The 43,315-nt window shown below is 71.8% G+C and carries 41 protein-coding genes; 15 read left to right on the top strand and 26 right to left on the bottom strand.

What is annotated here, in order from left to right:
- Nucleotides 1-139: 139 nt before the first annotated feature.
- On the bottom strand, nt 140-889 hold the full coding sequence (locus tag ACWD38_RS22790) for an SDR family NAD(P)-dependent oxidoreductase (RefSeq protein WP_184479809.1): 750 nt from the start codon (nt 887-889) through the stop codon (nt 140-142).
- Nucleotides 890-1,017: 128 nt separating this feature from the next.
- On the opposite strand from ACWD38_RS22790, the gene ACWD38_RS22785 reads away from it, so the two are divergent.
- A complete protein-coding gene (locus tag ACWD38_RS22785; RefSeq protein ID WP_184479808.1) occupies nt 1,018-1,920 on the top strand; it encodes a LysR family transcriptional regulator in 903 nt (300 codons plus the stop codon).
- A gap of 22 nt (nt 1,921-1,942) precedes the next feature.
- Here the strand turns inward: ACWD38_RS22785 and ACWD38_RS22780 are convergent, their stop codons facing one another.
- Nucleotides 1,943-2,140, bottom strand: a complete 198-nt coding sequence (locus ACWD38_RS22780; RefSeq protein ID WP_184479807.1) for a hypothetical protein — start codon at nt 2,138-2,140, stop codon at nt 1,943-1,945.
- A 168-nt stretch (nt 2,141-2,308) separates the two neighbouring features.
- Here ACWD38_RS22780 and map point away from each other — a divergent pair, with 168 nt between their 5' ends.
- Nucleotides 2,309-3,088 (top strand): type I methionyl aminopeptidase, encoded by a 780-nt coding sequence (gene map, locus ACWD38_RS22775; protein ID WP_184479806.1) that lies wholly within the window; start codon nt 2,309-2,311, stop codon nt 3,086-3,088.
- A 164-nt stretch (nt 3,089-3,252) separates the two neighbouring features.
- On the opposite strand, the gene ACWD38_RS22770 is transcribed toward map, so the two are convergent.
- The 6 genes from ACWD38_RS22770 to ACWD38_RS22745 form a co-directional block, all read right to left on the bottom strand.
- Nucleotides 3,253-3,801, bottom strand: a complete 549-nt coding sequence (locus ACWD38_RS22770; RefSeq protein WP_450124859.1) for a snapalysin family zinc-dependent metalloprotease — start codon at nt 3,799-3,801, stop codon at nt 3,253-3,255.
- A gap of 291 nt (nt 3,802-4,092) precedes the next feature.
- On the bottom strand, nt 4,093-4,992 hold the full coding sequence (locus ACWD38_RS22765) for a sucrase ferredoxin (protein WP_450124858.1): 900 nt from the start codon (nt 4,990-4,992) through the stop codon (nt 4,093-4,095).
- Nucleotides 4,989-6,242 carry a cupin domain-containing protein gene (locus tag ACWD38_RS22760; RefSeq protein ID WP_450124857.1) on the bottom strand — a complete coding sequence of 418 codons (1,254 nt, stop codon included), beginning with the start codon at nt 6,240-6,242 and terminating at the stop codon, nt 4,989-4,991. The genes ACWD38_RS22765 and ACWD38_RS22760 overlap by 4 nt, the downstream gene beginning before the upstream one ends.
- Nucleotides 6,232-6,525, bottom strand: coding sequence for a hypothetical protein (locus ACWD38_RS22755; RefSeq protein ID WP_184479805.1), 294 nt, complete (start codon nt 6,523-6,525; stop codon nt 6,232-6,234). Before ACWD38_RS22755 ends, ACWD38_RS22760 begins: the two co-directional genes overlap by 11 nt.
- A 93-nt stretch (nt 6,526-6,618) precedes the next feature.
- Entirely contained in the window at nt 6,619-7,512 is an 894-nt protein-coding gene (locus tag ACWD38_RS22750) for an LLM class F420-dependent oxidoreductase (RefSeq protein ID WP_184479804.1), read from the bottom strand.
- A gap of 97 nt (nt 7,513-7,609) precedes the next feature.
- A complete protein-coding gene (locus tag ACWD38_RS22745; RefSeq protein ID WP_221316535.1) occupies nt 7,610-8,620 on the bottom strand; it encodes an LLM class flavin-dependent oxidoreductase in 1,011 nt (336 codons plus the stop codon).
- A 232-nt stretch (nt 8,621-8,852) separates the two neighbouring features.
- Here ACWD38_RS22745 and ACWD38_RS22740 point away from each other — a divergent pair, with 232 nt between their 5' ends.
- Nucleotides 8,853-9,407: a glycerol-3-phosphate responsive antiterminator gene (locus ACWD38_RS22740; protein ID WP_184479803.1), complete on the top strand. Its 555-nt coding sequence runs from the start codon at nt 8,853-8,855 to the stop codon at nt 9,405-9,407.
- 34 nt (nt 9,408-9,441) lie between these two features.
- On the opposite strand, the gene ACWD38_RS22735 is transcribed toward ACWD38_RS22740, so the two are convergent.
- From ACWD38_RS22735 to ACWD38_RS22720, 4 genes are all read right to left on the bottom strand, one after another.
- Nucleotides 9,442-9,843, bottom strand: a complete 402-nt coding sequence (locus ACWD38_RS22735) for a nuclear transport factor 2 family protein (RefSeq protein ID WP_450124856.1) — start codon at nt 9,841-9,843, stop codon at nt 9,442-9,444.
- A 110-nt stretch (nt 9,844-9,953) separates the two neighbouring features.
- A complete protein-coding gene (locus tag ACWD38_RS22730) occupies nt 9,954-11,375 on the bottom strand; it encodes an FGGY-family carbohydrate kinase (protein WP_450124855.1) in 1,422 nt (473 codons plus the stop codon).
- A gap of 9 nt (nt 11,376-11,384) precedes the next feature.
- Nucleotides 11,385-12,827: an FAD-binding oxidoreductase gene (locus ACWD38_RS22725; RefSeq protein ID WP_450124854.1), complete on the bottom strand. Its 1,443-nt coding sequence runs from the start codon at nt 12,825-12,827 to the stop codon at nt 11,385-11,387.
- Nucleotides 12,828-12,855: 28 nt separating this feature from the next.
- Nucleotides 12,856-13,632 carry an SDR family oxidoreductase gene (locus tag ACWD38_RS22720; RefSeq protein WP_184479799.1) on the bottom strand — a complete coding sequence of 259 codons (777 nt, stop codon included), beginning with the start codon at nt 13,630-13,632 and terminating at the stop codon, nt 12,856-12,858.
- A gap of 465 nt (nt 13,633-14,097) precedes the next feature.
- Between ACWD38_RS22720 and ACWD38_RS22715 the strand changes: the two genes are divergently transcribed.
- The 3 genes from ACWD38_RS22715 (at nt 14,098) to ACWD38_RS22705 (ending at nt 16,510) form a co-directional block, all read left to right on the top strand.
- Complete coding sequence (locus tag ACWD38_RS22715; protein WP_184479798.1) at nt 14,098-15,219, top strand: zinc-binding dehydrogenase; 1,122 nt, start codon at nt 14,098-14,100, stop codon at nt 15,217-15,219.
- Complete coding sequence (locus ACWD38_RS22710) at nt 15,216-15,914, top strand: IclR family transcriptional regulator (RefSeq protein WP_450124853.1); 699 nt, start codon at nt 15,216-15,218, stop codon at nt 15,912-15,914. The genes ACWD38_RS22715 and ACWD38_RS22710 overlap by 4 nt, the downstream gene beginning before the upstream one ends.
- 71 nt (nt 15,915-15,985) lie before the next feature.
- Nucleotides 15,986-16,510 carry a formaldehyde-activating enzyme gene (locus ACWD38_RS22705; RefSeq protein ID WP_184479796.1) on the top strand — a complete coding sequence of 175 codons (525 nt, stop codon included), beginning with the start codon at nt 15,986-15,988 and terminating at the stop codon, nt 16,508-16,510.
- 16 nt (nt 16,511-16,526) lie between these two features.
- Here ACWD38_RS22705 and ACWD38_RS22700 read toward each other — a convergent pair whose 3' ends face one another.
- Complete coding sequence (locus ACWD38_RS22700; protein WP_184479795.1) at nt 16,527-17,348, bottom strand: SAM-dependent methyltransferase; 822 nt, start codon at nt 17,346-17,348, stop codon at nt 16,527-16,529.
- A gap of 323 nt (nt 17,349-17,671) precedes the next feature.
- Between ACWD38_RS22700 and ACWD38_RS22695 the strand changes: the two genes are divergently transcribed.
- Nucleotides 17,672-18,373, top strand: a complete 702-nt coding sequence (locus tag ACWD38_RS22695) for a GAF and ANTAR domain-containing protein (RefSeq protein WP_450124852.1) — start codon at nt 17,672-17,674, stop codon at nt 18,371-18,373.
- A gap of 419 nt (nt 18,374-18,792) precedes the next feature.
- Here the strand turns inward: ACWD38_RS22695 and ACWD38_RS22690 are convergent, their stop codons facing one another.
- From ACWD38_RS22690 to ACWD38_RS22675, 4 genes are all read right to left on the bottom strand, one after another.
- Complete coding sequence (locus ACWD38_RS22690) at nt 18,793-20,088, bottom strand: MFS transporter (protein WP_450124851.1); 1,296 nt, start codon at nt 20,086-20,088, stop codon at nt 18,793-18,795.
- Between the two features lie 5 nt (nt 20,089-20,093).
- Nucleotides 20,094-21,242 carry a galactonate dehydratase gene (gene dgoD / locus ACWD38_RS22685; RefSeq protein ID WP_184479793.1) on the bottom strand — a complete coding sequence of 383 codons (1,149 nt, stop codon included), beginning with the start codon at nt 21,240-21,242 and terminating at the stop codon, nt 20,094-20,096.
- 105 nt (nt 21,243-21,347) lie between these two features.
- Nucleotides 21,348-21,956: a 2-dehydro-3-deoxy-6-phosphogalactonate aldolase gene (locus ACWD38_RS22680; RefSeq protein WP_184479792.1), complete on the bottom strand. Its 609-nt coding sequence runs from the start codon at nt 21,954-21,956 to the stop codon at nt 21,348-21,350.
- 41 nt (nt 21,957-21,997) lie between these two features.
- Complete coding sequence (locus tag ACWD38_RS22675) at nt 21,998-22,972, bottom strand: 2-dehydro-3-deoxygalactonokinase (RefSeq protein ID WP_184479791.1); 975 nt, start codon at nt 22,970-22,972, stop codon at nt 21,998-22,000.
- A 64-nt stretch (nt 22,973-23,036) separates the two neighbouring features.
- Here ACWD38_RS22675 and ACWD38_RS22670 point away from each other — a divergent pair, with 64 nt between their 5' ends.
- The gene (locus ACWD38_RS22670; protein ID WP_450124850.1) at nt 23,037-23,807 is read left to right on the top strand and encodes an IclR family transcriptional regulator; all 771 of its coding nucleotides are present in this window, start codon (nt 23,037-23,039) and stop codon (nt 23,805-23,807) included.
- Nucleotides 23,808-24,063: 256 nt separating this feature from the next.
- On the opposite strand, the gene ACWD38_RS22665 is transcribed toward ACWD38_RS22670, so the two are convergent.
- Nucleotides 24,064-25,518, bottom strand: coding sequence for a carotenoid oxygenase family protein (locus ACWD38_RS22665; RefSeq protein ID WP_450124849.1), 1,455 nt, complete (start codon nt 25,516-25,518; stop codon nt 24,064-24,066).
- Between the two features lie 70 nt (nt 25,519-25,588).
- Between ACWD38_RS22665 and ACWD38_RS22660 the strand changes: the two genes are divergently transcribed.
- Together ACWD38_RS22660 and ACWD38_RS22655 are read left to right on the top strand one after the other, a co-directional pair.
- Nucleotides 25,589-26,215 carry a TetR/AcrR family transcriptional regulator gene (locus ACWD38_RS22660; protein WP_450124848.1) on the top strand — a complete coding sequence of 209 codons (627 nt, stop codon included), beginning with the start codon at nt 25,589-25,591 and terminating at the stop codon, nt 26,213-26,215.
- A gap of 214 nt (nt 26,216-26,429) precedes the next feature.
- A complete protein-coding gene (locus ACWD38_RS22655) occupies nt 26,430-28,550 on the top strand; it encodes a glycoside hydrolase family 97 protein (RefSeq protein WP_450124847.1) in 2,121 nt (706 codons plus the stop codon).
- Nucleotides 28,551-28,600: 50 nt separating this feature from the next.
- Here ACWD38_RS22655 and ACWD38_RS22650 read toward each other — a convergent pair whose 3' ends face one another.
- Nucleotides 28,601-29,209, bottom strand: coding sequence for a M15 family metallopeptidase (locus ACWD38_RS22650; protein WP_184479787.1), 609 nt, complete (start codon nt 29,207-29,209; stop codon nt 28,601-28,603).
- Between the two features lie 87 nt (nt 29,210-29,296).
- Between ACWD38_RS22650 and ACWD38_RS22645 the strand changes: the two genes are divergently transcribed.
- Together ACWD38_RS22645 and ACWD38_RS22640 are read left to right on the top strand one after the other, a co-directional pair.
- Complete coding sequence (locus ACWD38_RS22645) at nt 29,297-29,977, top strand: response regulator transcription factor (RefSeq protein WP_184479786.1); 681 nt, start codon at nt 29,297-29,299, stop codon at nt 29,975-29,977.
- The gene (locus ACWD38_RS22640; protein ID WP_450124846.1) at nt 29,970-31,088 is read left to right on the top strand and encodes a sensor histidine kinase; all 1,119 of its coding nucleotides are present in this window, start codon (nt 29,970-29,972) and stop codon (nt 31,086-31,088) included. Before ACWD38_RS22645 ends, ACWD38_RS22640 begins: the two co-directional genes overlap by 8 nt.
- On the opposite strand, the gene ACWD38_RS22635 is transcribed toward ACWD38_RS22640, so the two are convergent.
- Entirely contained in the window at nt 31,048-31,569 is a 522-nt protein-coding gene (locus ACWD38_RS22635; protein WP_343071442.1) for a hypothetical protein, read from the bottom strand. The two genes, ACWD38_RS22640 and ACWD38_RS22635, sit on opposite strands and share 41 nt — an antisense overlap.
- Before the next feature lie 124 nt (nt 31,570-31,693).
- On the opposite strand from ACWD38_RS22635, the gene ACWD38_RS22630 reads away from it, so the two are divergent.
- Nucleotides 31,694-33,148 carry an ArnT family glycosyltransferase gene (locus ACWD38_RS22630; RefSeq protein ID WP_450124845.1) on the top strand — a complete coding sequence of 485 codons (1,455 nt, stop codon included), beginning with the start codon at nt 31,694-31,696 and terminating at the stop codon, nt 33,146-33,148.
- 128 nt (nt 33,149-33,276) lie between these two features.
- Here the strand turns inward: ACWD38_RS22630 and ACWD38_RS22625 are convergent, their stop codons facing one another.
- The 6 genes from ACWD38_RS22625 to ACWD38_RS22600 all read right to left on the bottom strand — a co-directional run bounded on the left by ACWD38_RS22625 (nt 33,277) and on the right by ACWD38_RS22600 (nt 41,564).
- The gene (locus ACWD38_RS22625) at nt 33,277-34,170 is read right to left on the bottom strand and encodes a dihydrodipicolinate synthase family protein (RefSeq protein WP_450124844.1); all 894 of its coding nucleotides are present in this window, start codon (nt 34,168-34,170) and stop codon (nt 33,277-33,279) included.
- 235 nt (nt 34,171-34,405) lie between these two features.
- Complete coding sequence (locus tag ACWD38_RS22620) at nt 34,406-35,611, bottom strand: trans-sulfuration enzyme family protein (RefSeq protein WP_450124843.1); 1,206 nt, start codon at nt 35,609-35,611, stop codon at nt 34,406-34,408.
- A 99-nt stretch (nt 35,612-35,710) separates the two neighbouring features.
- Nucleotides 35,711-37,300, bottom strand: a complete 1,590-nt coding sequence (locus ACWD38_RS22615) for a phospholipase D family protein (RefSeq protein WP_450124842.1) — start codon at nt 37,298-37,300, stop codon at nt 35,711-35,713.
- A gap of 46 nt (nt 37,301-37,346) precedes the next feature.
- The gene (locus ACWD38_RS22610; RefSeq protein WP_184479779.1) at nt 37,347-38,213 is read right to left on the bottom strand and encodes an SDR family oxidoreductase; all 867 of its coding nucleotides are present in this window, start codon (nt 38,211-38,213) and stop codon (nt 37,347-37,349) included.
- A 46-nt stretch (nt 38,214-38,259) separates the two neighbouring features.
- Nucleotides 38,260-40,281, bottom strand: coding sequence for a CocE/NonD family hydrolase (locus ACWD38_RS22605; RefSeq protein WP_184479778.1), 2,022 nt, complete (start codon nt 40,279-40,281; stop codon nt 38,260-38,262).
- The gene (locus ACWD38_RS22600; protein WP_450124841.1) at nt 40,278-41,564 is read right to left on the bottom strand and encodes an ATP-grasp domain-containing protein; all 1,287 of its coding nucleotides are present in this window, start codon (nt 41,562-41,564) and stop codon (nt 40,278-40,280) included. Before ACWD38_RS22600 ends, ACWD38_RS22605 begins: the two co-directional genes overlap by 4 nt.
- A 182-nt stretch (nt 41,565-41,746) precedes the next feature.
- Between ACWD38_RS22600 and ACWD38_RS22595 the strand changes: the two genes are divergently transcribed.
- Together ACWD38_RS22595 and ACWD38_RS22590 are read left to right on the top strand one after the other, a co-directional pair.
- Nucleotides 41,747-41,917, top strand: coding sequence for a hypothetical protein (locus ACWD38_RS22595; protein WP_184479776.1), 171 nt, complete (start codon nt 41,747-41,749; stop codon nt 41,915-41,917).
- Between the two features lie 96 nt (nt 41,918-42,013).
- Nucleotides 42,014-42,928, top strand: a complete 915-nt coding sequence (locus tag ACWD38_RS22590) for an alpha/beta hydrolase fold domain-containing protein (RefSeq protein WP_184479775.1) — start codon at nt 42,014-42,016, stop codon at nt 42,926-42,928.
- The last annotated feature ends 387 nt before the right edge of the window (nt 42,929-43,315 follow it).

Raw genomic sequence — 43,315 nt, 5'->3', positions numbered from 1 at the left:
AGTGGCTTCCTCGCGAGGACAGCTTTTTCCCTCGTGGCGGAGCCACTTGGGAAAAAGATCCCGCAGCGAGGAAGCCACTGAGGTTCCGCCACCCGCCCAGCTACGCAGGCCAAGCCGAAACCCCCCGCCCGCAGGGCGTCTACACCTGGGCCATGCCGCCGTCCACGCAGAGCTCCGCGCCGGTCATGAAACCGCTGTCGTCCGAAGCGAGGAACAGCGCGGCTCCGGCGAGCTCGCGGGGGTCCCCGAGGCGGCCCATGGGGACCTGCGCGGCCATCTGGGCGCGCAGCGCCGCCGGGTCCTGCCCGAAGTACTCGGCCTGCCCGTCGATGATGGCCGTGTCGAACGGTCCGGGGCTCAGCACGTTGACCCGCAGGCCACGGTCGCCGAACTCGGCGGCCCACACCCGCGCGTAGGAGCGCACGGCCGCCTTCGCCGCGCTGTAGGCGGTCGACCCGGGCAGTCCCTTGAACCCTTGGATCGAGCCGACCAGGATGATCGAGCCGCCGGCCGGCATGAGCGGCAGCATCGTCTGGACGGTGAACATGGTGCCGCGGGCGTTGATGTCGAACGTGCGGTCGACGTGATCTTCGGTGATCTCGCCGAAGTCCGCTCGCTCGATCATGCCCGCATTGGCCACGAGCACGTCGAGGTGGTCGTTCTCGCTCCTGATGGTCTCGGCGAGGCGGGCGAGATCGCTCGACGACGTGGAGTCCGCGACGACCGCGGTGACCCGCCCTCCGATCGAGGACGCCGCCTCTTCGAGAACGTCCTTCCGGCGGCCCGTGATGTAGACGTGCGCACCTTCGGCCGCGAACCTCTCGGCCACCGCCAGGCCGAGGCCTGCTCCTCCGCCCGTGACCAGCGCGACCTTGTCGGCGAGACGCATTCTTACTCCCTGTTGCCTGCATGAACTGACGCTTGCGGTCCAGAAGGTACGCACGGCGAGACATAGGCGCAAAGAGTCGTTCGCTATCCTCCGCATAGAAGAATCTCTATGCGGCGAGGTGGCTCCGGATGAACCTGCGGCAGTACGAGTACGCGCTGACGGTGGCAGAGGAGGGCAGCATCACGGCGGCGGCCGAGCGGCTCGGGCTCGCGCAGCCGTCGCTGTCCCAGCAGATCGGCACGTTGGAGAAGCAGGTCGGGGTGCGCCTGTTCGCGCGCACCCCGCAGGGAATGCTGCCGACGGTGGCGGGCCGGGCCTTCCTGGCGGAGGCGGAGGTCGCCACGACCGCGTCCCGGCGCGCGTTCACCGCCGCCCGCGCCGCCGACGGCGATCTGACGGGCGAGCTGATCATCGCCGTCTACCTGGGGCTCGGGACCCGCCGGCTGCCGCGCGCGCTCGGCGAGCTGCGCCGCCGTCATCCCCGCCTGCAGGTCACCCTCCACGAGGAGCCCGATCCCACGGACATGGAGCGGCTCGCGCGCCAGGGCACGCTCGACATGGTCCTGGTGCACGAGATCCCGCCGGGATGCCTGTTCGACGTCCACGAACTCGGCAGGGAGTCGTACGTCGCGGTGCTGCCCGAAGGGCACCCGCTGCTCGGCCGGGACGAGCCGCTCCTCCTCGAGGATCTCGCCGACGAGGGCTGGGTGCGCTACCGCCGGACCAGCAAGCTCGACGAGTACCTGGCGCGCCTGCTCGCCGATCGCGGCCTCGCCCCGCGGACGGTCGGCCGGGCCTCGCAGATCTCGACCGCGGTGCGGCTCGCCGCGGAAGGACTCGGTGTCACCCTCGCGCCGTCGTCGGCGATCCCCGCCGGGTTCGAACCGCTGACCCGTCCGCTGGGGCCCGCCCTGTCGGAGCCGGTGCTCGCGGGCGTGCGCCGCTCACCGGGCCGGGCCGAGATCGCCTTGCTGGACCAGTTGAGGCAGCAGGACTGGCCGAGCGCCGACGTCAGCGCGTCGAAGCGTTGAGGCGACGATTCGCGGACGCGCTCTAGCGCCGAGCGCCGCGCGAACGCGCGTAGCGCAGGCCGAAGTGCAGTGCGCCCGCCGCGCCGGCCGCCACGCCGGCCCAGCTCACCGCCACCGCCCACGGAGCCATCTCGCGCGTGCTCCACAGCAGCGCGACCACGACGAGCGCCACGGAGATCCAGAACCGTTCCACGTCGCTCGCGCCCCGGCCGATGGTCACCAGTCGATCACCTCGCACGTGCGCCTCCCGCTCCGACGACCGCCCGAGCTTAACGGTGACACCGGCGCCACCACGTCACTTCGGGCGAACAGGTGGAGGGTATTTCTATACCGGAACCCTGCTACGGTGTCGGTATAACTATACCGACCCGGAGGGCTTGAGGTACTCGTGATCGAACTGAAGACGGCTGCGGAGATCGAACGCATGCACGTGGCCGGGCGCTTCGTCGCCGAGGTGCTCTCCGAGGTGGGCCGCATCGCCGACGTGGGCGTCAACCTGATGGACCTGGAGCACCACGCGCGCGGCATGATCGAACGGCGCGGCGCGGAGTCGTGCTACTGGGACTACTCGCCGTCCTTCGGCAGGGGACCGTTCCGCAACGTCATCTGCCTCGCCGTCAACGACGCCGTCCTGCACGGGCTGCCGCACGACTACACCTTGCGCGACGGGGACGTGCTCACCGCTGACCTCGCGCTCGGCATCGACGGCTGGGTGGCCGACTCGGCGCGCACGATCATCGTCGGCACGCCCGCCGAGGAGGACCTGCGGATCATCCGCGCCACCGAGGAGGCGCTGGAGGCGGCGATCGCGGTGGCCCGTCCGGGCAAGCGCCTGGGCGACATCTCGGCGGCGATCTGGGCGGTGGCCCGCGACTACGGGTACCCGGTCAACACCGAGTTCGGCGGGCACGGCATCGGCCGCACGATGCACGGCGAACCGCACGTGTCGAACAAGGGCAAGGCGGGGCGCGGCCTGAAGCTCCGGCGGGGCCTGACCCTCGCGCTGGAACCGTGGTTCGCCGCCACCACCGACCAGATCGTCTACGACCCCGACGGCTGGACCATCCGCTCGGCCGACGGCTCCCGCACCGCCCACTCCGAGCACACGATCGCCATCACCGAAGGCGACCCGCTCGTCCTCACCCGCAGGGAAGGCGAACACCATTAGGGGTCCGGCGACGAAGTGGCTGAGCGAGCGACCGGCACCGCGGTTCTCAGCGGCCTTCTCGCGACGCCGATTTCGCCGCGCCGGACGTGCACGGCGAAATCGATCTCGCGGTGAGAAGGCCGCTGAGCTTCCGCTGTCCGAGCGCTACTCGGTCCCCGAGCGGATCACCGAGCGGGCGCCTCGGTGAACAGGCGGGGCTCGATCTCCGCTCCCTGCGCGAAGTTCTCCTCGATCTGGGCCTTCTCCTCGGGGTTGGCGAGGTTGTTCTTGCAGTCGGTCCCGGCGCTCGCCCCGGACATCAGGTCCTCGCAGACGCCGGTCCGGTCGTCGGGGAGTCCGAAGATGTGCCCGATCTCGTGGGTGGCGATGCGCGGGATGTGGTGGCCTTCGTTGACGGCCTGACGTCCCATCCACACCGTGCCGACGCCGAGGGATTCGGTCTGGGCGCGGGGCCATTCGTCGTCGGCGAGCACGGTGAGGTCGGCTTCGCCGCCGGTGGCCTTCTCCAGCTTGACGTTGGTGAGCTGGCCGTTCCACACCTCGGCGGCTTCGTCGATGGCGGCCTGGAACTCCTCGGCCTGGCTGGCGTCGTAGGTGACGACGTGGGGTTCGGCGTAGTCGCCGGGGACGGCGCCGGCCAGCGGCGCGCCCGCCACCAGCAGAGCCGCGGTCGCCGCACCCGCGAGTGCGGTCGTCATCGAAAACCTGGGCATGTGGGCTCCTCCGCTTCGGCCGTGTTCCGATGGCCTAGATGGACACGCCCGGAGGCTAGGCCCGCGATCTCCCCGGCCCCGCCCCTTGGCGGATAACCGCCACACCGAGCGCTGCCCGCGCACGACCCCCGCAATTTCGGGAGAAATCGACCCCGGTCACCGGGATGACGCTCGGGAAAACGCCCCGCGAAAAGGGAAGATAACCGCTGAGCTCTGGTGGGTGGTGTTTCAACTTATCGCGAAATTGCGAGGGTTTGAAGCGGGTGTGGCGCGGTTGGGCGGGGAGGGGGTTCAGGTGTCCTTTGTGGACTGATGCAGCTCCGCGAGGTCGAACACGCGCATACGGCCGGGTGCGGTCGCCGCGCAGGTCAGCGGCCGTCCGGTGTCGACCCACCGCTCGCGCAGCAGCACCGTGCAGGCGGGCTCCGCGAGTTCCACGCGCCAGCCCTCGGCCCCGTCGGGTTCGAGTCCGAGCACGCGCAACGCGTCGATCCCGGTTTTCCCGGTCACCGCCCGCGCGTGGTGCTGCGCGGCCTGCGCCGCGGGCGGCAGCGAGGTCCTGCCGCGCAGCCAGCGCGGATCGAGGTTCCCCGCGCGGTAGTGCCGCACCGCCTCGACCGCGTCGGCCACCGGGACGCCGCCGAGGAGGTAGCCGTGCGGCAGCAGGACCACCGCGGGCGCGAACCGGCAGCCTCCGACGTGACTGCACTCCCAGGTGCTGCCCGGAGCCGACGCCGCGAGCGCCGCCGCCACCGGACGGCCGCGCACCGCGCAGCACGTGTCGTGCCTGCCGTGGGCGCACACCAGGTTCAGCGGTCCCTCGGCGATCTCGCCGGGGGAGCGCGCGGCGGCCGGAAGTTCGGCGTCCGCGGTGAACTCGCCGGTGCGGATCGACTCGTGGCCGGGTCGGGAATCCACGCGGAACCACCGCCGCGTCGTCCCGTTGCGGGCCGCGCGTTCCGGTCGGCGCACGAGGACCAAGCGCGCGCTCCAGGCGGTCGCCCACTGCGACAGCGCGGCGACGACGCCGGGATCGAGGCCCGAATCGGTCAGCCCGCCGCGCCCCCACGGTCCGGGATGTTCGATCAGGAACCAGCGGTCCGCGGGCGGCGCGGAACCCTCCAGCGGATCACCCGCGGCCTGGGCGACGAAGGAGCAGCGCGGCCAGATCGGTGCGGGCGGTCCCGTCACGGCGTGGCGGCCGGTACTAGCACGCCCTCCCGCAGCAGCCGGCGCACCAGCACCACCTGGTCGGCCTCGTCGGCTCCCGGCAGCTCGCCCACGCGGACCGTGCCGCCGGTGAGCAGCGCGCGCAGCGGCACCGCCGTCGCGGCGGGCAACGAGAGCCGTCGGTCCGGCAGCTCCAGCACCACCTCGTCGTGCTGCTCCAGCAGCCGGTGGTGCAGCCCGGTGCGCCGCCGCACGGCGTCGCCCGCGGCCAAGCCCGCGGCGAACGCGGCACCGGCCACCGGTCGCACCGGCTCGGGCCGCCCACCGGACCAGACCGCGCCGCGGACGTGGCGCGCCACGGCGTCGGCGGAGACGTCCCGCAGCGCGTCGGCCAGCGCCGAGCGCACCGAGTCCAGGTGCGGGGCGAGCTGCGCCGGATCGGCCACGTCGATGCCCAGCGGCAGCGAGCAGCGCAGCTCCCGGTCCTGCGCGCAGAGCGCCGTCAGCGCTTCCACCAGCGCGAACCGGGTCAGCACGTGCACGCCCACCGTCAAGTGCGCCGAGACGTCGCCGAGCGCGGTCGCGGAGTGCAGCCAGCCGCGCGGCAGGTACATCCCGTCGCCCGGCTCCAGGACGGTGTCGATCTCGGGTTCTTCGCGGGCGCGGTCGGCCACCGCGCGGGCGTGCTCGTTCCACGGCTGATCGCGCAGCGGGTCGGCGTGCACGGGAGCGTGCACCGTCCAGTGCTTGCGCCCGGCGAGCTGGAGCACGAACACGTCGTGCACGTCGTAGTGCGCGGCGAACCCGCGCGAGGACGGCGGCGTCACGTACGCGTTGGCCTGCACGGGATGCCCGAGCTCCTCGGCGAGCGCCGTGGTGAAGTCGATGACGCCGGACCAGGTCCGGTGCAGCGCCTGCAGCACGACCGTGGTGCCGTCGCCGAAGAGCGCGGCCACCTCGTCGTCGCGCACCTGGTCGCCGATCTCCGCGCCGACCCCGCCGGGGCCGGTGAACCACTCTGAGCCGACCACCGAGCCTTCCCGTGCGAGCCGCAGGAACGGCGTGCGCAAGCCGCGGCGCGAGAGCAGTTCATCGACCCCGTCGAGGTCGAGCACATCGCGGAAGGCGTCGGGGTCGGCGCCCCGCACCAGCAGCGGAGCCCGTCCCCAGTGCCGGTCGCCGAACCCGGTCACGTCCGGGCCGACGACCCGCGCCAGCGCCGCCGGGGGAGCGGCGGCGCTCTCCACCGATTCGCTGAGCTCAGCGGGCACCGCTGTCGGCTCCGCCGTCGGCTCCGCCGTCGTGCTGGCCGGGGGTGCCGCGGCCGGTGCCGGAGTCCGCCGGCCCTTCGGCACTGCCGTCGGCGCCGCCGTCGTGCTGGCCGGGAGTGCCTTGTCCCGCGCCGGAATCGGCCGGTCCTTCGGCCCCGGAGTCGGCGCCCCCGTCGGCGCCCCCGTCGTGCTGACCGGGAGTGCCTCGTCCCGCGCCGGAGTCGGCCGGTCCTTCCGCACCGCCGCCGCCGGAAGTCCTGATGTCATCGTCGTCGAGTGCCACGAATCCTCCTCGTGTTGTGACCGACCACAGCAACGTTCCTTTGGCGTACCCCGATCCGGCGCGGACCATGCCCGGCCGACCCGAACGGGACCGTCAGCTCAGTCCCAGTGCCGGGGCAAGCTCGCGGAGGACGGGCAGCGGGTCCTCGGATTGGTCGTCGCCGAGGACCTGGACCAGCACGTGGTCGGCACCGGCGTCCAGGTGCCGCCGAACGTGCGCGGCGAGCGCGTCGGCGTCGCCCATGGCGACCATGCCGTCGGCCAGCCGGTCGGAGCCGCCGACGACCAGGTCGGATTCGTCGAATCCCTGGCGCAGCCAGGAGTTCTGGTAGTTCGGCAGCTGCGAGTACATGTGCAGGTGCTGGTGCGCGCGCCGCAGACCTGTCTCCCGGTCGGCGGTGAGGGCGACCGCCTGCTCGCTGACGACCCACTTGTCCGGGCCGAGCTGCTCGCGGGTGCTCGCGGTCTGCTCGGGGGTGACCAGGTACGGGTGCGCCCCGTCGGCGGCGGTCCCGGAGAGCTCGATCATCTTCGGCCCGAGCGCGGCCAGCAGCCGGGCGGGGCGCTGGTCGTTCGGCTCGATCTTGTCCGAGACGGCGTCCATGGTCCGCAGGTAGTCGCGCATGGTGCTCAGCGGCTTGGCGTAGGTGCCCGCGTAGCTGTGCTCCACCAGCGGCGCGTGGCTGACCCCCAGCCCGAGCACGAACCGGCCCGGATGCAGCGCCCCGAGCGTGCGGGTGGCGGTCTCGCTGGCCGGGGCGCTGCGGGCGTGGATGTTGGCGATGCCGGTGCCGACGACGAGCCGCTCGGTGCCTCCCAGCAGCGCGGCGGCCTGCGTGAAGGTCTCCTTGCCGCCGGCTTCGCCGTAGAACAGCGACGCGTACCCGAGCTGCTCGATCTCGCGGGCACGGGCGATGACGTCGTTGATCGGCCACAGATCGCTGGTCCACCACACACCGACGCGGGACCGGAAGTTGATTTTGCTCATACCGCCGAGGCTACCGGCGTCCGCCGGAAACCCGCGTGATCAAATTTGCCGTCTGGGACCGTCTCCTCCCCCCGGAGCCGGAGGCCGTCCAGGGTCGTCACCGCGCCGGGCGCCAGCCCAGGGCCGGGCCCAGCTTCGTGGCCATGTCGGTGAGGATCTGGACGTAGTCGTCGTGGTCGAAGTGGAACGGCAGCGCGAACGCGACTTCGTCCACCGCGCGGAATCCCGCGTGCGCGGACAGCCGTTCGGCGAGCTGGGCGGAGTCGCCCACCAGGTCGGGTGAGTACACCAGCCGTGCCGGGCCGTGCGGAGTCGTGGTGCGCGGCAACCGGTCCGCCGCGTAGGCGGCGTACTTGGCGCGCTGCGCGGGAGTGGCGCTGTCGGTCGGGATCACCACCAGCCCCTGCGAGACCCGGGCGTGCTGCCCGGCGGGGTGGTGGGCGCGGAACTCCTCGATCAGCCCGAGCTGGATCTGTTCGAAGTCCTCGGAGCGTTCGGCCTTGACCACGCTGCTGACCAGCAGGTTCAGTCCCTGACGTCCGGCCCAGGCCGCTGAGCGGAGGCTGCCGCCGCCGTACCAGAGGCGGTCGGCCAGGCCGGGCGAGTGCGGCTGCACGCGGTCGGAGAACACCTCGATGCCCTCGGTGCCGCGGAATTCCGAGGCGGGGGCTCCGCGCACGAAGTCGATGAACCGCTCGGCCCGGCCGTAACCGAGGTCCTCCTGCTCGGCGGTGTCCGGGTACAGCGCCGAGCGGACCCGGTCGAAGTGCATCGGGGGCCCGGTGCTCACACCCGGGTTGAGCCGCCCGCCGGAGAGCACGTCCACCGTCGCCAGGTCCTCGGCCAGCCGCAGCGGGTTCTCCCAGCCCAGCGGGATCACCGCGGTGCCCAGTTCGATCCGGCTGGTGCGCTGGGTGAGCGCGGCGAGCACCGCGGTGGGCGAGGAGATGCCGTACTGCAGGTGCCGGTGGCGCAGCCACGCCGAGTCGAACCCCAGCCGCTCGCCCAGCTCCACGATCTCCAGCGTCGACTCGTGGCCCGGACGGGGGTCGTCGCCGTCGAACAGCCCGATCGTCAGGAATCCCAGCTTTCGCAGGGGTGTCACCAGCTCGGACACGGGGTCCTCCGTCCAGTCGCTCCGGTCACGGTTCTCAACGCGACGGTGCGCACCGGTAGTCCCGCGGCGGCGGGCGTCCCAACCGGCGGGACGCGAGTGCTCCCGGGCGGCGGCGCGCCGGTCCCGGTGGTGCGTTCCGCGTGGTCAGCGGCTCGCGGGAGTGGTATTCCTCATCGCGGGCGCGGTGCTCGGAGTTCCGCCGCCGTGGCATGATTCGGGCACCATGCACGAACTTCTGCGCGACGATCCGGTGATCGCGAGCGTCAAGGACGAGGCGGGGCTGCGGGCCGTGCTGCGCTCGGACCGCTCGGTGGTCTTCCTGCTGTTCGGGACGATCCTCACCCTTCCCCGCCTGGTCGAGGAGTTGAAGCAGGCGGGCAAGACGGTCCTGGTCAACGTCGACATGGTGGACGGGCTCGTCGGCAAGGAGATCGCCGTGCGCTTCCTGCGGGAGAACACCCGCGCCGACGGCCTGCTCAGCTCCAAGGCCGTGGTCGTCAAGGCGGCCCGCAACCACGGAGTGCACGCGGTGCACCGCTTCTTCCTCGTCGACTCGTTCTCGTACCACAACCTGGCGAAGCAGATCGAGCTGTCCAAGCCGGATTTCGTCGAGATCCTCCCCGGCTGCGTACCGCGGGTGATCAGCTGGCTGCGCGCGGACATCGACGTGCCGATCATCGCCGGGGGCCTGGTGTGCGACAAGGAGGACGTCGTGGCGGCCCTGGGCGCGGGCGCGGCGGCCATCGCCTCCTCCAACACCGACGTCTGGGCCATGTGAGCCGCTGACGTCGGGAGTTCTGCGGAGCGCGGCGTTACTCGGAGAACGCGGCGAGAGCACGGGCCGTGTCGATGTACTCCCTGACCGCCACCACTTTCGCGTCCCTGAACTCGAACGCGAAATGATATGCCTGGTCGAGGTGCTTCCCGTTGTGCAACCGTGCGCGTGAAACCGCCTCGACGGCGGCGCCCGCCTCATCCGCGATCACGTTCGTCACCGTCACGCTGATCGCGTCGGGCAGCGATGCGTGGAAGCGCTCCACGTGCTCGATGAAGGCGGCCCTCGACATGCTCCCGGAGACCGGGAACGAGCTCGGGTCGGCCATCACCGTCCACACGGCCGCGTCGTCGAGGACGTCGAGGGCATCGGAGAGCCGGCCTGTCGACAGCCCTTCAACGAGGCGCCGGGCCGATGCCCTGCTCTGCTCGATCGTCATGTTCGCCCTCGTCGTCGGGACGGGGGCGCCTGCTCGCCGCCCTGCCTCCGCATCGAGTATTCCGTGAACTTCCCCGAGCGCCGGAGGCAGGGTGCAGCGGAATTCGGGGCTCAGCCGAAGATCCTTGCGGAGCGGCGGAAGATCTCGTCGGTGTGGTGGGTGATGTCGCGGTGCACCGCGCCTTGGCGCGCGTACAGCTCGGTGTTCTCGGGCGTGGGCCGGAACCCGGTGTCGGCCGAGATCATCGCGTGCGTCGCCTCGTCCACGTCGGAGTGCACGCCGAGGCCGACTCCCGCGATCAGCGCGGCGCCGAGCCCGGCGGCGTTGTTCACCGCGGGACGAGCGGCGGGGACGCCGAACACGTCCGCGACGATGCCCATCATCACGTCGGATCCCGCGCCACCACCGGAGACCAGCACCCGGTCGAACCGGGTGCCGAGTTCGGCGGCCATCGTCGTGGCGTGCTCGTGCATGGTCAGCGCGATGGCTTCGAGCACGGCGCGGTAAAGGTGGAACCTGCCCTGTCGCCCGTCGAAGCCGAGGAACGCTCCCTTGCGGTGCGGCGCGTCGACGGGCGCGAGCCAGTCCAGCACCGCCATCAGGCCGTCGCAGCCCGGCGGGACCTGCGCGGCCTGGACGTCCAGGAACCGCTCGACGTCGAGACCGGCTTCCCGCGCCCGCGCGGTGACTTCGTCACCGAGCAGGTCCCGCAGCCAGCTGACCGTCCACATCCCGCGCCGGATGCCGCCGCTCTCGTAGAGGTAGCGGTGCGGTTCGCAGGCGAAGTTCGTCCAGAACCCGTTCGCGCCGCTGATGTTGCGCTCGCCGGTCGTCATGCTCGTGATGTAGGTGCCGAGCGAGATCAGCAGCGTGCCCGGGTCGCGCAGGCCGCACCCCAGCGCTTCCACGGCCTTGTCGTTGGCGGTGGCGACCACCGGCAACCCGCTTGGCAGGCCGGTGTGCTCGGCTGCGGCCGGGGTGACCCGGCCCAGCACCTCGCCCGGCATGACCAGGTCGAACAGCATGTCCAGCGGCATCCCGGTCGATCGTTGCGCCGACGAGTCCCACTGCCAGGTGTCGGTGTCGATCGGCCAGACGCCCTGGTAGTTCGCGGCCGTGTCGCGGAACTTCCCGGTCAGCCGGTGCGCGAGGTAGCCGGAGGACGTGGTCGCCCAGGCCACCGAGTCGTCCTCGTGCTCGTACGGCCGGGACACCCGCTCGTCCATCCAGCTCAGCACCGGCCGCGCGAGGCTCCCGTCGGCGCGCAGCAGCGCGCGGCAGAAGCGGATCGTGCACAGCCCGACACCGGCGATCTCCCGCGGGTCACCGGGAAACCCGGCCATCGCCGCGCGGCACGCGGCGCCGATCGAGGACCACAGGTCGTCGTCGGGGTGCTCGACCACACCGGGCCGCGGCGTGCGGCTCGGCCGCAGCGCCTGGCGCCCGTGGCTGACCACGGCGCCGTGCTCGTCGAAGATCGTGACCTTCGTGCTCTGCGAACCGTTGTCGATGCCGACCAGGTAGCGCGTCACGGGGACTCCTCACGCCGGGAAGATCGTGCCGCGGTTCATGATTCCGTTGGGGTCGAAGGACTCCTTGAGCCGCACCAACATCTCGTAGGCGGTCCCGTGCTCCTGCTCCGTCCACTGTGCACGGTACTTGCCGATTCCGTGGTGGTGCACCATGGATCCGCCGTGCCGCAGCGCCTCCTCGACGATGATCGCGTTCAGCGGCTTGTGGTACTGCTCGATCTCCTCGCGGGGTTCGCAGTTGATCCGGTAGTCGTAGACGAAGTACATGTTCGTACCGGTCTGGTAGCTGTGCGAGGAGTGCCCGCCGAGCATCGTCAGGTCCTCGAAGCGCGGGAACTCGGTGCGGATCCGGTGCATGACGCTGTCGTAGATCGCGCCGATGCTCGACCAGTCGGCGGAGATCTCGGTGGTGTAGCCGAGGCGGCGCTCCGCGAGCATCGCCTGCTGCTCGGCGCGGATCTTGTCGGTCCCCCAGTTCAGGTTCTCGAACCAGGACTCGATCAACGCCGGATCCACCGGCGTGTTCGGGTGCGCGGCGACGACCCGCTCGATCTCGGCGCTGGTGGCCTCGACGATGCCCGCCGGCCCTTCGGCGACGAACACCAGCACGCAGCGGCCGTCGTTGAAGTGCGCGAAGTGCTGGTCGGCGTCCTGTTCGGAGTACACCCGGGCCACCGACGGGCGGAACCCGTTCGTGACGACCTCCCGCAGGATCGAGATCCCGGTGTGCACGTCGTCGAGCAGGTACCCGTGGAAGCGGTTGTTCTCGGGCTGGTGCTTGAACAACTTGACCGTCACCTCGGTGACGAAGCACAGCGCGCCTTCGTTGCCGATCACGATGCTGCGGATGTCCGGGCCCGCCGCGCGGCGCGGCACGTTCTTGATCCGGCTGGTGCTGCCGTCCGGGAGCACGGCCTCCAGACCGACCACCATGTCCTCGATTCCGCCGTAGAGCGTGGAGAACTGGCCGATCGACCGGGTCGCGACCAGCCCGCCCAGCTGTGCCAGCGGCTTGGACTGCGGGGAGTGGCCGGTGGTGAGGCCGTGTTCGCGCACCGCGTCCTCCAGGACCTGCAGCGGCACGCCGCACTGGGCGGTGACCTGCATGTTCTGCGGGTCGATGTGCAGGATCGCGTCCATGGCCGAGCCGTCGAGCACGATCGTGCCCTCGACGGCCGTCTCCAGCCCGCCCTCGGTGCCGGTCCGGCCGGTGCGCGGGACCACGTTGATCCGGTGCTCGTCGGCGAACGCGAGCACCGCCGCGACCTGCGCGGTGTCGGCGGCGCGGACGATCGCGCACGGCAGCGGACCGTCGAAGATGCCGTGCACCGCGGTGTACTTCTTGAAGCGGTCCACGCTGGCTTCGCGCAGTTCCTGCTCGTCGGTCACCACGCGCTGCGGTCCCGCGATGTCGTGCAGGCGCTCGACGATCCATGCGGCTGTTGCGGTCAAGGGTTTCTCCGTTCCGGTTCGGTGCTGATCAGCGGGTCAGGTAGCCGCCGTCGACGGCGAGCACCTGCCCGTTGACGTAGTCGGACGCTCGGCTGGCGAGGAAGACGGTCGTGCCCATCAGGTCGGCGACCTCACCCCAGCGCCCGGCGGGGATGTGGTCGAGCACCCGGCGGCTGGCCACCGGATCGGCCCTGGTCTGCTCGGTGATGGCGGTGGCGAAGTAGCCCGGCGCGATCGCGTTGACCTGGATGCCGTGCTGGGCGAGTTCGTCGCAGTAGGTCTTGGTGAAGCCCACGATCGCGTGCTTGGTCGCCGCGTAGGCGGGGGACCACTGCCCGCCCAAGAACGAGAACAGCGACGCGATGTTGATGATCTTGCCGGAGCCCTGCGCGGTCATGAACCGCGCCGCCTCCCGGCTGAGCTCGAACGGGACGGTGAGGTTGATGTCCACCATCGGGTCCCACTCGGCCCGCCCGAACTCCGCGACCGGCGCGGTGCGGCAGATCCCGGCCGAGTTGACCAGGACGTCCACCGAGCCGAGCCGCGAGACGCAGGCCTCGATCGCGGCGCGCGGGCCGCCGTCCGCGGTGAGGTCGGTGGGCAGGAACTCCATCCGGCGCCCGGTGGCCTCCACCAGTTCCCGCGTGGCGCCGCCGTCGTCGAGCACGCTGGGCACGAACACGTCGGCGCCCGCCTTCGCCAGCGCCAGCGTGAACGCCTGCCCCAAACCGGTGTTGCCGCCCGTGATGACGGCGTTCTTGCCGGCGAGGGAGAACGCGTCCAGCGAGAATTCTCGAACGTCCATCCGCTTCCTTTCCGCTGTTCCCGGGCGAATTCGGGCACGACGATTCCGGAGTCCGGTGGAAAACCGGGCTCCGAGCGCAAAAAAAGAGAACAGTCCCCGGCGTGAGCACGGGTCGCTGTTCTCTAGGTCTCTAGCAACCGCCCGCAGGAACTGCGGGCACATCTGAAGTTGGGGGACGCCTCAGCGGCGTGCCGCCACGCTAACCAGCGCGTTCGTCGCCTGTCAAGCGCGGCGCCCGGCGCTGTGCCTTCCGGGTGATTCGGCGGCCTTCCGGGCGATTCGCCGGAGCGCTCTTGACACTCCCACGGCGCCCCTCGCAAACTTCCGGCGTCACGCCGGAATCCGTTCCAAATCTGGAACGAATCACTCCTTCTCCTCCGGACGATCCCCCTCGTGCTCCGACGGCCGCCGGGCCTTTCCCCACCCCTGCGCGCCGTCGTCCCCTCGACCCGAAAGCGAGCGGTCATGCGCGTAAACGCTGCCGTGCTGGAGCAGTACGGCGACCCACTGCGGCTCCGTGAACTGGAGCTCGACGAACCGGGCCCGCAGGAGGTCCTGGTGCGGATCGCCGCCACCGGCGTCTGCGCCAGCGACGCCCACACCCGAGCAGGGCGGATTCCCTCGCCGCTGCCGGTCGTGCTCGGTCACGAAGGCGCGGGGGTGGTGGTGGCCACCGGTTCCGAGGTCGGCCACGTCGCGGCCGGCGACCACGTCGCGCTGTCCTGGATGCCCAGCTGCGGGCGTTGCCGGCACTGCGAGGGAGGGCGGCCGGTGCTGTGCGCGGTCAGCGCGCCCGCGCTGCTCGGCGGAACGCTGATGGACGGCGGCGTCCGGATGCGCGACGAGGGCCGCGACGTGCACCACTACTCGTTCCTGTCCACGTTCGCCGACCACGCGGTGGTGCCCGCGGCCAGCGCGGTGCGGATCCGCGACGACGTGCCGCTGGCGGTGGCCGCGCTGGTCGGCTGCGGGGTGCTCACCGGGTACGGCTCTGTGGTGAACCGAGCGAAGGTCGCACCCGGCAGCTCGGTGTTGATCTACGGCGCGGGCGGGGTGGGGCTGAGCGCGGTGATGGCGGCCTGCAACTCCGGTGCGCTGCGGGTCATCGTGGTCGACCCGAAGGCGGACAAGCGCGACGGTGCGACCGCGTTCGGCGCCACCCACGTGATCGACCCGAGCGAACGGCCGGTCGTGGAGACGGTGCGCGCGATGACCGACGGGCTCGGCGCGGACGTGTCCATCGATGCGGTCGGCGGCGAAGGCGTGCTGGGGGAGGCGTTCGACGCGACCGCGACCGGGGGCACCATCGTCTGCGTCGGCGTCCCCGGCCCGGACGCCTACGCGGCGGTGCCGGGCGCGCGGTTCGTGCGCGAGGAGAAGTACCTCACCGGCAGCCTCTACGGGTCGAGCCGTCCGGGCCAGGACATCCCCGCGTTGTTGAACCTGTTCGCGGCCGGGCGGCTTCCGGTGGACAAGCTGATCTCCCGGACGTATCCGCTGGAACGCATCAACGACACCTTCGACGACATGCTCGCCGGGGAGCTCCGGCGCGGCGTCGTGGTGCTCGACGAGGCCCTCGCCTGGTGAGCGGGGCATCCGCGCCCGGCCCGCGTTCGCCCGCGGTGCGCCAGGCCTTCGAAGTGCTCGACGTGCTCGGCGAATCGCCGGAAGGACTGCGGCTCAACGAGATCCTGCACCGCGTGGACCTGCCGAAGACCACCGCGCACCGGCTGCTGCGGACCTTGGTGGACGTCGGCGCGGTGGTGCACCGGGCCGGAGCCGGCACCTACCGGATCGGGCCCGGGATGGCCGCGTACTCCCGGACCGCGGAGGACACGGGGCTGCTCGGGGCGTTCCACTCGCTCGCCGAGCGGCTGCGCGGCGGACTCGGCGAGCCGGTGCGGCTCGGCGTGCTCACCGGTACCGACGTCACCTTCATCGCGCAGGTCGGCGAGCCCGCCCGGACCCGCCGGTCGCCCGCGCACGCGTCGGCGACCGGCAGGGCGCTGCTCGCCTTCGGCGGCGCGGACGAGCGCGCGGCGGCGCTCGCCCCGCACCACGGCACCGAGGCGGAGACGTTGCGCGCGCAGCTGGCCGAGATCCGCGTGCGGGGCTACGCGGTGGAGCGGCGCGCGGGCCACGGGTGGTGCCTCGCCGCGCCGGTGCTCGGCCGCCGCAGGCGCGGGCTGGCCGCGATCAGCGCGTGCACGGCGGGCGACGCTCCGCACGAACGCGCGGACGAGCTCGTGGGTGGCGCCGCCGAGATGACCCGGCGGTTGTGAGGCCGCCGCGAGCTCACCGCGACACGACGACCCCGCGCCACCGGCGCGAGAAACCGGCACGAGGAGAGCGCATGAACACGACCCGCCGACTGGACGGCCGCATCGCGCAGGGCTGGGGTGGCGGAAAACCCCACGGCTGCCACGTGAACGTCGTGCTGGCCGACCGGGGCAGCCCGACGGCTGCGGCGATGATGACCACCTACACGGCCCCGGCCGAGGGCTTCACCCCGATCCTGGTGTCGGTGGGCCCGGACCAGCCGTCCTACGAGACGGTGCACCCGCCGACGCTGATGATGAACAAGGCCCGCGCCGACCCAGGCCTCATCGCGGGGGCCTGCCAGGTGGGCATCGCGCAGGGAGTGCTCGACGTGGTCGCAGCGGGAACCCTGGTGGCGGACCAGGAAACGCTGGTGTTCGTCTCGATCTGGCTCGACCCGGACGCCGCGGACGAGACGGCCGCGAAGCGCTCCAGCAGGGAGGCCACCCGCAACGCCGTCGGCGAGGCCACCACCGGCCGGGACCCGGCCGCGGTCGAACGGCTCGTCGGCGAACGCGACGGGCTCACCCACCCGTTCTACGGCGGCGACCCGGGGTGATCGGCCCGGTGGCCCGTCACGGCTTGCGGGCGACTCCGGCGAGCACGATCTCGTCGACCGGTTGCGCCGGTGCGAGGTGCGGGCCGTCCGGCCACCAGTCGCGCAGCAGCGTCAAGCCGGGCTCGACGAACTCCAGCCCGGTGAACAGCCGCTCGATCTCCTCGCGGGAGCGGAAGTTGGCCGACCCCATGGAGCTGGCGCGGAAAGTCTCGGAGATGTAGCGGGCGATGCCGCTGCCTTCGCCGCCGTCGGCGGGATCGTGCCAGTGCGTCAGCGCCAGGTAGGAACCGGAGGGCAGCGCGTCGACGTAGTCGCGCATGATCTCGTGCGGGCGCTGCTCGTCGGTGACGTGGTGGATGGTCGAGCACTGGATCAGCGCCAGCGGCTTGCGCAGGTCGAGGCGCCTCGCGATCCGCGGGTCGGCGAGCAGCTCGGCCGGTCGGGTCAGGTCGCCGTCGACGAAGTGGGTGCGGTCGTTCTCCTCCAGCAGGGCGCGCCCGTGCGCCGCGACGATCGGGTCGTTGTCCACGTAGACCACGGTGGAGTCGCGGTTGAACCGCTGCGCCGCCTCGTGGGTGTTCTCCTGCGTGGGCAGCCCCGAACCGCAGTCCAGGAACTGGTCGATGCCCGCCTTCGCGAGGAATCGCACCGCCCGGATCAGCCACGCCCGGTGCTCCTGGGCGAAGGCCAGCGTCTGCGGGATCCGGTCGATCACCGCACCGGCGACGGCCTGGTCCACCTCGTAGTTGTCCTTGCCGCCGAGGAAGACGTCGTACACCCGCGCGATGCTCGCCGTCGACTGGTCGATCTCCGGCTTCGCCGTCCGTTCCGCACTCATCGCGCTGCTCCCCACCGCTGTCGCTCCGGCACCACGCGTGAACATACCGGGCCACCCGATGCCGCCCGTTACGCGGCACGGCCGCGGTTCTGATCGGCGTCGAGCCGGTTCGCGCGGTCGGAGCCAGGACCTGCGGGCGCCGCGCGCTCGGCCGCGAAGACTTCGGGGGAGCGGCCCGGACGTCGACCGCACCCGCGAGCGCCGGGTGGCGGGGCGGTCCGCGGATTCCCTACGCTCCGATGCGCGCACGGGTGTCGGGTTCCGCCCACAACCGGTAGAACGGTGTCCTCCGGGTAGATCGTCAACGAGGAAGGAGGCCGGAGGTGCAGGGCGGCTCCGAGTCGAACCTCGCGGTCACGATGGCCGAGATGTCGCGGGACCTGCTGGCCCAGGACACCGTGCAGCGCACCCTGGACCGCATCGTCGAGCACGCGATCGACCTCGTCGACGGTTGCGAGCACGCGGGCATCCTGCTGCTGCAGAAGGGGAAGGTCGAGACGCTGGCCGTCAGCGACGACCTGGTGCGCCGCTCGGATCGCATCCAGGCCGAGCTGCGCGAAGGCCCGTGCTTCGACGCGGCCGCCAACAGCGAGCAGGTGTACCGCATCGCCGACCTCAACGACAACCAGCAGCGCTGGCCGCGCTACGGCCCGCGGGCCCGCGACCTCGGCATCGGCAGCATGATGGGCTTCCTGCTCTACACCGACGCCGACGAGTTCGGAGCGCTCGACCTGTACTCCTCGCGTCCCGGCGCCTTCACCGAGCGGGCTGAACTGACGGGCTGGCTGGTGGCTTCGCACGCCGCGGTCGCGATGTCCTCGGCGCGGCTCGGGGCGCAACTGCACTCGTCCATCACCACCCGGCAGGTCATCGGGGAAGCGCTCGGCATCGTGATGGAGCGCTACAAGGTCGGCGAGGACCAGGCCTTCGAGGTGTTGAAGACCGGCTCGCAGCACCGCAACGTCAAACTGCGCGAGATCGCCGAGCAGATCACCCGCACCGGCGAGGTCCCCGGAGAGCGCTAGCAGGCTCGCCGTGGACCGCGCTCAGCCGGGTGATCACCGCGAAGTGGCCGGGTCATGCTCTGGCCGCTGCTCCAGCGCGATCCGCAGCGGGTCGACCCCCGGCGGGTCGGCCTCCGGCGGGTCGCGGGACCAGTCCGTCTGCAGTCATGCAGCCGACGTTGCTCATCCGCCACGGCCTCCGAATGCGATCAGCCTCGCGGCGGCGTTCGACCGCAGGAACCGCTCGCCGCGATCCCGTCCGGGTGCGATTGCCTCGGCGCACCAACGTGTTCACCGAGCAGAGTCTCCTGTGGACGGTCCGCGTGCGAACTCCGGTGATCACGGATCTCCTGATATACCGGGATTTCAGTTGGTGAGCGTGGCGAGCGGATTCGGCGTCGACTGGGATTCCTCCTAGGGGACGGCTTGATCCGGCTTCGTCACCGCTCGGTGACGCGTTCGACTCGGCCGACCAGTACGACGTAGGACAGGATTCCGAGCAGGGTGACCGCGGTCATGTAGGCGAAGGCCGGGGTGAAGCTGACGTCGGTGACCAGGAACCCGATCACGATCGGCGTCGCGATCGACGACAGGTTGCCGATGAAGTTGAACATGCCGCCGGTGAGCCCGAGCAGCCGTTCCGGTGCCAGCGCCGACACGAGCGACCAGGTGATGGAGGCGAGGCCGTTGCCGAAGAACGCCACCGACAGGAACACGATCACCAGGGCCGTCGAGTCGGTGAAGCTCGCGCCCACCATCAGCGTGCTCAGCAGCAGGCCGACGACGATGGGCGCCTTGCGCGCCAGGCCGAGCGACGTTCCCCGGCGCAGCAGGAAGTCCGAGACCACGCCCGAGGTCAGCACCCCGATCAGCGCGGCCACGAACGGCAGCGCGGCGAGGAAACCGGACTCGATGTAGTCCATGCCGCGGTACTCCACCAGGTAGGTCGGGAACCAGGTGAGGAAGAACCACAGCGTCGAGGTCAGGCAGAACTGGCCCAGGTAGATGCCCCACAGCTTCCGTCGCCCGAGCACGGTGGCGAGGTCGCCGCGGGTGATCCGGGCGCGTTTGGGCTGCTCGTCGACGAGGTCGACCAGCCCGCCGCCGGAGCTGATCAGCTCGACCTCGGCGGCGTTGGCCCGCGACTCGCGCGGTTCCCGGTAGGCGAGGTACCAGACGGCGCCCCAGATGATCCCGACCAGGCCGGTGAGGATGAAGACCCAGTGCCAGGACACCGCGGCCTGCAACCACGACAGCACCGGAGTCAGCATCGCGAGACCGATGAACTGGCCGGACGTGTAGAAGCCGATCGCGGTCGCGCGTTCCCGCTCCGGGAACCACACCGTGGCGACCCGGCTGTTGATCGGGTAGGCGGGGGCTTCGCAGGCGCCGACCAGCAGCCGTAAGACGATCAGCGCGACGAAACCGCCGACCATGCCCATGAACACCGTCGCCAGCGACCACAGCACCAGGCACAGCGGGTAGAGCACGCGCGGCCGGATCCGATCCACGAGCCAGCCGCCGGGCAGCTGCATCGCCGCGTAGGTCCAGCCGAACGCCGAGAGCAGCAGGCCCTGCTGGGCCTTCGACAGGTCCATCTCCTCGGCGATGGCGGGCAGCGCGATCGAGAGGTTCGAGCGGTCCAGGTAGTTGATCAAGACGGTGCCGAACAGCAGCACCGCGATGAGCACGCGGGCGCGGGAAGCGGAGCGAGCGGTCGTTGCGGTGTCGGTCATGTCGCTCACCACTCCGCCACGGATCCGTCGGCGTGCCGCCACACCGGGTTGCGCCAGCGGTGCCCTTCGGCGGCGCGCTCGGCGACGTAGGCCTCGTTGATCTCGATGCCCAGTCCGGGTCCGGTCGGGATCGCGACCTGCCCGGCGTCGTAGGTGAACACCGCCGGGTCGACCAGGTAGTCCAGCAGGTCGTTGGAGGTGTTGTAGTGGATGCCGAGGCTCTGCTCCTGGATCGTGGCGTTGTGGCAGCCCGCGTCGATCTGCAGGCAGGCGGCCAGCGCGATCGGCCCGAGCGGGCAGTGCAGCGCCAGCGCCACGTCGTGGGCCTCCGCCATGTGCGCGATCTTGCGGGCCTCGGTGATCCCGCCGCAGTGCGACGGGTCGGGCTGCACGATGTCCACCGCCCCGGAGGCCAGCACCGACTTGAAGTCCCACCGCGAGTACAGCCGCTCGCCCAGCGCGATCGGGATCGGCGAACCCCGCAGCACGCCGGCGAAATCGTCCAGGTGCTCGGAGAGCACCGGTTCCTCGACGAACATCAACCGGTAGGGCTCCAACTCGCGCAGCAGCACCTTGGCCATCGGCCGGTGCACGCGGCCGTGGAAGTCCACGCCGATGCCGATGTCGGGGCCGACGGCCTCCCGCACCGCGGCGACGTTGGCCACGCACCGGTCGACCTCGGCCCAGCTGTCCAGGTACTGGAGTTCCTGGGTGCCGTTCATCTTCACCGCGGTGAAGCCGCGTTCGACCACCGCGGCGGCGGCCTGCGCGGTCTCGGCGGGGCGGTCGCCGCCGATCCACGAGTAGACCTTGATCCGGTCCCGCACCCGGCCGCCGAGCAGGTCGTGCACCGGCACCCCGAGCGCCTTGCCGCGGATGTCCCACAGCGCCTGGTCGATCCCGGCGAGCGCGCTCATGTGGATGCCGCCGCCCCGGTAGAACCCGCCGCGGTAGAGCACCGTCCAGATGTCCTCGATCCGGGACGGGTCCTGGCCGATGAGGTAGTCGGAGAGCTCGTCGACGGTGGCGGCCACCGCGTCGGCGCGGCCCTCCAGGACCGGCTCGCCCCACCCGACGACGCCTTCGTCGGTCTCGATCTTCAGGAACAGCCAGCGCGGCGGAACCTGATATGTCGTCATTGACGTGATCTTCATGGCTCTTCCTTCTCCGGAGCACGTTCGGGGTGAGTTGCGCGGCGGGTCGTTCGGCGGTGCTCATCGGCTTCGGCGCCGACGTGGCGAGCCCGCGAGCCGGGTTCCTCAGCCGGTTCCGGCGGTCCAGGCCCGGCGGAACGCGGCTGCTCGGGCGCGGACCCGTTCGGGACCGTCGCCCGGCCGGTAGAGCGCGGAGCCGAGGCCCGCGCCGCCCGCTCCGGCCGCCGCCCAGGCGGCGAGGCCGGTCTCGTCGACTCCGCCGACGGGGAGCAGTTCGACGTCGGGCGGCAGGACCGCGCGCCACGCCTTCATCCCGGCGATGCCGATCGAGTCGGCGGGGAACAGCTTGAGGTGGCGTGCTCCGGCGGCGACGGCGGCGAACGCCTCGGTCGGCGTGGCCACGCCGGGGTAGGGGCGCAGCCCCGCGTCCACGGCCGCCGCGATGACCGCGCCATCCGCGTTGGGCGCGACGACGATCCGCGCACCGGCGTCGCGGGCGCGCGCCACGTCCTCCACGTCGAGCACGGTGCCGGCGCCCACCACGCACCGGTCGCCCACGGCGGCGGCGAGGCGCGCGACCGAGGTGAACGGCTCCGGGGAGTTCAGCGGTACTTCGATGGCGTCGATGCCCTCGTCGGCGAGGACTTCGCCGATGCCGGCCACGTCGCCGGGGGTGACGCCGCGCAGGATCGCGACCAGTCCGGTGCTTGCCATTGCCGCTCCTGTTCCTCGATGTCGCGGGGGACGATGCTCGGTCATGACCCGTTCCGCCCGGACGAGCCCAGGAGTCCGGTCGACAGCGCGATCCGCCACAGCCCGCGCGCCGCCACGTCCTCGGTGAGCACGGTCGGGACGATGTCGTGCGCGGCCAGTGCCGCCGCGTACCGGCGGCACAGGTCCTCGGTGCCGCACAGCACCACCGGGCCCGCGCCGACGGTCGGCGCGAGGTGGCCGACCTCGTCGGCGATGAGCACGCCGGAGACGTAGTCGGGCACCGAGGCCGGATCGAGCAGCCCGTCGAGCACCAGCGGCCGGGCGCCGAAGAGTTCGGTGGACAGTCCGCGCGAACGGTCGGCGGCCAGTCCGCGCGCGAACGCCGCGTCGTCGCGGCGCGCTCCAGCGGCGGTGCGGGCGAGGATGCCGCCGGTGGTGAGCAGGCCGAACAGCTCGCCGGACATCGCCGTGGCGAACGAGACGACCTTGCCGCCGTCCACCCGCACCCACTTGCCGTGCGTGCCGGGCAGCACCAGCGTGACCGCCTCGGCGGGGGAGCCCAGTGCCTCCAGCGCACCGACGATCTGGGTCTCCTCGCCGCGGATGACGTCGCCCGGGCGGCCGTGCTGGGACGGTGTCCGCAGCCCGGGAACGAGGTGGGCGGCACCGCCGCGGTGCTCGACCCGCGTGAGCGCGCCGGAGCCGAAGCGGAGCTCGGCGGGGGCGGTGAGGTAGCCCGCCTCGGCCCAGCCCTGCGCGCTGCCGACCATCCCGCACGCGAGCACCGGCAGCTCCGGGTGCGCGGTGACCCACTCGCCGCACGCCGACCAGAACGCGGTCTCGTACGCGCGGGCCCGCGCGTCGGCGTCGCGGACGTCGAGCCCCGCCGTGGTCGGCAGCAGGCCCAGTTCGGGTCGGCGGGTGGCGAGGATTCCGCCGTCGCCGTCGAGCAGCCAGGCGCGCTGGGCGGTGGTCCCCCAATCGAGCGCGATCAGGCTCGCAGCGGCGTCGGTCATGGGCGGAACTGTGCGAGATGATTCCCGATAATGCGAATACGGTCCCGATATGTAGGATCGCGGCATGGTTTCCGAGGACGCCGCCGAGCTGCCGGGCACCCGGACGCTGGCCAGGGGGCTCGCCGTGGTCCGCGCCGTCGCCGACGGCGCCACCGACCTGCGGGCCCTCGTCGAGCGCACCGGTCTGGGCCGCAGCACCGCGCACCGGCTGGCGCAGCTGCTGGTCCGGGAGGGGTACTTGCGCACCGGCCGGGACGGCTACGCGCTCGGGCCGACGCTGATCGAACTCGGATTCCAGGCGCTGCACGGCAATCCGCTGCCGGTGGTGGCGCGGCCCGTGCTGGAGGAGCTCTCTGAGCAGTTGCAGGACACCGTGCACCTCGCCGTCCGCGACGGCGCCTCGGTGCTCTACCTCGACAAGCTGCCCGGTTCCCGGGGTGCGGAGATGCGTTCGCGCATCGGGCACCGGATGCCGCTGACCCGCACCGGGGTCGGCATGGCGCTGCTGCTGGACTCGCCGCAGGAGTGGGAGCCGTTGTACGAAGCCGAAACCCCGGTCGAACCCGGCGCGGCGCGCGGCGGGGACATCGACGCGTTCACCGCCAGGATGCGCGAGTACGTCGACTCGCAGGTGGCGATGGACACCGAGGACAACGAGCCGGGCATCCGCTGCGTCGCGGCGCCGATCCGGGACGCGGCGGGCGACCTGGTCGGCGCGATCAGCGTCTCGGCGACCCGGCCGTACATGCCCGCCGCCCGGATGCGCGGCCTGGTGAAGGTGGTCGGCCGCAGCGCCCAGGGCATTTCGGCCGCCCTGGGCCATCGCGCATCGTGACCGCCTGTCTTTGATCTCGGATTCCCAGTGAGCGACGTTGTCGGTCGTTGTCTTGTCAGCGGCGGAGCCGCTGAGCAGCGACCGGCTTGAGCAAGAAGACCACCGGCGGGTTCTCAGCGGTTTCCTGTTTCCTCGCGAGGACGGCTTTTTCCTCGTGGCGGAGCCACTTGGGAAAAAGATCCCGCAGCGAGGAAACCGCTGAGGTTCCGCTACCCGGCCCACTGCTCAAGCCAAGATCAAAGACAGGCGGTGGAGGTCATCGTCCGGTGGGGACCCAGTTCCCGTGGAAACCGTTCGGCACCCGGGTGGGCAGGTGCACCGCGGCGACGGTGTCGAGGCCGGCCGCGTCGAGGATCAGCAGGTCGCTGCGGGATTCCCGCTTGTCGTGGACGAAGCCCATCAGGACGCCGTCGTCCTCGGCGGAATCCGGGGTGCGGGGTTCGAAGACGAACTCGCCGATCTCCGTGCCGGGCGGGAACTCCCGCGTCGTGGTCGTGCCCTCCCGCAGGTCGTGCTTGAGCAGGGCGGATCCCTGCTCCAGCCTGCGCCCGACCGCGGGCGCGTAGCCGTAGCGGTGCCGCCGTCCGACGAGTCGTTCGTCGACCCTGGGGAATTCCTGGGGCCGATCGTCGAGGCGTTGTTCGCGCACCTTCCCGGCGGTGAGGTCGACGGTCCAGCGATCCAGCGCGGGCGGCCCGTCGTCGGGGCCGCGCCGGTCGGCGTCGAACATCTTCGGGTGCCGCACCACGTCGAGCACCACGGTCGCGCCGTCGTCGTAGGCGTTCATGGGGTGGAAGACGTAGCACGGTTCGACCTCGAACCAGCGCACGTCGGCACTGCCGCCATCGCGCGGCATGACGCCGACCCGCGCCGGGTAGCGCGGGTCCCAGCGGTACGGAAACCCGGTGTTGGCGCCGCCCCGATCGGCGGCCATCGCGGCGATCGGATCGGGCACCCGGACCTTGCCGATGATCGCGGACAGCACCAGTTGCGCGGGCCTGCGCAGCAGCGGCGGCACCGTGGTCCGCGAAGCCTCCCGGACGTCGAAGGTGACGGGTAAGTCGTAGAACACCACGTGGTTCTCGGTCAGCGAGAAGTCGTGCATCATCGGCGATCCGGTGACCTCGATGTCGACGCTGCGCCTGCACCGGCCGTCGACGCCGATGACCGAGTACTGCACGGTGTTGCCGCGGCCGAAGAAGTACGACACGGCGTGCAGCTCGCCGGTGGCGGGGTCCCGCTTGGGGTGGGCGGTGTAGCCGCCGGTCAAGGTGCCGTCGAAGTCGCACGGGCCGACGGTGTCGAGCTCGTCGGTGAGCTCGTAGTTCGCGACGCCGCCTTCGACGAGCGCCAGGGTGCGCCCGGCGTGCTCGATGACGTTGGTGTTCGCGCCGAGCGTGTTCAGCCCGGCCCGGTGCTTGCGGCCGCCCGGCAGGGGTTCGCCGAGCCGTGCGGCGACTTCCGGCGAGCGCACCCACCGGTTCCGGTACCACTCGGCGCGGCCGTCGCGCAGCCGGAGCCCGTGCACCATGCCGTCGCCCATGAACCAGTGGTAGGTGGCCGGATCGACTTCGCCGAGCGGGTTGGGGCCGTTGCGCAGGTAGCGCCCGTCGAGGTGTTCCGGGATCGACCCGGTGACGGCCACCGCGGTCAGCGTGTGCTCCTGGGTGACGGGGGCGAAGTTGCCGTTCAGGTAGGGGTTGTCGCTCATGATCGAGCTCCGTCCTGTTCATAACGCTGTTATGCGGCTAACATAACGGCGTTATGGGAGGTTGGCAAGAGTGAGCACCACGGACAAGAGCGGCGCGAGCATGCGGGATCGGCTCGTGGAGACCGCGGTACGACTGCTCGTCGAAGAAGGTCCGGCGGTGCTGCAGGCCCGCAGGCTCGCGCGCGAGGTCGACGCGTCGACGATGGCCGTCTACCACCACTTCGGCGGGATGCCGCAGCTGCTCGCCGCGGTCGTCGACGAGGGCTTCCGGCGATTGGACGGCCGCCTCGCGGCGGTGCCGATCACCGACGACCCCATCACCGATCTGGGCGGCCTCGCGCTGGCCTACCGCGCCGCCGCTCGGGACAACCCCCACCTCTACGACCTGATGTTCGGCCTACCGGCGTCCGGGGGTTCCACCGGCGAGTCGGAGGTGGCCGAGCGCGCCTACGGGCATCTCGTCGCCGCCGCCGACCGGGCCGTCGGCGCGGGCCGGATCCGGGAGCAGGAACCGGCCCGCGCCGCCGCGCAGCTGTGGAGCATGCTGCACGGTTACGTGACCCTCGAACTGTCCGGGCACTTCGACCGGTTCGACGATCTGGAGCAGGTGTTCATCCCGATGGCCGTCAACCTGATCGTCGGCTTGGGGGACGCGTCCGATCGCGCCGCGCGTTCCTGGGGCCGGATTCAGCACTGAGAACCGCGGACCATCCTTTGAGGACTGATCGGTGATCGGGCGGGTCGCCCGGATGTCGCAATGACGTGCCCTTTCCCTTGACCGGCCCCGCGGTCGGCTGAACACTGGCCGCCGGTCTTGATCGATCGTTTCGACCCGCTTCCGGCCGAGCCCGCGGCGGATCGCCCCGCTGCGGACGGACGAGCCGGTGGCGCAACGACGACGAAGGGGTCGCATGTCCACGAACGAGATCGACCGGCGCACGTTCGGCAAGGCGGCGGGCGTCGCCGGATTCACCGCACTGGCCTGGAGTCCGGGCACCGCGGCGCAAGCGGCGGGCGAACCGATCACGACGAGCTCGCCCGACGGCTCGATCACCGCGCAGTTCCGGTTGCAGGAGGGGACACCGCAGTACCGCATCACCCGCGGCACCCAGGTCGTGCTCGACTGGTCGGGCATGGGCTTCGAACTCGGCGACCGGCGCTTGGGCGAGGCCGCCGAGCTGGTGGGCATCGCCCACGACGAACTGGACGAGACCTGGCGGCCGGTGTGGGGCTCGTCGGCCGAGATCCGCAGCCACTGCCGCAGCACCGTGGTGCGGCTGCACGAACAGGTCGACTTCGACGTCGAGTTCCGCGTGTTCGACGACGGCGTCGGATTCCGCTACTTCTTCCCGCAGCAGCCCGACCTCGGCGATTTCGAGGTGCTCGACGAGCACACCGAGTTCCGCTTCACCGCCGACCACACCGCGTGGTCCACCCCGGCCAACTACGACTCCGTCGAATACCTCTACACCGAGACGCCCCTGACCGGCGCGGGGAAGCTGCACCCCTGGCAGGAACCCCGCGACGACGCCGAACGGCTCGGCGACCTCGCGACGCCGCTGACGCTGCGGGTCGCCGACGACCTGTACCTCGCGGTGCACGAGGCCGCGCTGCTGAGCTACCCGGACATGACGCTCACCAAGATCGACGGCGGGCCGGGGTTGCGCAGCGCGCTGGTGCCGCGCAAGGGCGAAGGGCGGCGGAAGGCGTTGCTGCGCACGCCCTTCCCGACTCCGTGGCGGGCGTTCCTGATCGGCCGCGAGCCGGGTGCGCTGGTCGAGTCGAACCTGGTGCTCAACCTCAACGAGCCCTGCGCGATCGAGGACACCTCGTGGATCGCGCCCGGCAAGTTCCTCGGCGTGTGGTGGGAGATCCACAAGGGACGCAACACCTGGATCGAGGGCCCGGACCTGGGCGCGAGCACCGAGAACGTGCTGCGCGCGGTGGATTTCGCCGCGGACAACGGGATTCCCTACGTGCTGGCCGAAGGCTGGAACAAGGGCTGGAAGACCGGCGGCGACTTCGGCGACGACCAGGACTTCCTCACGCCGAACGAGCAGCTGGACCTGCGTCAGGTGCTCGACCGCTGCCGCGAGCGCGGGGTGGCGTTCCTCGCGCACAACGAGACCGGCGGCGGCGTCGACAACTACGAGCGGCAGCTCGACCAGGCCTTCGCCCTCTACGCCGAGCTCGGAATGCCGGGCGTGAAGACCGGCTACGCCGGGGACATCGACGCGCACCACCACCACGACCAGTGGATGGTGGAGCACTACCAGCGGGTGATCCACAAGGCCGCCCGGCACCGGCTGCTGATCAACGCGCACGAGCCGATCAAGGGCACCGGCATCGAGCGCACCTACCCGAACTTCGTCTCCCGCGAAGGCGCCCGCGGCATCGAGTACGACGCCTGGTCGCAGGGGAACCCGCCGGAGCACACGGTGACGCTGCCGTTCACCACCATGCTGGCCGGGCCGTTCGACTACACGCCGGGGATCTTCGACATCACCTGGTTCCCGCCGCAGAGCCCGCAGGACGACCACGGCGACAGCAACGACGGCACCCGCGTGCACACGACCCGCGCGCACCAGCTCGCGCTGTACCCGGTGCTGCTGAGCGGGTTGCAGCAGCTCGCGGACGTGCCGGAGCACTACGAGGGCGTGCCGGAGTTCGAGTTCCTGCGGCAGGTCCCGGTGTCCTGGGACGAGACCCGCGTGCTGCACGGCGAGATCGGCGACTTCATCACGATGGCGCGGCGCAGCGGCCCGGCGTGGTTCGTGGGCTCGCTGACCGACGAGCAGCAGCGGACGCTGGAGATCCCGCTGGACTTCCTCGGCGACGGCCGGTACGTGGCGCACTTCTACCGGGACGCTCCCGGCACCGACGTCGAGACCAACCCGAACGAGGTGGAGGTGGACCACCGCCTCGTCGACGCGAGCACCGTGATCCGCGCCGAGCTCGCCGGAGGCGGCGGGCACGCCCTGCACCTCGCGCCCGCGGGGCAGGACGACGCGCACCTGCCCGAGTACCGGTGACCGAACGCGGGCGCGCACCGGCCACGGCGGCGCGCGCCCGCGTTCCCCGCTCACAGCTGCATCCGCGGATCCTCGGCGGGGTTCGCGTACCTCGGCGGGCAGCCCTCGGTCGTGGTCCCCGGGCGCAGCTCGAAGTGCCAGGGTTCGTTGCCGTAGATCTGGCAGAGCCCGTAGTCCTCGCCGTGGCGCACCAGCCAGTCCGAGGAGTCGTACGGGCCGATGTCGACCGCATCGCCCGAGACGTGCGCGGAGGTCGCGGCCGTCGCCACCCAGCGCAGCGCCTCCGACCGCGAACCGTAGGTGTCCACGGCGTCCCGCAGCAGCCGATCCTGGTAGGCCGCCGAGCGCCATCCGCTGCTGACCAGCAGTTGGACGCCGTCGGCCGTCGCGTCGGCCGCAGCCTCCCGCAGCGCGGCGAGCAGGTCCTCGTCGAGCCGCGCCACCGCGGGCGACGCCTCGTCGTGCACGGAGAGCCGCAGGCCCGCGGGGATCGCGCCGTCGGCCGCGGTGGGCTGGCCCCGCAACGCCTCCCACGGTGACCAGGAGGGCGCGAGCACCCGCTGCGCGGTGAGCGCGCCGGTCACCGCGAGCACGAGGGCGACTCCGACGAAGAGCTTCCGGTGCCCGCGCCGGGGGCGGGGCGAGGTCGTGGTCTGCATGGGACCAGCGAAGACCGCGCGCTGTTGCGCGGTCGTCTTCGTTTTCGGATACGCCCGCGATATCCCCCGGCACCTAGGATTCCCCGCATGCGGGTGCTGATCGTGGAGGACGAGACCTACCTGGCCGAGGCCGTGCGCGACGGCCTGCGGCTGGAGGCCATCGCGGCGGACGTCGCCGGGGACGGCGACACCGCGTTGGAGCTGCTGCGGCTGAACACCTACGACCTCGCCGTCCTCGACCGCGACATCCCGGGGCCGTCTGGCGACGAGGTGGCGCGGCGGATCGTCGACTCCGGCAGCGGCCTGCCGATCCTCATGCTCACGGCGGCGGATCGCCTCGACGACAAGGAAACCGGCTTCGAGCTCGGCGCCGACGACTACCTCACGAAGCCGTTCGCGCTGCGGGAACTGGTGCTGCGGCTGCGCGCGCTGGACCGCAGGCGCGCGCACGCCCGGCCGCCGGTGCGCGAGCTCGCCGGTCTGCGGCTGGACCCGTTCCGGCGCGAAGTCTTCCGCGACGGCCGCTACGTCGCCTTGACCCGCAAGCAGTTCGCGGTGCTGGAGGTGCTCGTCGCGGCCGACGGTGGCGTGGTCAGCGCCGAGGAGCTGCTGGCGCGGGCGTGGGACGAGAACGCGGACCCGTTCACCAACGCCGTGCGCATCACCGTGTCGGCGCTGCGCAAGCGGTTGGGCGAGCCGTGGCTGATCGCCACCGCGCCCGGCGTCGGCTACCGGATCGACGCCGCCGAGGAGGCTCCGCGTGGGTAGGCCCGGTGGGCTCAGCGTCCGGTGGAAGCTGACCTTGAGCTACGCCGGGTTCCTCCTGCTCGCCAACGCCCTGCTGCTGGTCGTCGTCTGGTTGTTCCTGCTGCGCTACGTGCCCGAGGAGGTCCGCAGCCCGGCGGGGTTCGTCCCCGGACGCGGGGACCTGCTGCGCGCCTTCGCCCCGAAGGCGGCGGCGGTGCTGGCGGGAGTGCTGGTGTTCGGCCTTGTCGGCGGCTGGTTCCTCGCCGGGCGGATGTTGGCCCCGCTGCACCGGATCGGCGGCGCCGCCGAGCTGGCCGCCGCCGGGTCGCTGTCGCACCGGATCGACCTGGAGGGCCCGCGCGACGAGTTCCGGGAGCTGGCCGACGTCTTCGACGAGATGCTCGAACGGATCGAGGCGCACACCGCCGAACAGCAGCGCTTCGCCGCGAACGCCTCCCACGAGCTGCGCACGCCGCTGGCGATCTCGCGCACCTTGCTCGAAGTCGCCCGCGACGATCCCGCGCGGGACGTGGACGAGCTCCTCGTGCGCCTGGAGCGGGTGAACACGAGGGCGGTGGAGCTGACCGAGGCGCTGCTGCTGCTCAGCCGGGCCGACCGGCGGTCGTTCACCCGCGAACCCGTCGACCTCTCGCTGCTCGTGGAGGAAGCGGTCGAGACGCTGCTGCCCCTCGCGGAGCGTCGCGGGGTGGCGCTCGACGTGGCGGGTACGGCGGCGGCGACCTCCGGATCGGGACCGCTGCTGCTGCGGATGGCGACGAACCTGGTGCAGAACGCGATCGTGCACAACCTCCCCGCGGACGGGTTGGTGCGGATGCGGACCGAGGTGCGGGCGGGCGCGGCCGTGCTCGACGTGGACAACACCGGCGACGCGCTCGACCCGGCACTGGTGGCGCGGCTGACCGAGCCGTTCCAGCGCGGCGCGGAACGCGTGCGCGACGAGGAGCACGCGGGCGCCGGGTTGGGCCTCGCGATCGTGCGCAGCGTCGTGGACGCCCACGACGGCACCCTCACCTTGGCTCCGCGTCCCGGCGGCGGACTTCGCATCACAGCGGCACTTCCGGCCGCGGACCTCACCGGCGACCCCGGTGCCTCGCGAAGGCGTCGAAGGTGACGGCCGTGACGACGCCGTAGGCGAGGTGCGGGACGAGGTCCATGAGCCAGGTCCGTGCGGTCCACTCGCGCGGATCGGTCACGCCCAGCGCGGACATGGGCGCCGTGCTGCCCGCGTTCGCCGCGACACCGGCGACGACGGCCATCACCGGCAGCGGCGCGTGCGCGGCCTTCGCCCGGACGCAGCCGTAGACGGCACCCACTCCGATACCGGCTCCGATGCCGAGCAGGGCGCCGATCCCGGACCTGCGGTTGTCCCGGGCCGAGGCGTCGTCGCCGGGGAGCTCGCCGAAGCGGCGTTCGGCCTGCCGCACCGTCTGCTCGGGACTGGTGCTGCCCGGCCGGGCGCGCACCGCCATGTCCAGGTAGGTCGCGGCGTTGAGCGCGGTCGTTCCGGCGGCGCCCGCCAACGCGCCGCGCACCGGTTCTCCCAGCACGTGCACCTCCTCGGTGATGGCCCGGTCGTCCGCGGCCGGTCGCACCAGGGTTCCTCGCCGCGCGAAGGGGAAAACCTCGGAGGCCTTCGCTCCGAACCGCCTCCCTTGACAGTGCCGCCGCGGCATGGTGTTCGCTGGGTTCGCTGATCACGGGGAGACGGGAGCGGGCGTGGAGATCTCACGGCCGGCGTGGGCGCCGGTGTCGGTCATCGCCGCCGCGGTCGCCGCCGCACACCTGGTGCTCGCCGCCGTCCCGCGCAGGTGGTTCGACGAGGACCTGATGCTCACGATCGGCCGCCACCACCTCGACTGGGGCGCGGTCGACCAGCCGCCGCTGACCCCGCTGCTGGCCCGGGTCGCCGACGCGGTGGCGCCGGGCAACCAGGTGGTGCTGGCATTCCCGGCGGTGCTGGCCACCGCCGCCGCGATCGTGCTGGTCGCGCTGATGGCCCGCGAACTCGGCGGTGACCGGCGGGCGCAGGTGCTCGCCGCGTCGGGGCAGGCGACGTGCGTGGCCGCGGCCCAGTTCGGGCACTGGCTGACGCCGTACACCTTGGAACCCGCGCTGTGGGCGGGGTTGTTCTGGTTGCTGCTGCGCTGGATCCGGCTCCGCGACGACCGGCTGCTGGTGGTGTTCGGCGCGCTCGCCGGGATCACCGCGCAGACCCGGTTCCAGGTGCTGGCGCTGGGGATCGTGCTGCTCGCCGCCGTCGGACTGGCAGGGCCCCGCGAGTTGCTGCGCCGTCCGCTGCTGTGGGCGGGCGTGGTGCTGGCACTGCTGATCGCGGCTCCGACGCTGGGATGGCAGGCGGTCCACGGCTGGCCGCAAGCGGACATGGCACAGGTGGTGGCGGGGGAGAACGAGCTCATCTACGGCGGCAGGCTCCTCGTGGTGCTGCACGGCGTCGCCGTCACCGGGCCGCTGACGCTCGGGCTCGCGGTGTGCGGACTCGTCGCGCTCTGCAGGGAGGAGCGGTGGCGCGAACACCGGTTCCTCGCGGTGGTGTTCGTGCTGCTGGTCGCCGCCGTCGTGCTCGGTTCGGGCCGCCACTACTACCTGATCCCGCTCTGGTCGCCGTACGTCGCGATCGGCGCCGTCGCGTTGCAGCACCGCAGGGAAGCGGGCGCGCGGCGGCGGGCGTGGCCGGTCGTCGCGCTCAGCGCGGTGCTCGCCGCGGGCGCGTTGGCGTTCACCTCGGTGATGGCCTCGCCGCGCTTCGCCGACGAACTGGTGACCGCGACCGCCCGCGCCTACGCGGACATCCCCGCCGAGCAGCGCGCCCGCACCGCGCTCGTGGCGACGCCCTACGTCCACGCGACCTACCTCGACGCGGCACCACCGGAACTCGGGCTGCCACCCGCCGCGAGCACCAACCGCGCCTACGGCTGGTTCCCGCCACCACCGGAGCACCAAGACCGGATGCTCTTCGTCGGCGACCCCGCGCGGCTGCGCCCGTGGTTCACCGAAGCCCGCCCGGTCGCGGTCGTCGACGCACCGACACCGCTGGGCACCTACGGCGGCCTCGTCCCCGAACGCACGACGATCTGGCAGCTCACCGGCCGCACCGCCCCGTGGCCCGCCCTCTGGCAAGACCTCCGCGACCTCCCCCTCACCCCGCACTGACCCCGAGCGGTCGGCGGCGCGTGAAGGTCGCGCGTTTCGGCAGAACCCCAGGCATGCCAGGCGAAGACCTCACCGCGCCCGCGGCTGCACCGGTCGGCTAGTGCGCCGTCCGGTCCGGGGCACTGTGATCAGCGGTGCAGGTCGAGGTCGTGGAGGACGCGGGTCACGTCGGCGCGGTCGGCTTCGGGGAGGGCTCGTACGGGGCGGGGGAGGTTGGGGTGGGAGACGAGGCCGAGCTGTTCCGCGATCGCGGAGACGACGCGGAAGCTGCCGTGGCGGGTGAACAGCTCCCACAGCGGGCGGAGCCGTTCGGATTCCGCGTTCGCGGTGGCGGCGTCGCCCGCCAGCGCCGCGCGGGTGATCGCCAGGGCCGGTTCGGGCAGGGTTCCGGCCACTACGGAGTACCAGGCCTCGCACCCGGCGTTGAGCCCGGTCGCGGCCAGCGGGTCCCCGCTGACCCCGATCGTCACCGACTCGGGCAGCAGCGAACGCAGGCGGGACACGCGGGATTCGGCTTCCGCGGGCGCCGGCGGCACCCCGGGGATCTTGATGGAGGCGACGTTGGGCAGCGCGGCGATCCGGGCGTGGAGCTCGTCGGTGAACGTGAAGTGCGTGGTGCCGGGGTTGTCGTAGACCACGAGCGGGACCGACAGCTCGCCGGTGACGTCCTCGTAGAGGCCGAACACCTCGTCGGCGGTCAGCGCCTGGTAGGACACCGGCGCGAGCAGCACGCCCGCGGCCCCGGCCCGTTGGGCGTCCTCGGCCAGGGAGCGAACTTCGCTGGTGCGCAGCGCTCCGATGCCGACCAGCACCGGAACGTCCCCGGCGTGCTCCACGGCGAGCCGCGCGACGCGGGCGCGTTCGGCCCGCTCCAGGTAGGGGTAGGAGCCGGTGGACCCGAGCGCGGTGATCGAGTCCACCCGCGCCGCCGCGAGCCGCCCGACGAGCCCGCCGAACGCCACCTCATCAACCCCGTCCTCGCTGACCGGAGTCAACGGGAAAGCACTGAGCCCGCTGAACATCAACCCCACCTCACCCTCCACGTACACCCGCGAACTCGTTGCTGTCGCCCTCGTCCGTCATCTTGTCAGCGGCGAAGCCGCTGAGCAGTGACCACCAAAGCAAGCCGACCACCCGCGGGTTCTCAGTCGTCTTCTCGCGAGGACGGCTTTTTCCCTCGTGGCGAAGCCACTCGGGAAAAAGATCCCGCAGCGAGAAGACACCTGAGGTTCCGCCACCCGACCCCTACGCAGGTCATCAGGGGAAGGCAACGGAGAGAGCGTTGGATATGTCGGCTGTCAGGTCTTCCGGGTCTTCCAAGCCGACGGCGAGCCGCAGGTGGCCGTAGCGCTGGAACTGCTCGGGGTAGTGCTCGTCGCCGCCGCGAGCACCGGCTGCGACGTGCACGATCAGCGTTTCGTCGTGGCCGAGCGAGACCGCGGAGGTGATCACGCGCAACGCGTTGACGAACCGGTTCTGCACGGCGGTGTCCCCGTCCAGCGCGAAGGCCAGCACGGCGCCGTGGCCACGGCCGCCGAACTGCCGCGTGGCGAGCTCGTGCTGCGGGTGATCGGGCAGGCCGGGGTAGGCGACGAACGCGATCCGCGGGTCGGCGTCGAGGGCTTCGGCGATGCGCTGCGCGGAGGCGAGGTGCTGGCGCAGCCGCAGCGGCAGCGTCACCGATCCGCGCATGATGAGCCAGGCGTTGAACGGTGCGAGCATCCCGCCGACATCTACGCCGGCGTCTCCGCGGATCTTCCCGACGAGCTCGTGCGAGCCGATCACCGCTCCGCCGGTGGCGTCGCCGTGCCCGTTGATGAACTTCGTCAGCGAGTGGACCACCAGGTCCGCGCCGTCGGCCAGTGGCCGGTACAGCGGCGGTGGGGTGAACGTGCCGTCCACGCTGAGCAGCGCCCCGCCGGTGTGCGCGATCTCCGCGACGGCCGCGATGTCGGTGACGGCGGTGGTCGGGTTCGCGATGGTCTCCACGTGCACCAGCCGGGTGGCCGGGCGCATGGCGGCGCGCACCGCGTCCAGGTCGGTGCTGTCGACGAACGTCGCTTCGATCCCGTAGCGCTCCGGCAGCAGTTCGGCGAACAACCGCCACACCGCTTCGTAGGTCACCGAGGACACGACGACGTGGTCACCGCTGCGCAGGTGCGTGAAGAACACCGCGTGCAGCGCGGCGACCCCGGTGGCGAACACCGCCGCCTGCTCACCGCCGTCGAGCGCGGCCAGCTTGGACTCCAGCGCGCGCTGGTTGACGTGCCCGTTGCGGGCGTACACGAGTCGGTTCGGATCCGACCAGCTCACCTCGGAGGCGTCTTCGGGCAGCAGGTAGGAGTTGGCCAGCACCAGCGGGGTGCGCAACGCGCCGGTGGCCGGGTCGATGGCGTTCCCGCCGTGCACGGCCCAGGTCGTGTCGGCGACCGTGGCCGGGTCGTGCTTGTCCGGAGCGGACATCCGCTTCCTTTCGTCGAGCGCAGGACGGCGGCGAACCCGGGTCACTCGGCCGCATCCGGATCCCAGTGTGTCAGCGCCCACCGACATCTCCGCGATGCGTCACCACCGGCCTCGTGCGCGCAATCGGGCCGGTCGGCCGTCCGGGTCCATCACGGCTCGTTCGACCGGCACCGCCCAGGCGCGGGTCAGCGGGGAGGCGCCGGGCCGGGCGTGGCCGCGCAGATGCCCCGGTGGGCGCGGAGCCGGCTCGGCCGCCCGGTGCCAGCGGTCGAGCCGGTCCGCGGCTCGGCGCAGCACGTCGGCTCCCGCCACCGGATCGGTCAGGTCCGAGGTGCGTCCGGGCTCGCGGCCGAGGTGCTCGCGCCACAGGCGCAGGCGCAGGTCCCGGGCGAAGGCGTGACCTCCGGGCTCCTCGTCGACGACCGCGGCGGTGAGTTCCGAGTCGTAGGCCCACGACCGCCGGTTCAGGTTCGCCGAGCCCACCGCCGCCCAGCGGTCGTCGACGACGCAGACCTTCGAGTGCAGGTAGATCGGCAGCCCTGCGACGTTCTCCAGGTCGTACACGTCGACCCGGTCGCCGCCCGCCGCGTGCAGCAGGTCGAGGGCTTTGCCGTGGGCCACGCCGTTCGTGGCGATCTCCACGGTGCCGCCCTTCTCCGGCAGGCGCGGCACCACGGCGATCAGGCGCAGACCGGGTTCGCGGCGCAGCGCCGCCGCGAAGGCCTCGGCCACCACCGGTGACCACAGGAACTGGTCCTCCACGTAGACGAACCGCCGGGCGTGGCGCAGCGCCTTGACGTAGCCGCGCGCGACGCTGCGCTCGCCCTGCGGGGCGAACGGGTAGCGCGGCCGCTTCGCCGGGTAGGTCCGCAGCAGCTGCACCGAGCACGTCCCGGCCGGGGGCGGCGGCGGGAGCGGCGTGGGCAGCGGCGCGGGCCGCGGGCTCAGCAACCGGCGGGTCCGGGAGATCGGCCCGCGCCGGGAGGCCGCCGCGTCCGACCACCGCTCCCGGAAGCAGTGCTCGACGTCGTCGACGGCCGGGCCGCGCACCAGCAGGTGCGCGTCGTGCCAGGCCGGGCGCGTGCCGTAGCGGTCGTCGATGGAGGACTGCACGTCGGGATCGCCGCGGTGGTGCTCGTCGTCGCGGCGGCTCGGGCACGGGTCGATCCCGCCGACGAAGGCGACGTCGGTCTCCGGGCGCCGCGGCCGGCGGACTACCAGGAACTTCTGGTGGTGGCAGCCGATCGGCCGCACCCGCTGGTCGAGCAGCGCCGCACCCCCGCGGCGGCGCAGTGCGGTGACGAACCGCCGGTTGTCCGGGATCAGGTCCCGGCGCAACGTCAGGAACGGCCACCAGAACAGCGCGTGCACCGAGGCGCCGGCGTCCAGGGCGCGCTTCAGCAGCGCCCCCAGGGCGTGGCCCGCTTCGTCGAGCGGTTTGCCGCGCACGCCCATCCACGCGGACAGGAAGATCCGGTCCCCGGCGTGGACGTCGTCGAGTTCGGCCACGAGGTGCCGGAAGCATTCGGTTCCGTCGATCAGCGGCTGCGCGAGGTTGCCCGCCGACCAGGAAGTCCCCGCCGGGTTCCGCCGGTCGAGGTCCGTGGCCGGGTTGCCGCGTTCCTCCGCCGCCAGGAACCAGTGCGCTGGTCCGCTCTCCGGCGCCGTCCCGCTCAGGTGCGGGTCCACGGGTCGTCGTTCACCGCCTTCCGCGTCGTCGACGTGGTCCTCCCGGTCACCCCGGATGGGTCTCGCCGCCGACGGGCGCCAGCACCTCGCCGGTGTAGTAGCTGGAGAGCCGGTCGGCGGCGAAGAACACGTACGAGGGCGCGATCTCGTCGGGATGCGCCATCCGCCCCATCGGCACGTGCTCGCCGAAGCCCTCCACGGAGCTCTCCGGCAGGGTGGCCGGGATCAGCGGTGTCCACACCGGACCGGGCGCGACGCAGTTGACCCGGATTCCCCGCTGCGCCAAGGATTGCGCCAGCGACATCGTGAGCACGTGCACGGCGCCCTTGCTGGCGGCGTAGTCGATGAGCGTCTTGTTGCCGCGCAGGCCGTTGACCGAACCCGTGTTGACGATCGCCGACCCCTCCGGCAGGTGCGCGAGCGCGGCGCGGGTGAGCCAGAACGGGGCGTAGACGTTCACCTTGAAGGTGCGGTCGAACTGCTCGGTGGTGGTGTCGGTGAAGTCGTCCACCGGTGCCTGGGTTCCGGCGTGGTTGACCAGCACGTCGAGGCCGCCGAGCTCGTCGGCGACCCCGTCGACGAGCCGTTGGCAGGCGGTTTCCTCGCCGAGGTCGGTCTTGTGCAGCTCGCACCGCCGCCGCTGGGCGCGGACGAGTTCCGCGGTGCGCTCGGCGTCGGAGTCCTCCAGATCCGCGTGGTAGGCGATGGCGACGTCGGCGCCTTCCTTGGCGAACGCCACCGACACCGCGCGCCCGATCCCGGAGTCGCCGCCGGTGATCAGCGCGCGCTTGCCGTCGAGCAGCCCGCGCCCCCGGTAGTCGGTCATCTCGTCGCGCGGAGCGGGCACCATCGTCTCGCTCGATCCGGGCGGGGTCTGCTGCTGCGGCGGGGGAGCGGAGTTCTGGTCGGCCATGGTGGCGCCTCCTTCGTCGTGCGGTTCGTCCGGGCTCGCCCGGCGGTCAGACGTGGTCGCGCGGGATCGAGTGCCGCCAGTTCTTCGACAGCACGCGCTGCTCGTTCTCGTAGGCGTCGAGCCGGGCGTGCAGCTGGAACTCCTCGGGCGTGGAGGTGAGCACGGTGTGGGTCACGGTCCGCGCTTCCCAGTCACCGCGCCGGAATCCCATCCACCAGGTGTTCTCGCCGCGCACCGAGTCGAAGTCGTCGCCCGTCCAGCTGTAGCGCTCCCAGGCTTTCCGGGTGAGTTCGAGGTCGATGTCGTCGAGCCGGGCCACGCCGAGGTCTTTGACCACTTCGAGCGCCGACTCGTAGCCGACGAGGTCGCGGGACACCGTCCAGCGCTCCTCGCCCGGTTCGAGCTGGCTGGACGACACCGGCGGTGCGCCTTCCGGTTCGTCGAAGGGGCGCACCTCCGGTTCATCGCCCCGGTTCGGCCGCCACGGCAGCAGCACCGAGCTGCGTCCGGTGTGGACGGTGAGCCGCACCGGGCGCGGCGGCGGCCACGCCAGCGGCCAGTAGGACGTCGAGAGCGACACCCGAATCCGGTGGCCGGCCGGGAACGCCTGCGCCACCCCGTTGAGCGCCACCGACACCTGGTAGCGCCGCCCCGGCACGAGTTCCGCGGGCTCGTCGTGCCCTTCGCGGTGGGTGAGGTTGAGCAGCCCGTAGGTGACGCGGGTGGCGGATCCGTCCGGGCGCACGTCGGACAGGCGCACGGCGAGCATCGCGACCGGTTCGCTCACCTCGATGTCGAGGTCGGCCACGGGCGCGCCCAGGATCTCGACGCGCTCGTCGAAGGCCTCGGTGTCGAACACCAGCGAGCCGCCGTCCTCCTCTCGCTGGTCGTAGGGCAGGTCCGGGGGAGCGTTGTAGGAGCACCACTTCCCGGCGAACTGGCCCACCGACAGCGGGGACTGCACGACCAGCTCGCTCTCCTCCGGTTCGTCGCCGGGCAGTCCGACGTGGTGCGGGCGCAGCGGGTGCCGGGCCGGTTCCACCAGTGGGGACGGCCATGCGGGATCGCCCACCCACCGGCCGGGCCGGTCGGCGTAGGCCGTGGACGGCGGCACGCTGTCCTGCATCCAGGTCGTGAGCATCGGCCCGTCCATCACGTCGTTGTCGACGTCCTTGAGCCACCGGTCCCACCAGCGCACCAGTTCCTGCAGGAACCCGACGGCCGGGCCCGGCTGGCCCAGGTGCGGGTACTTGTGCGACCACGGGCCGATCAGGCCCTTGCGCGGGACGTCGAGGTTCTGCAGCGTCCGGAACACGGCGTTGGAGTAGCCGTCGGCCCAGCCGCTGACCGCGAGCACCGGGCACCGCACCGACGAGTAGTCCTCGCACACCGAGCCGTGCCGCCAGAAGTCGTCGCGGCGCTGGTGGTCCAGCCACTCCCGCAGCCACAGCCCGCTGCCCTCCAGCCGCTCGTGCCACATCTCGCGCCAGCGGTCGCCGACCAGCGCCGGATCGGGCGGGCAGGAGTTGTAGGCGAACATCGTCGACGCCCAGGACAGGTTGTCGCTGAGCAGGCAGCCGCCCATGTAGTGCACGTCGTCGGCGTAGCGGTCGTCGGTGAAGCACACCGCGGCGATGGCGCTCAGGCTCTCCGGTTTGCGGGCGGCCAGCTGCAGCGCGTTGAAACCGCCCCAGGAGATGCCCATCATGCCGGTCCGGCCGGTGCACCAGGGCTGATCGGCGATCCAGGCGAGCACCTCCTCGCCGTCCTGGAGTTCCTGCTCCAGGTATTCGTCGGTGAGCACGCCCTCGGATTCGCCGCTGCCGCGCAGGTCCACCCGCAGGCAGGCGTAGCCGTGCCCGGCGAGGTACGGGTGGTGGATCGAGTCGCGCAGCGCGGTCAGGTCGCGCTTGCGGTACGGGATGAACTCCAGCACGGCGGGGCACGGGGCGTCGTCGGAGGAGACCGGCCGCCAGATCTTCGCGGCCAGCCGGGTTCCGTCCGACAGCGGGATCCACACGTGCTCGTCGGTGCGAACCGCGTGCGGCAGGTTCGTCACCGTCCTCATGCGTCACCTCCTCGGCGTTCGATCTCGAAGGGCAGAGCGCGGGTGCAGCGCTCGTAGGTGTCGTGGAACTCCTGCTCGGAGCCGGCGCCGATGTAGAGGTGGGCGAGCTCGTAGCTGTAGCTGTCCTGGTCGGGCAGCTCCGAGAGCCGCTCGCCCTCCTCGGCCATCAGGTGCACCCGGACGCCCGGATGCTCCCGTTCGAGCGCGGCGATCTCCGCGTCGGTCGGGGCGCGGCGCACCCAGCCGTCCTCGAAGGTGCGGTAGAACCACTTCCCCGAGATCGCGTGCTCGCCCTGGCGGTGCGGGAAGTCCGGGTCGCGGCCGAGCCCGAGCTGCACCAGCACCTGGTGGTTGGGGACGCCGTCGACGTCCTCGAACATCGGCGCGTGCGACTGGGAGTGCCGGGCGTTGATCTCCAGCAGGTGCACGGCGCCGGAGTCCTCGTCCCAGAAGAACTCCACGTTGAACGGCACGTGGCGCAGGCCGATGTGCTCGATGACCCGCCGGGTGTCCGCGGTGATCCGCTCCACCACGTCCGCGGGAAGCGACGACGGGTACTGGTAGCGCAGGAAGCTGGAGGTGCCCGGGTAGTTCACGGTGTCGATGACGCCGTAGAGGTGCACGCCGTCGCCCTGGTCGTAGCCCTCGACGGTGATCTGCCGCCCGCTCACCGCCTCTTCCGCGACGCAGGAACGCCCGCCTGCCTCCGCGATCTCCCGGGGCAGGTCGAGCCGGGCGAGGACGTCCTCGAAGGGCTTGCCGACCTTGTCGATGCCCTCCTGGATCTCGGCCAGCGCGGCGCGGAATCCCTCGTCGTCGGTCACCCGGTAGGCCATCTGCGAGGAGAAGGACTTCACCGGCTTGACCCACAGCGGGTAGCGCACGCCGTCCGGGGCAGCGGTGTCCTCGTCGACGTGGACCAGCCCGAAGCGGGGCACGTCGTCGATCACTTCGGCCTGCACGACGCGGCTCCAGTACTTGTGCTCGCACAGCACGACGGCGCGCAGGTCCGCGCCGGGGAGTCCGCGGCGCTCGCAGAGGATCGGCACCAGCGAGCTCACCGGGAAGTCCCAGTAGCCGACGATGGCGTCCACCCGACCGTCGAAGGCGTTCAACTCGCGGTCGGCCTCCTCCAGCAGCGCGGGCAGGTCGATCTCGTCGACGTGCACGAGCCGGTCGACGTCGAGCAGCGGGTGCAGTTCGCAGTCGGCGAGGGCGGGCAGGCCGCGCAGCGTTTCCCGGTTGCGCTCGTCGAGTCCTAGGACGAAGACGTGGGCGACCATGGTCTCCTCAAGGGGTCGGGGGCACTGGCCCCCGCCTACCCCGCTTGGCGGACGAATAATCGGAACCGAGTTCGAGGGCCCGCCGGGGCCGCCGCCGCGAGGGAACGAGCGCGCGAAGATTCGTGTGCACGGCGGGCAGGACGGGTAGCGCTGGATCCCGAACCTTCGAACCGGGAGCGGTGATGGACGAACAGCACCCGGGGCGGGAGCCGTCCCCGGCTCGCGCACCCGACGAACCCGAAGCCCCCGATCCGCCGGTGCGGCCCGAACCGGAGGCGCCCGCCGCGCCCAGCGCGCCGGAGGAGCCCGAGGCACCAGCGAAGCCCCGGCTCCCGGACCCGCCGCTCGGGTGAGCGGGCGCGGCGGCGTGCGGAGCCGGTTTCATCCGGCCGGCGCGTGGAAACCCGCGCCGTGGGTACCCGGAAACCACGACCCGAGGAAGCCGAACGATGGTGAGCTGGCAGAGCGCGCTGACGATCGGCAAGTACCGGTTGACCCGGCGCAAGCGCACGTTCGCCGATCCGGTGCTGCTGCGGCGCAGCGCCGAGAGCCACGAGTCCGAGCACGCCCAGCTGCCGCCGTCCTTCCGGGACCGGTTCGAGGTCACCGAGCACGACGTGCGGGGGCACTGCTGCTACACGCTCCGGCCGCCGCGCACGCGGAACCCGCAGCACGTCCTGTACCTGCACGGCGGCGCGTACGTGCACCAGATCGAAGCCGCGCACTGGGACTTCCTCGACCGTCTCATCGCTCGCACCGGCGCGGCGGTGTCGGTCCCGCTGTACCCGCTGGCGCCGACCTACGACCACACCGCGACGTTGCCGATGGTGTGGTCGTCGTTCCAGCGCACCGCGGCGAGAGCGGCACCGGCGGACCAGGTCGTGATGGGTGATTCCGCCGGGGGCGCGCTGAGCCTGTTCCTCGCGCAGCGCCAGGCGGCCTTCGGACGGCCGCAACCGGGACGTCTGGTGCTGATCTCGCCGTGGCTGGACATCGCGGTGAGCCATCCCGACGTCCCCGCGCTGGACCGGCAGGACCCGTACCTGGGCATCGCCGGGTTGCGGGAGGCCGGTCGCCTGTACGCGGGCGATCTCGATCCGCATGATCCGAGGGTGAGCCCGCTGTACGGGCAACTCGGTGGCCTCGGCCCGATGCGGGTGCTCAGCGGCACGCGCGACGTGCTGCTCTCCGACGCGCGACGGCTCAACGCCCTCGCCCGCGCCCGCGGGGCCGCGGTCGACTACGAGGAGTACGAGGGCATGTTCCACGGCTGGATCCTGCAGCGGCTCCCCGAAGCGCGAACCGCCCTGGACCGCACCGCGGACTTCCTCCGCACCGGCGCCGTCGCGGGTGCCTCCGGCTGAGTCCGGCCGGGCGCCCCGCGTCCGAGGTTCGAGGAAGATTTCCCCGCATAGTCGAGCCTGGTGCGTGATCCGGTGATCGGGTGCGCGTCGGTGCGGTCGACTTGCCGGGCGGGGCGGACCGGATTCCGGGCGTCGAGCGGCGAGAGTCGTGCTGCGAAGGAGTCGACGTCCGCCCCGATTCGGGAAGCGACACCGGCCGATGATCCGGCCGGTGCGCGTCATCTGTGCTGACGAGAGGATCGTTCGTGAAGAAGCTTGCGACCGGTGCCGCGATCGGGCTGGGAATGCTGCTGGTCACCGCGGCGCCCGCCGCCGCGGAGGGCTACGTCTACACTGCGCGGGCGCACGCAGCGGGACCTCGTCGCCGGAACGCTGTGGCCGGCCAAC

It is taken from the genome of Saccharopolyspora sp. NPDC002578 (assembly GCF_053592695.1).
The sequence above is the reverse complement of the archived record's forward strand: the minus strand, read 5'-3'. Positions and strand labels throughout refer to the sequence as shown.

Bases quoted from the DNA above. Each gene is read 5' to 3' on its own strand.
- ACWD38_RS22790 (WP_184479809.1), bottom strand. From the start codon at position 889: ATGCGTCTCGCCGACAAGGTCGCGCTGGTCACGGGCGGAGGAGCAGGC.
- ACWD38_RS22785 (WP_184479808.1), top strand. From the start codon at position 1,018: ATGAACCTGCGGCAGTACGAGTACGCGCTGACGGTGGCAGAGGAGGGC.
- ACWD38_RS22770 (WP_450124859.1), bottom strand. From the start codon at position 3,801: ATGCCCAGGTTTTCGATGACGACCGCACTCGCGGGTGCGGCGACCGCG.
- ACWD38_RS22750 (WP_184479804.1), bottom strand. From the start codon at position 7,512: ATGAGCAAAATCAACTTCCGGTCCCGCGTCGGTGTGTGGTGGACCAGC.
- ACWD38_RS22740 (WP_184479803.1), top strand. From the start codon at position 8,853: ATGCACGAACTTCTGCGCGACGATCCGGTGATCGCGAGCGTCAAGGAC.
- ACWD38_RS22735 (WP_450124856.1), bottom strand. From the start codon at position 9,843: ATGACGATCGAGCAGAGCAGGGCATCGGCCCGGCGCCTCGTTGAAGGG.
- ACWD38_RS22720 (WP_184479799.1), bottom strand. From the start codon at position 13,632: ATGGACGTTCGAGAATTCTCGCTGGACGCGTTCTCCCTCGCCGGCAAG.
- ACWD38_RS22715 (WP_184479798.1), top strand. From the start codon at position 14,098: ATGCGCGTAAACGCTGCCGTGCTGGAGCAGTACGGCGACCCACTGCGG.
- ACWD38_RS22705 (WP_184479796.1), top strand. From the start codon at position 15,986: ATGAACACGACCCGCCGACTGGACGGCCGCATCGCGCAGGGCTGGGGT.
- ACWD38_RS22700 (WP_184479795.1), bottom strand. From the start codon at position 17,348: ATGAGTGCGGAACGGACGGCGAAGCCGGAGATCGACCAGTCGACGGCG.
- ACWD38_RS22690 (WP_450124851.1), bottom strand. From the start codon at position 20,088: ATGACCGACACCGCAACGACCGCTCGCTCCGCTTCCCGCGCCCGCGTG.
- dgoD (WP_184479793.1), bottom strand. From the start codon at position 21,242: ATGAAGATCACGTCAATGACGACATATCAGGTTCCGCCGCGCTGGCTG.
- ACWD38_RS22680 (WP_184479792.1), bottom strand. From the start codon at position 21,956: ATGGCAAGCACCGGACTGGTCGCGATCCTGCGCGGCGTCACCCCCGGC.
- ACWD38_RS22675 (WP_184479791.1), bottom strand. From the start codon at position 22,972: ATGACCGACGCCGCTGCGAGCCTGATCGCGCTCGATTGGGGGACCACC.
- ACWD38_RS22670 (WP_450124850.1), top strand. From the start codon at position 23,037: ATGGTTTCCGAGGACGCCGCCGAGCTGCCGGGCACCCGGACGCTGGCC.
- ACWD38_RS22665 (WP_450124849.1), bottom strand. From the start codon at position 25,518: ATGAGCGACAACCCCTACCTGAACGGCAACTTCGCCCCCGTCACCCAG.
- ACWD38_RS22655 (WP_450124847.1), top strand. From the start codon at position 26,430: ATGTCCACGAACGAGATCGACCGGCGCACGTTCGGCAAGGCGGCGGGC.
- ACWD38_RS22650 (WP_184479787.1), bottom strand. From the start codon at position 29,209: ATGCAGACCACGACCTCGCCCCGCCCCCGGCGCGGGCACCGGAAGCTC.
- ACWD38_RS22645 (WP_184479786.1), top strand. From the start codon at position 29,297: ATGCGGGTGCTGATCGTGGAGGACGAGACCTACCTGGCCGAGGCCGTG.
- ACWD38_RS22625 (WP_450124844.1), bottom strand. From the start codon at position 34,170: ATGTTCAGCGGGCTCAGTGCTTTCCCGTTGACTCCGGTCAGCGAGGAC.
- ACWD38_RS22620 (WP_450124843.1), bottom strand. From the start codon at position 35,611: ATGTCCGCTCCGGACAAGCACGACCCGGCCACGGTCGCCGACACGACC.
- ACWD38_RS22610 (WP_184479779.1), bottom strand. From the start codon at position 38,213: ATGGCCGACCAGAACTCCGCTCCCCCGCCGCAGCAGCAGACCCCGCCC.
- ACWD38_RS22605 (WP_184479778.1), bottom strand. From the start codon at position 40,281: ATGAGGACGGTGACGAACCTGCCGCACGCGGTTCGCACCGACGAGCAC.
- ACWD38_RS22600 (WP_450124841.1), bottom strand. From the start codon at position 41,564: ATGGTCGCCCACGTCTTCGTCCTAGGACTCGACGAGCGCAACCGGGAA.
- ACWD38_RS22595 (WP_184479776.1), top strand. From the start codon at position 41,747: ATGGACGAACAGCACCCGGGGCGGGAGCCGTCCCCGGCTCGCGCACCC.
- ACWD38_RS22590 (WP_184479775.1), top strand. From the start codon at position 42,014: ATGGTGAGCTGGCAGAGCGCGCTGACGATCGGCAAGTACCGGTTGACC.